47 protein-coding genes are annotated in these 51,170 nt (G+C 45.4%); 26 read left to right on the top strand and 21 right to left on the bottom strand.

All coding sequences use genetic code 11. The features are described 5' to 3' along the window. The coding region (locus G395_RS0123765) for a transposase (protein ID WP_026632352.1) at positions 1-233 on the bottom strand (233 nt) is incomplete at its 3' end. Between the two features lie 78 nt (positions 234-311). Here G395_RS0123765 and G395_RS33125 point away from each other — a divergent pair. Further along, positions 312-389 (top strand): type II toxin-antitoxin system YoeB family toxin, encoded by a 78-nt coding sequence (locus G395_RS33125; protein WP_084439799.1) that lies wholly within the window; start codon positions 312-314, stop codon positions 387-389. Between the two features lie 5 nt (positions 390-394). Here G395_RS33125 and G395_RS0123760 read toward each other — a convergent pair whose 3' ends face one another. Then, the gene (locus tag G395_RS0123760) at positions 395-1,159 is read right to left on the bottom strand and encodes an XRE family transcriptional regulator (protein ID WP_026632351.1); all 765 of its coding nucleotides are present in this window, start codon (positions 1,157-1,159) and stop codon (positions 395-397) included. Between the two features lie 142 nt (positions 1,160-1,301). Here G395_RS0123760 and G395_RS0123750 point away from each other — a divergent pair, with 142 nt between their 5' ends. The 4 genes from G395_RS0123750 (at position 1,302) to G395_RS0123735 (ending at position 8,961) form a co-directional block, all read left to right on the top strand. Beyond that, entirely contained in the window at positions 1,302-2,531 is a 1,230-nt protein-coding gene (locus G395_RS0123750) for a DNA polymerase Y family protein (protein WP_026632350.1), read from the top strand. A gap of 34 nt (positions 2,532-2,565) precedes the next feature. Further along, positions 2,566-5,535 carry a DNA polymerase III subunit alpha gene (locus tag G395_RS0123745; protein WP_026632349.1) on the top strand — a complete coding sequence of 990 codons (2,970 nt, stop codon included), beginning with the start codon at positions 2,566-2,568 and terminating at the stop codon, positions 5,533-5,535. 94 nt (positions 5,536-5,629) lie between these two features. Then, entirely contained in the window at positions 5,630-6,082 is a 453-nt protein-coding gene (locus tag G395_RS30160; RefSeq protein ID WP_051350338.1) for a hypothetical protein, read from the top strand. A 68-nt stretch (positions 6,083-6,150) separates the two neighbouring features. Then, positions 6,151-8,961 carry a M16 family metallopeptidase gene (locus G395_RS0123735; protein ID WP_026632348.1) on the top strand — a complete coding sequence of 937 codons (2,811 nt, stop codon included), beginning with the start codon at positions 6,151-6,153 and terminating at the stop codon, positions 8,959-8,961. A gap of 33 nt (positions 8,962-8,994) precedes the next feature. Here the strand turns inward: G395_RS0123735 and G395_RS0123730 are convergent, their stop codons facing one another. Together G395_RS0123730 and G395_RS0123725 are read right to left on the bottom strand one after the other, a co-directional pair. Beyond that, complete coding sequence (locus G395_RS0123730) at positions 8,995-9,228, bottom strand: DUF3820 family protein (protein WP_026632347.1); 234 nt, start codon at positions 9,226-9,228, stop codon at positions 8,995-8,997. Between the two features lie 10 nt (positions 9,229-9,238). Further along, positions 9,239-10,708: a nicotinate phosphoribosyltransferase gene (locus G395_RS0123725; protein WP_026632346.1), complete on the bottom strand. Its 1,470-nt coding sequence runs from the start codon at positions 10,706-10,708 to the stop codon at positions 9,239-9,241. A 136-nt stretch (positions 10,709-10,844) separates the two neighbouring features. Here G395_RS0123725 and G395_RS0123720 point away from each other — a divergent pair, with 136 nt between their 5' ends. After that, on the top strand, positions 10,845-11,102 hold the full coding sequence (locus tag G395_RS0123720; RefSeq protein ID WP_026632345.1) for a helix-turn-helix domain-containing protein: 258 nt from the start codon (positions 10,845-10,847) through the stop codon (positions 11,100-11,102). A gap of 73 nt (positions 11,103-11,175) precedes the next feature. On the opposite strand, the gene G395_RS0123715 is transcribed toward G395_RS0123720, so the two are convergent. Further along, positions 11,176-12,660, bottom strand: a complete 1,485-nt coding sequence (locus G395_RS0123715; RefSeq protein WP_026632344.1) for a glycine--tRNA ligase — start codon at positions 12,658-12,660, stop codon at positions 11,176-11,178. 900 nt (positions 12,661-13,560) lie between these two features. Between G395_RS0123715 and G395_RS0123700 the strand changes: the two genes are divergently transcribed. Then, on the top strand, positions 13,561-15,954 hold the full coding sequence (locus tag G395_RS0123700) for an ABC transporter permease (protein ID WP_026632341.1): 2,394 nt from the start codon (positions 13,561-13,563) through the stop codon (positions 15,952-15,954). Between the two features lie 120 nt (positions 15,955-16,074). Further along, the gene (locus G395_RS0123695) at positions 16,075-18,480 is read left to right on the top strand and encodes an ABC transporter permease (protein ID WP_026632340.1); all 2,406 of its coding nucleotides are present in this window, start codon (positions 16,075-16,077) and stop codon (positions 18,478-18,480) included. On the opposite strand, the gene G395_RS0123690 is transcribed toward G395_RS0123695, so the two are convergent. Next, positions 18,445-18,723, bottom strand: coding sequence for a DUF8507 family protein (locus G395_RS0123690; protein ID WP_026632339.1), 279 nt, complete (start codon positions 18,721-18,723; stop codon positions 18,445-18,447). The two genes, G395_RS0123695 and G395_RS0123690, sit on opposite strands and share 36 nt — an antisense overlap. Positions 18,724-18,765: 42 nt before the next feature. Continuing rightward, positions 18,766-20,010, bottom strand: coding sequence for an MFS transporter (locus G395_RS0123685; RefSeq protein WP_026632338.1), 1,245 nt, complete (start codon positions 20,008-20,010; stop codon positions 18,766-18,768). Positions 20,011-20,153: 143 nt separating this feature from the next. On the opposite strand from G395_RS0123685, the gene G395_RS0123680 reads away from it, so the two are divergent. The 8 genes from G395_RS0123680 to G395_RS0123645 all read left to right on the top strand — a co-directional run bounded on the left by G395_RS0123680 (position 20,154) and on the right by G395_RS0123645 (position 27,606). Further along, positions 20,154-20,615, top strand: a complete 462-nt coding sequence (locus tag G395_RS0123680) for a hypothetical protein (RefSeq protein WP_026632337.1) — start codon at positions 20,154-20,156, stop codon at positions 20,613-20,615. 85 nt (positions 20,616-20,700) lie between these two features. Further along, complete coding sequence (locus G395_RS0123675) at positions 20,701-21,585, top strand: winged helix-turn-helix domain-containing protein (RefSeq protein ID WP_026632336.1); 885 nt, start codon at positions 20,701-20,703, stop codon at positions 21,583-21,585. Positions 21,586-21,849: 264 nt separating this feature from the next. Beyond that, positions 21,850-22,512, top strand: a complete 663-nt coding sequence (locus tag G395_RS0123670) for an ABC transporter ATP-binding protein (RefSeq protein ID WP_026632335.1) — start codon at positions 21,850-21,852, stop codon at positions 22,510-22,512. 15 nt (positions 22,513-22,527) lie between these two features. Further along, complete coding sequence (locus G395_RS0123665) at positions 22,528-23,838, top strand: TolC family protein (RefSeq protein ID WP_026632334.1); 1,311 nt, start codon at positions 22,528-22,530, stop codon at positions 23,836-23,838. 161 nt (positions 23,839-23,999) lie between these two features. Further along, positions 24,000-24,656 (top strand): putative outer membrane beta-barrel protein, encoded by a 657-nt coding sequence (locus G395_RS0123660; RefSeq protein WP_026632333.1) that lies wholly within the window; start codon positions 24,000-24,002, stop codon positions 24,654-24,656. 8 nt (positions 24,657-24,664) lie between these two features. Then, positions 24,665-25,345: an outer membrane beta-barrel protein gene (locus tag G395_RS0123655; RefSeq protein WP_084439796.1), complete on the top strand. Its 681-nt coding sequence runs from the start codon at positions 24,665-24,667 to the stop codon at positions 25,343-25,345. A gap of 87 nt (positions 25,346-25,432) precedes the next feature. Further along, entirely contained in the window at positions 25,433-26,128 is a 696-nt protein-coding gene (locus G395_RS0123650; protein WP_026632331.1) for a GDSL-type esterase/lipase family protein, read from the top strand. Positions 26,129-26,259: 131 nt separating this feature from the next. Next, positions 26,260-27,606: an FGGY-family carbohydrate kinase gene (locus G395_RS0123645; RefSeq protein WP_026632330.1), complete on the top strand. Its 1,347-nt coding sequence runs from the start codon at positions 26,260-26,262 to the stop codon at positions 27,604-27,606. Positions 27,607-27,610: 4 nt separating this feature from the next. Here G395_RS0123645 and recG read toward each other — a convergent pair whose 3' ends face one another. Next, positions 27,611-29,731: an ATP-dependent DNA helicase RecG gene (gene recG, locus G395_RS0123640; protein ID WP_026632329.1), complete on the bottom strand. Its 2,121-nt coding sequence runs from the start codon at positions 29,729-29,731 to the stop codon at positions 27,611-27,613. Between the two features lie 180 nt (positions 29,732-29,911). Here recG and G395_RS0123635 point away from each other — a divergent pair, with 180 nt between their 5' ends. After that, entirely contained in the window at positions 29,912-30,412 is a 501-nt protein-coding gene (locus G395_RS0123635; protein ID WP_026632328.1) for a DUF2911 domain-containing protein, read from the top strand. Positions 30,413-30,496: 84 nt separating this feature from the next. On the opposite strand, the gene G395_RS0123630 is transcribed toward G395_RS0123635, so the two are convergent. The 6 genes from G395_RS0123630 to G395_RS0123605 form a co-directional block, all read right to left on the bottom strand. Continuing rightward, on the bottom strand, positions 30,497-31,039 hold the full coding sequence (locus G395_RS0123630; RefSeq protein ID WP_026632327.1) for a hypothetical protein: 543 nt from the start codon (positions 31,037-31,039) through the stop codon (positions 30,497-30,499). Positions 31,040-31,175: 136 nt separating this feature from the next. Further along, positions 31,176-31,472 carry a winged helix-turn-helix domain-containing protein gene (locus G395_RS0123625; RefSeq protein ID WP_026632326.1) on the bottom strand — a complete coding sequence of 99 codons (297 nt, stop codon included), beginning with the start codon at positions 31,470-31,472 and terminating at the stop codon, positions 31,176-31,178. A gap of 38 nt (positions 31,473-31,510) precedes the next feature. Then, on the bottom strand, positions 31,511-32,626 hold the full coding sequence (locus G395_RS33030) for a hypothetical protein (RefSeq protein ID WP_026632325.1): 1,116 nt from the start codon (positions 32,624-32,626) through the stop codon (positions 31,511-31,513). A gap of 26 nt (positions 32,627-32,652) precedes the next feature. After that, a complete protein-coding gene (locus G395_RS0123615; protein ID WP_026632324.1) occupies positions 32,653-33,027 on the bottom strand; it encodes a diacylglycerol kinase family protein in 375 nt (124 codons plus the stop codon). A gap of 106 nt (positions 33,028-33,133) precedes the next feature. Further along, positions 33,134-34,042: an SMP-30/gluconolactonase/LRE family protein gene (locus G395_RS0123610; RefSeq protein WP_035361947.1), complete on the bottom strand. Its 909-nt coding sequence runs from the start codon at positions 34,040-34,042 to the stop codon at positions 33,134-33,136. A 19-nt stretch (positions 34,043-34,061) separates the two neighbouring features. After that, a complete protein-coding gene (locus G395_RS0123605) occupies positions 34,062-34,706 on the bottom strand; it encodes a thioredoxin family protein (protein WP_026632322.1) in 645 nt (214 codons plus the stop codon). A gap of 277 nt (positions 34,707-34,983) precedes the next feature. On the opposite strand from G395_RS0123605, the gene rplU reads away from it, so the two are divergent. The 6 genes from rplU to G395_RS0123570 all read left to right on the top strand — a co-directional run bounded on the left by rplU (position 34,984) and on the right by G395_RS0123570 (position 40,139). Continuing rightward, positions 34,984-35,295: a 50S ribosomal protein L21 gene (gene rplU, locus G395_RS0123600; protein ID WP_026632321.1), complete on the top strand. Its 312-nt coding sequence runs from the start codon at positions 34,984-34,986 to the stop codon at positions 35,293-35,295. 42 nt (positions 35,296-35,337) lie between these two features. Then, on the top strand, positions 35,338-35,628 hold the full coding sequence (rpmA, locus tag G395_RS0123595) for a 50S ribosomal protein L27 (RefSeq protein WP_026632320.1): 291 nt from the start codon (positions 35,338-35,340) through the stop codon (positions 35,626-35,628). A 157-nt stretch (positions 35,629-35,785) separates the two neighbouring features. Continuing rightward, a complete protein-coding gene (locus G395_RS0123585; protein ID WP_026632319.1) occupies positions 35,786-36,382 on the top strand; it encodes a NifU family protein in 597 nt (198 codons plus the stop codon). An 81-nt stretch (positions 36,383-36,463) separates the two neighbouring features. Next, entirely contained in the window at positions 36,464-37,555 is a 1,092-nt protein-coding gene (locus G395_RS0123580) for a hypothetical protein (protein WP_026632318.1), read from the top strand. A 31-nt stretch (positions 37,556-37,586) separates the two neighbouring features. Beyond that, positions 37,587-38,633, top strand: a complete 1,047-nt coding sequence (locus G395_RS0123575; protein WP_026632317.1) for a ferredoxin--NADP reductase — start codon at positions 37,587-37,589, stop codon at positions 38,631-38,633. A gap of 444 nt (positions 38,634-39,077) precedes the next feature. Continuing rightward, a complete protein-coding gene (locus G395_RS0123570) occupies positions 39,078-40,139 on the top strand; it encodes a LacI family DNA-binding transcriptional regulator (RefSeq protein WP_026632316.1) in 1,062 nt (353 codons plus the stop codon). Between the two features lie 39 nt (positions 40,140-40,178). Here G395_RS0123570 and G395_RS0123565 read toward each other — a convergent pair whose 3' ends face one another. The 3 genes from G395_RS0123565 to rbfA are packed head-to-tail and all read right to left on the bottom strand — an operon-like array spanning position 40,179 to position 44,474. Beyond that, entirely contained in the window at positions 40,179-42,803 is a 2,625-nt protein-coding gene (locus G395_RS0123565; protein ID WP_229204271.1) for a M1 family metallopeptidase, read from the bottom strand. A 44-nt stretch (positions 42,804-42,847) separates the two neighbouring features. After that, on the bottom strand, positions 42,848-44,074 hold the full coding sequence (locus G395_RS0123560; protein WP_026632314.1) for an ABC transporter permease: 1,227 nt from the start codon (positions 44,072-44,074) through the stop codon (positions 42,848-42,850). 16 nt (positions 44,075-44,090) lie between these two features. Beyond that, entirely contained in the window at positions 44,091-44,474 is a 384-nt protein-coding gene (gene rbfA / locus G395_RS0123555) for a 30S ribosome-binding factor RbfA (RefSeq protein WP_026632313.1), read from the bottom strand. 101 nt (positions 44,475-44,575) lie between these two features. Between rbfA and G395_RS30155 the strand changes: the two genes are divergently transcribed. Continuing rightward, entirely contained in the window at positions 44,576-46,084 is a 1,509-nt protein-coding gene (locus G395_RS30155; RefSeq protein WP_229204270.1) for a hypothetical protein, read from the top strand. Here G395_RS30155 and rpiB read toward each other — a convergent pair. Continuing rightward, a complete protein-coding gene (gene rpiB / locus G395_RS0123545; protein WP_026632312.1) occupies positions 45,984-46,415 on the bottom strand; it encodes a ribose 5-phosphate isomerase B in 432 nt (143 codons plus the stop codon). The two genes, G395_RS30155 and rpiB, sit on opposite strands and share 101 nt — an antisense overlap. An 84-nt stretch (positions 46,416-46,499) precedes the next feature. On the opposite strand from rpiB, the gene G395_RS0123540 reads away from it, so the two are divergent. Next, complete coding sequence (locus G395_RS0123540) at positions 46,500-47,270, top strand: LOG family protein (protein ID WP_026632311.1); 771 nt, start codon at positions 46,500-46,502, stop codon at positions 47,268-47,270. Positions 47,271-47,303: 33 nt separating this feature from the next. Here the strand turns inward: G395_RS0123540 and G395_RS0123535 are convergent, their stop codons facing one another. Further along, on the bottom strand, positions 47,304-48,281 hold the full coding sequence (locus tag G395_RS0123535; RefSeq protein WP_026632310.1) for a ComEA family DNA-binding protein: 978 nt from the start codon (positions 48,279-48,281) through the stop codon (positions 47,304-47,306). Positions 48,282-48,384: 103 nt separating this feature from the next. Then, positions 48,385-49,431: a DUF4097 family beta strand repeat-containing protein gene (locus G395_RS0123530; RefSeq protein ID WP_026632309.1), complete on the bottom strand. Its 1,047-nt coding sequence runs from the start codon at positions 49,429-49,431 to the stop codon at positions 48,385-48,387. Between the two features lie 103 nt (positions 49,432-49,534). Here G395_RS0123530 and G395_RS0123525 point away from each other — a divergent pair, with 103 nt between their 5' ends. Continuing rightward, complete coding sequence (locus tag G395_RS0123525) at positions 49,535-49,765, top strand: hypothetical protein (protein ID WP_026632308.1); 231 nt, start codon at positions 49,535-49,537, stop codon at positions 49,763-49,765. A 26-nt stretch (positions 49,766-49,791) separates the two neighbouring features. Here G395_RS0123525 and G395_RS0123520 read toward each other — a convergent pair whose 3' ends face one another. Further along, positions 49,792-51,141 carry a GH1 family beta-glucosidase gene (locus G395_RS0123520; RefSeq protein WP_026632307.1) on the bottom strand — a complete coding sequence of 450 codons (1,350 nt, stop codon included), beginning with the start codon at positions 51,139-51,141 and terminating at the stop codon, positions 49,792-49,794. Positions 51,142-51,170 lie beyond the last annotated feature (29 nt).

Genomic DNA, 51,170 nt, shown 5'->3' with positions numbered 1-51,170 from the left:
ATTCTTATTTCTGACTCGCCATAGCTGGTTTTAACCCTCTTTTTTCCATAGCCATTGCGGGAGTTATTATTGAGCGACTGTTCATGCTTGTCATACCCCAAGTGCCCATCCAGCTCGCCTTCCAGCATCTTCTCAATGCCCCGCTTCTGCAACTGGCCAAGAAAGTCATTGAGCGTATCGCGGCTCTTGAACTGCTTTAAAAACTCATCAGTCAACAAATCTTCTGGTCTCATAAAATGTGTTTTGTTAAAAGTAAAAAATCGGAGTTACAAACCCCGATTTAAACTTTACACAGATTTTGAAATAGTGTCATAACCGACGAACATCGCCTAATTTACGAAGTCAAGGATGACTCAATCCACATCCTTCAGTGCCGCTTTCACTACTAAGCTTTTTACCTCGCTACAAGCTTCCGCATCTCCTCTTTTAATTCTTTCATCTCCGTATGCAAGCTCAGCAAGCTGACCTGCTGATGATCTGCTTCGAGATCGAAAGTTAGCTTGCTATTTACGATCCAAATTTCTTTGATCTCGCTGCGATCGATGCGGATGGGACTGTATTCGGGGTTTGATGAAACCAGGTTTATGAATGTAGACTGACTTTCCTGCTGGATTTTTTTTACCAAAATGCTATCAACCGTCACCACGACGTAGATCTGCTTTGGATTAAGACTTTCCCAATCATCCAGCGCCTTCCCGACGATCCATTCGCCCGAATGCAGCACCGGCAACATACTATCGCCTTCTACCTGAAAACCTCGGAATGTAGCATTCCGGAATTCGGGCAGCGGGATAGAGAAGGCGGGCAACGTCTCAAACCATTGTGCATCCCCAATGTTATTAGGATAACCAGCTGCCGCTTTGGCACTTACCAGCACGATATTGTCTTTGCCAGCATTATCTACGGTCACAACCTTGGGACTCATCAGCAACTTGTCCGGCTGTAAATATTTCTGCTTGCTATCACCAAAAAGCCACAATGGATTAATGCTATATTTTCGCAATAATTCCTTCACAACCTGCCCGGGAATCCGCGTCCGCCCGCGCTCAATATCAGCGGTCGTCGCGCTGATGCCCAGCTCGTCTGCAAACGCAGACTGGGTCAGATTCAACTCTTCCCTAATTTGTTTAAAACGCTTGAATTCCTCGTCGATCTGCATAGCCGAATGATCAGGTCAAAAAAAATCTGTAACTCCTTATCACAAGCAAAGATACATATTTTTTGGAATATTTCCTTTTTGTTTTGGGATATGATCCATATATTTGGAAATAATCCATATTTTTGTAAAAATTCCAAACGCAATGGACCGTACGATACTACATCTGGATCTGGACACATTTTTTGTGTCGGTGGAGCGAAAGCACGACAGCCGTCTTAACAACCGTCCCGTGCTTGTTGGCGGCACCGGGGACCGGGGTGTAGTAGCGGCATGCAGTTATGAAACTCGACCGTTTGGCGTGCATTCCGGCATGTCCATGAAGATGGCGCGTATGCTTTGCCCGGAAGCGACGATCATTCGCGGCGAAGCCGGGATTTATTCCAAAGAATCCAAAATCGTGTCAGAGATCATTGCCGACACCGTGCCTGTTTTTGAAAAAGCCAGCATTGATGAGTTTTATGCGGACCTGTCCGGAATGGACAAGTTTTTTGGCACTTATCAGCTTGCTACCAACCTGAGAGCGCGCATCAAACGTGAGAGCGGCCTGCCTATTTCCTGCGGCCTTTCGACCAGTAAAGTTGTGTCTAAGGTCGCAACCGGTGAGGCAAAACCTGACAATCATAAGAAGATCGATGCAGGGACAGAAAAAAGCTTTCTGGCGCCCATGCACGTGCAAAAGATCCCGATGGTCGGGGACAAGACGAACAAGATCCTCTACGACATGGGCGTCAAGTATGTGAAAACGATACAGGAAATGCCGGTGGAAATGATGGGCGAAATATTGGGTAAAAACGGCATTCTGCTCTGGAATCGCGCAAATGGGCTTGATAACTCTCCTATCATCCCGTTTCATGAGCGCAAATCGATATCGAATGAGCGGACTTTCGGCAAAGACACTGGCGACGTGAAGCGAATGCGGGAAATGTTGCGGGCTATGGGTGAAAATCTGGCTTACCAGCTGCGCAATGGCAACAAACTCACCTCCTGCGTTTCCGTAAAGATCCGGTATTCCGATTTTAATACGGTTTCCAAACAAGTGAAGATTCCTTACACATCGGCCGATCATACATTAATCCCTCAGATTGAAAGGTTATTCGATTTGCTGCATAACCGTAGAATGATGGTGCGGCTTGTAGGAGTCAATTTCAGTGATCTTGTTTCCGGAAGTCATCAGATCAACATGTTCGACGACTCCGAGGAGAAGTTAAATCTTTATCAGGCTATGGATTATATCCGGAACAGATACGGCACCGACAAGCGCGGAAACGCGATCCTAAGCTGGGGCACCACCATCGGCATCCCCAACATTTCCAGCATGGGAAACCCTTTCAACGGCGACCCACCCATCATCCCCGCACATCGGAATGCGTGAATTACTCGACGAATAAGTTTATTTCCAAAATACCATGCTACTCAACTGTCACTCTTATTTCAGCCTTCGTTTTGGGACTATTCCGGAACAGGAATTGCTTCAAATAAGCAGGGAAAACGGTTATGGCTGCATTGCACTGACCGATATTAATAACACATCCGGCTGCCTGAACTTCATTAGGATGGCGCCGAAATATGACATTAAACCAATCGTAGGAATTGATTTTCGTAATGGAATGCAGCAGCAATATGTAGGGTTAGCTAAAAATAACGCCGGGTTTCAGGAGCTGAATGCTTTCCTGTCAAAACATTCTTTATTGAAAGAAGCATTCCCGGATGAAGCACCGGAGCTGGAAAATGCAGTGTTCATTTATCCTTTTGAAAAACTATTTGCTACCAAAAAAGAGACATTGCTACCTAATGAGTTCATTGGCATTGCGCAAAAAGACCTGAACAGAATTCGCTTTTCGCCACTATATAAGCATAAGGAAAAGTTTGTGGTTATGCAGCCGCTGAGTTTTCGTAACAAGCGCGATTTCAACATGCACCGGCTATTGCGGTCGATCGATGAGAACACATTGCTAAGCAAGCTTTCACCCTCGGAAACGGGCGAAGAATCCGAGCAAATCATGCCGTTGAAGGTTTTGGAATATCATTTCAAGGAAAAAGATCTTGATTTCATTATCCATAACACGGAAAAATTGATGGAGGAATGCAGCATTCATTTCAATTTCGGTGATGACCGGGAGCATCAGAATCTGCGGGTCTATGGTGAAAGCGCAAAAGACGATTATCAAAAACTGACGTCACTCAGTTATCAGGCATTGGGCTATCGATACGGTGCGCATGTAACGGACGAGATTTTTGACCGGATCGCCATGGAACTGGATCTGATTCAGAAGCAGAATTTCGTGCCGTTCTTCCTTGTTAACCATGACATTGTCAGCTATGCACGACGAAAAGGCTATTATTATGTAGGTCGCGGTAGCGGCGCGAACAGCATTGTGGCTTATCTGCTAAACATTACGAATGTTGACCCGATAGAGCTGGACCTTTATTTCGAACGTTTCATCAACCTCCATCGCAAAAATCCGCCTGATTTCGACATCGACTTTTCATGGCGCGACCGCGAGGATGTGACACAATACATTTTCGACACTTTTGGAAAAAATGGGCAGGCATCATTGCTGGCGACTTACAGCACATTCCAGCACAGTGCAGCCGTGCGTGAGTTAGGCAAAGTTTTCGGTTTGCCTGCTTATGAGATCGATGCGCTGAGCAATGGAAAATTTGACCCGAAAAAACTAGATCAGATTTCGGGGCTGGTCATTAAGTATGCGGGTTATTTGCAGGATAATAATCAGCCAAACCATTTGAGCATTCACGCGGGCGGAATCCTCATTTCAGAACGGCCTATCCATTATTTTACCGCAACCGATGTGCCACCCAAAGGCTTCCCTACCACGCAATTTGACATGGTGATTGCGGAAGATGTGGGACTGAACAAGTATGACATTCTTGCGCAGCGGGGGTTGGCGAAGATTAAGGAAACTTTGGAAGTGATCCGATACAATCGCCCTGAGGAGCAGCCTATTGACATTGACGATGTCAAAAAATTCAAGACCGATCCAAAAATTAACGAGCTCATCAAGCAGGCGCAATGCATTGGTTGCTTTTATGTGGAATCTCCTGCTATGCGCATGCTTTTACGCAAGCTGGAAGTGGATAACTATCTCGGTCTGGTAGCAGCAAGCTCCATTATCAGGCCTGGCGTGGCGAAAAGCGGCATGATGCGCGAATATATTTTGCGGCACCAAAATCCTGAAAAAATCCAGGAAGCACATCCTGAATTATTAAAATTAATGCCTGAAACGTACGGCATCATGGTCTATCAGGAAGATGTGATCAAGGTTGCGCACTATTTTGCCAAGCTTACATTGGGCGAAGCCGATGTGATCAGGCGTGGAATGAGCGGCAAATTTCGCGGGCGTGATGAGTTTGAGCGTGTGAAGAAAAAGTATTTCAAAAACTGCTCGGATATGGGTTACGCCCCGCAAACGACACAGGAAATCTGGAATCAGATCGCCAGTTTTGCCGGCTACGCATTTGCTAAAGGACATTCTGCGTCCTATGCAGTGGAAAGTTACCAAACCCTCTTTTTGAAAGCATATTATCCGTTGGAATATATGGTCGCCGTGCTGAATAACGGCGGAGGTTTTTACGCACCGGAATTATATCTGCACGAGGCCCGCATGATGGGCGCGACCATCATGGCGCCTTGCGTGAACAACAGCAATGCGCAAGCCGTGATTAAGGGAAAGGACATTTATCTGGGATTGCAGTTTTTGAACGAAATTGAAGAAAAAACGATCCTGAAAATTGTGTCGGCACGTGAGCAGGATGGCGTGTTCACATCCCTGAATAATTTCATTGATCGCGTCGCCATTTCGATCGAGCAATTGACGATCCTGATCCGCATCGACGCATTCAGATTTACGGGAATCAACAAAAAAACGTTGCTTTGGAAAGCGCATTTCCGGCTTAGCAAAACACCGGCAAAAATCCCGCAGAAGCAGTTGTTTCATACAGAAGTGAAAGACTATCAGCTCCCTACATTCCACTCTTCGCCGATTGACGATGCATATGATCAGATAGAATTGCTGGGTTTTGCACTATGCAGCCCCTTCGATCTTTTGAAAAATGCGCTGCCGAAAAGCGTCATGAGCAAAGACCTCCATGCTTACGTTAATCGCGAAGTGGTGCAATATGGATATCTCGTAGCAGTTAAAAACACACGGACGGCAAGGGGTGAAACCATGCAATTCGGCACTTTTCTGGATCAGGAAGGGCATTTCATTGATACCGTGCATTTTCCACAGGTCGCAGCGAAGTTTAACTTTTCCGTAAAAGGTGTTTATAAAATCCGTGGCGTAGTGACAGAAGAATTTGGTTTTTTAACCATTGAAGTGATTGAAATTACAAGGATGGACTCAGCAACGCGTTAAGGTTACAAAAAAGGGAAATTTTACTACGTTTCATCCGGCTTTGGCTGGTTAAAGCATTACCTTGACTCATCTTAATATCTTTGACAGAACGAATATGACAAAGCAAATCCATCTTATCCTTGCGCTTGCCTGCATTTTTGCGGCGTGCACAAAGAAAGAATCCGAATCCTCCTCAGCGACCGAGAACACCGCTCAGCCTATTTCCGAATGTTACGCTTACACAACCGAAAAGGACTCTGCCTTCCTGCATATTGATATGACGGCTGACAGCATTGTGACCGGGGAACTGAAATACAGCTTATTTGAAAAAGATAAGAACCGTGGCAAAATTGAGGGTAAAATCAATGGTGACACATTGCGGGCCGATTACAAGTTCATGTCCGAGGGCGTTGAATCGACACGTGAGGTGGTGTTTTTGAAAAAGGATGGCAACTGGGTCGAAGGATTCGGGCCGGTGGATGAAAAAGACGGCAGCATGAAGTTCAGCGACAGATCCAAGTTAGATTTCACCAATGGCCTGACGTTTAGAAATGAGAAGTGTCGCTGATTTCGAAAAAGTCGCAAGTTTTTTAAATATCTTTCACTCTTCTGATCGCATTAATTAAAATAAAAACGATGAAAAAGGCGCTGATCGCTTTATATATCGCGGGATTTGGAATTGGCCCGCTGACAATTTCTTTTGCCCAGGATCTTTCCACCCAAAAAGTCCCGCTTGATCCGGGTGTGCGGACCGGGAAACTTAAAAACGGCCTGACTTACTATATCAGAAAGAATGCTGAGCCTAAAAATCGTGCAGAATTACGACTTGCCGTAAAGGCGGGATCGGTCCTGGAAACGGATGCGCAACAAGGATTAGCGCATTTCATGGAGCATATGAACTTCAACGGAACAACCAATTTCCCAAAAAATGAGCTGGTTAACTTCCTTCAAAAGACCGGTGTGCGCTTCGGGGCAGATTTGAATGCTTATACGGGTTTCGACGAAACTGTTTATATGCTGCCCATCCCTACTGATTCGGCTGGATTGCTGGACAAAGGCCTTCAAGTGCTGGAAGACTGGGCGCACGGCGCCTTGCTGGATCCTGCGGAAATTGAAAAAGAGCGGGGCGTTGTGCTGGAAGAATCGAGAATGGGACGCGGTGCGCAACAGCGTATGCGGGATAAATTCTTGAAAGTAATCCTTAATAATTCGCGCTATGCGGAGCGGCTGCCGATTGGAAAAGACAGCATTCTTAAAAGCTTCAAACCGGAGACAATTACAGCATTCTACAAGGATTGGTATCGCCCTGACCTGATGGCCGTTATAGCTGTCGGTGATTTTGATGTGGATAAAGTGGAAGCTACGATCAAGCAGAAATTCGGTTCAATGACTGCGCCCGTCAATGTTAAGAAACGGACAAAATATACCATCCCACTTGATGGATCAACACAGGTGGCCATCGTGACAGATCCGGAATATCCGCAGAATCTGATTCAGCTTATCTACAAGCAGCCCAACAGCAAAGAGAAAACATTGAAAAATGTGCGGGACAACTTCGCGCAGGGATTGTATAATTCAATGATGGCGCAACGCATGCAGGAGCTTACCCAAAAAGCGAATCCGCCTTTTTTGTACGGAGACAGCCAGTATGGCGACTTCCTGGGTGACCTGGATTCTTATACTTCGATAGCATTGGCCAAAGATGCGGCTTCGATGAAAATTGCATTGACCGCATTACTTGAAGAAAATGCGCGTGTGCAGAAATTTGGCTTCACACAGCCGGAATTGGATCGGGCAAAAAAAGATTTTTACAACTCCATTGAGCAGTATTATAAAGAACGGGATAAGACCAAATCGGCAAATCATGTTCAGGAATATCTGGACCATTTTCTGCACGAGGAGCCTTATATGAGCGCAGAGGCTTATTTTGAATTTGTAAAAAAGCATTTGGAAGGCGTCTCACTGATGGAAATTAATGCGCTTGCCAAAAAATACATTACAGACAAAAACAGGGCCGTAGTGGTCATGGGGCCCGAAAAGAGTAAAGACGAACTGCCTAAGGAAGCCGAAATCCGGACGCTGTTGCTTGAAGCAGGCAAAGATGTGACCGCCTATGTGGATGACGTTGTTGACTCTCCCCTTTTGCCTGCCGAACCAAAACCTGGGAAGGTGACCAGCGAAAAGCAATTGGATAAATTGGGCGTTACCGAGCTTGCATTGTCAAACGGTGTAAAGATTTTACTGAAACCGACAGATTTTAAAAATGATGAAATCCTGATCAAAGCAACAGGAAAAGGGGGTTATTCGCTATTTCCTGAGGAACGTGAAACGGGTATTTTCGCCAGTTATCTGGTTCAATCTGGCGGTGTAGGGCCTTATAATCAAACGCAACTGCAAAAATTCCTGGCTGGAAAAACGGCCAGTGCCGGGCCTTACCTGAGCGAGCTGACCGAGGGAATGGGCGGCAGCACTAATCCGAAAGATCTGGAAACGACATTGCAGCTGATATATGCCTACTTCACAGCACCCAGGAAAGATGCGGACGTAATAACCGGGATATTGGAAAACCAAAAGGCCTATCTCGAAAACATGCAGAAAACGCTTACGCCTGAGAAGGTTTATTCCGATTCCCTGAATGGCGTCCTGACCAGCTATGACCCGAAACGCAGGCCATTGAAGCCGGAGAGCATTGATAAGGTGAATTTGGATCGTGCGGTGGAAATGTACAAAGACCGCTTTGCAGATGCATCCGATTTCGTATTTACGTTCGTAGGTGCATTCAAGCCGGAAGAAATTAAGCCGCTGCTCGAAAAATACATTGGCGGGTTGCCTTCAACCGATCGCGATGATACATTCAAACACCCCAACATTTTCCCTCCGAAAGGGACCATTGACAAAACGATTTACAAGGGTTTAGAGCCTAAAAGCCGTGTTACATTGATTTCCAGTGGTGAATTTGAATATAGCCCTGAAAACAATATGCAGATCGAAGCATTACAGGAGGTGCTGCAAATCAAGCTCATAGAGGCATTACGCGAAGAAGAAAGTGGCGTGTATGGTGTAAGTGTTTCAGAAAGCACTGACAAATTCCCGTCAGGACATTATCGGTTCAGCATTGGTTTTGGATGCGCGCCCGAGAATGTGGACAAGCTTGTGAAACGCGCGAGAGAGGAAGTGAACAAGGTGAAGCAGAACGGTGCAGATCCAAAAGACATTGAAAAATTTGTAGCCGAAACACAACGTAAAACGGAAACTGCCTTGAAAACCAACAACTTCTGGCTGGATTACCTGGATGATAACACATTCCTGGGCGACGATCTGAACGAGATCTTCACGCAGGACAAATTATTGAAATCCATCACCGTTGCCAGCACCAAAGCCGCGGCTGAAAAGTATTTTAATGACGACAACTTCATCAAGGTTGTGCTAATGCCTGAAAAGAAGTAACCCAATAAACTGACATCGAGGAAGATGCAGAACTTACTGCATCTTCCTCAGTCGGTAAAGCAGCTCCCCTAGCCCGTTAATCTGGATTTCATACATGGTGCTGAGCAACATTCCGAGCTTACCTGCCGGAAATCCCTGCCGCTGAAACCATTCCAGATATGAAACCGGCAGATCGGCGATCAATGTGTCCTTGTATTTCCCGAAAGGCATTTTGTATTTCAATAGCTCCTTCAAAATGGCCGGATCGGGCACTTGCATTTCTTCCATAAATAACGTTTTAAGATTCGTTTGCTACGCGAAGTTTTAAAATAAGGTTTGTTTTCATATCAAAAAGACCTTTTTCCAAACCCACAGGATAGGTGTGCGGATTCACAAATCGCTTGATGCCTTTGTGAAAGTTGGAAAGCTGTTCCTGAACGCGATCCCTCGTTTCATGAACGGAAGGCATTTTATAAACCAGATAACCTTTGGCAAAAATCGGCACCAGCAAGTTTTCAAAAAATGTGGTTTCTGAAAATGACCGGTTTCTTGTGAAATCATAAGGATCGACCATGGTTGCTTTGCCGGTTGACGGTGTTTCAATGTTAAAAATCATGTCGGACACAAATCCCTTGGTGTCCTTGAAACGGCGTACTTGCTGTATCCCCGGCGTAGAAACTTTGATAGCCTGCTCCGAAAGTTTTAATTTATAGTCCCATTCACCCGACTGCGAACGGATTGCAGCAAGCTTGTATACACCGCCCAATGCAGGCTGATCATAGGCCGTCACGAGTTTTGTGCCTATTCCCCAAACATTGATCTTTGCTCCCTGGATTTTCAAACTGTCCATAATGTGCTCGTCGAGATCATTGCTGGCCACAATGTTGGTTTTCTCAAACCCTGCATCATCCAGAAGTTTCCGCGCTCCAATACTTAAATATGCTAAATCGCCGGAATCAAGCCGGATTCCGCCCAAGTCATAACCACGCTCCCGAAGCTGATTGCCCACTTTGATCGCATGCCGGACACCATTGAGTGAGTCGTAGGTGTCCACGAGCAGCGTTACATTGTTGGGCATATATTGCGCATACGTTTCAAAAGACTCCAATTCATTATCAAACGACATAACCCAGCTGTGCGCGTGCGTGCCTTTTACAGGAATATCGTACAGTTTACCGGCCAGGACATTCGACGTCGCATCAAAACCACCGATGTAGGCGGCCCGGCTTGCCGTTACGCCACCGTCAGGACCTTGTGCCCGTCGCAAACCAAATTCAAGCAGCGAGTCCTCCTTCGCAACCAGGCGCATCCGGGCAGCTTTTGTGGCAATGAGCGATTGGAAATTTATGAGATTTAAAAGAGGAGTTTCCAGCAACTGACATTGTAAAATCGGCCCCTGGATGCGTAGAAGCGGCTCGTTTGGGAAGACAGCGGTTCCTTCGGGTATTGCGTCGATGCTGCACGCGAATTCCATGTTTTTAAGATAATCCAAAAAACCAGGCTCAAACAGTTTTTCGCCGTCATTCCCTGCAATGGAGCCGACATAAGCAAGATCCTCCTCGCTAAACCGATATTCACTCAGATAATCAATAACGCTGCTGAGTCCGCAGGCAATGGTGAAGCCGCCCTGAAACGGATGTTTTCTGAAATAAAGATTGAAAACCGCTTCCTGCTCGGCCTTTCCCGCTTTCCAATAGCCGTAAGCCATTGTAAGCTGATACAGATCAGTGAGTAAGCTTAGTGAAGTGTTATATAATTGATTAATCATCCCGCATTTTGACACAATATGAATCGACTAATTAACAAAATTCCAGACTAAATCTGATCCGCAAGTGATCTTTTGCACCATGGAAAGTCGTATATATTTGATAACGAAGATGTCTTGTTAACAAAAAATATGTTTCATGAGCGAATCGATAGACACGCAGATCCGGGCTGTTGCATTGAATATCAGGAAGATCAGGGAGTACAGGAATTACACACAGGAGTATCTGGCGATGAAGCTGGGCATTTCACAAAATGCATATAGTAAGATCGAATTGGGTTACACGCGCATTACGCTGGAACGTCTCATACAGATCTCACACATTCTGGACGTTGATACAGTCGATCTGCTAAGCTCAAACGCCGAAGACCTGGTGCGGCTGCACACTTCGAAATGATGTAACATTGCATGAAAGTAAAAAAGGGCTGTTTCATCGCGAAACAGCCCTTTTTTATGCCTTCTCTTAAATATCAGATTGCTTCCAGAATGCGCTCGATAGCAACCTGATAGCCAATCTTTTCTTTTAATTCGCTGATGGCAACGCGTTCCTGCTCCATTGTATCGCGGTGGCGGATCGTTACGGTGTCATCTTCCATAGTTTGATAATCTACCGCAATGCAGAACGGCGTTCCGATCAGATCCTGGCGGGTATAACGCTTGCCGATGGCCGCGCCGTCATCATAAGTGGTGCGGAAAGACGATTTCAGCGAGTTTGCAATCGCCTGCGCTTTTTCAGCCAACCCATCCTTTTTAACCAGCGGAAGCACCGCCACTTTGAATGGTGCCAGGGCAGGATGCAGCTTCAAATAAGTTCTTTCCTTCACATTATCGCCTTCTCCAACCGTCTCAACAGTATAAGCGTTGCAGAATGTGGCCAGGAAAAGCCTGTCCGCCCCTACCGAAGTTTCAACCACATACGGAATGTAATTTCCGTAAGGCTTACCATTTTCGTCCAGGTCCGAATCGAAATATTGTTGTTTCTTTTTCGACAATTCCTGGTGGTTTCTCAGGTCAAAATCTGTTCTTGAGTGGATCCCTTCCATTTCCCTGAAACCAAATGGGAACTGATATTCAATGTCGACAGCCGCGTTTGCATAATGCGCCAGTTTTTCGTGATCGTGGAATTTCAGTTTTTCCGCAGGCAAGCCAATCGCTTTGTGGAACTTCATCCTAGCCTCTTTCCAGCTTTCGTACCAGGCCATTTCGGTGCCGGGGCGGATGAAAAATTGCATTTCCATTTGTTCAAATTCCCGCATACGGAATGTAAACTGACGCGCAACGATCTCATTTCTAAAAGCTTTTCCAATTTGCGCAATCCCGAAAGGAATCTTCATCCGGCCGCTTTTCTGCACATTCAGAAAGTTGACAAATATTCCCTGAGCCGTTTCCGGACGCAGGTAAATCAGGTTCGATTCCTCGGCAACCGAGCCAACCTGTGTACTGAACATCAGGTTAAACTGACGCACTTCCGTCCAGTTGGCCGTTCCTGAAACCGGGCATTTGATATTTTCTGCAATGATCAGTTCGCGAACGCCGTTCAGATCTTCGGCACTCAGCAAACGGCCCATTTCAGCTAGCAAAGCCTGTCCTTTTTCAGCCTGGCCTTCCGCTTCATACTGTTCCGCTTTTCCTTCCAGCAGCTGATCCGCACGATAACGCTTTTTAGAATCCTTGTTATCGATCATCGGATCATTAAAACCATCCACGTGACCGGAAGCCTTCCAGGTCAGCGGATGCATAAATATAGCCGCATCAATGCCCACAATGTTGTCGTGCAGCTGCGTCATGGCTTTCCACCAAGCCGCTTTCAGGTTATTTTTTAACTCAACACCATTCTGACCGTAGTCATAAACAGCTTGCAATCCATCATATATTTCAGAAGAGGGAAACACAAAACCGTATTCTTTGGCATGCCCAACAATGTCTTGTAAAGAAGTAGCAGGTGCTTGGTTCATTCTATTTGGTTAAAAATCAATAAATAACAACAATTGAATCCACTAAAATCATCAATTGGGCAAAATTAGCGAATTTGCTGTCAATGCGGCAGGAAGGTTGGAAAATTTAGGGGTTCAAAGCGAAGGCCTTCCATTTGTTCTAACTCTATATATCGGTGTTTGCGATATTAGCAGGCTATCCAATTTGCTGCCTAAAGTTCCATGAATTTCAAGATCATCGAATGACCTTTTCGTCAACAAGGATTTTAAGCACATCGTCACTTACATTCGCAAATTGCCTTGACCAACCGCTCCCAGGATCTCCACATAATGTTAACAGCTCCAAGCCTGGCACATAATTTATAATGAACCTTCCATTTTTCTTTGATATTACTTCGTATGCCTCCCTGTCTTTTGCACTGTTCTGATAATGCGCATACAATTCAGGAATAGCCTGTCGTCTTTGTGCTGCTCTATCCCCTTCTTCTAGATAAATAGTTGATATCACAGGATCTATTCTATCACCGCATCCGGATAATAGCGCAGCCTGGCAGCTTTTCCTGCAAATAATTTCATAAGTTGTAACTGTTTAAATAGTGAAATATTATTTAAATGATTCTCGTCCCGCCCTTCCGACGCCAATCTCGGGGCCGGGCTTTTTGCTGCAAGATATTCGACATTTTTGAGAAATAACTTGGAATCCTCGCTCAATTACCTGGCGGTGGCTGCGAGTTTCCTATCGGTATTTTAAGAGCGCGTTGTACTTTTCGAAATTAGAAATGCTTTGTCCGAAAGTGAACAAGTTCTGGACGTGACCGTTTTGTAACATATTGACTTTGAGCCAATAAACTAAATGGCATGTTAATTTTATAAGCTGAAATGACATTAAGTTTTAGATCCTAACTAATAATAACTCATATCATGCTCCTTAATTACTTCAAAATTGCTCTTCGGAACTTTCGGAATCAAAGGCTGTTTAGCAGTCTGAATATATTTGGGCTCGCGATCGGCATGGCGGCGGTTTGGCTGATGGTTTTGTATGTTGCGGATGAGCTAAGCTATGATCATTTTCACGAAAAGGCCGACCGCATTTACCGGGTTACGCACGAAGCAAAATGGTCTACCGGCGGCTTCAAATTTGCGCCTACTTCGGCTCCGTATGCTCCTGCACTGCAAAACGATTATCCTGAAATTGAAAAGACGGCCAGAATCAGCACGGAAGGTGGCGGGACGATCACCTTTGCAGAAAAGAAGATCGAGGCTGGCAATATTTTCTTTACAGACCCTTCGATTTTTGGCATTTTCACTTATCCGATGCTCTACGGCGATCCAAAAACAGCATTGCAGGGTTCGCAAAAAATAGTCCTTACTAAAAAATTGGCAGAGAAATTGTTTGGCAATGCTTCCGATGCTTTGGGGAAGACGGTTTTGTTTTCAAATAATTATCCAAATACCGTTACCGGCGTGCTTGCCGACGTGCCAGCTAATTCACATTTGAATTTTCAAGCACTGCGCTCGCTTCCTGAGAATTACACCTCTGGCTGGCAGCAATCGAATCTTTACACTTATATATTATTGAAAAATGGCGTCGACGCTGCAAAATTTGAGCATAAACTCGACGGATTTTTTACAAAATACCTCAAAAGCGAGCTTGGAGATGTGCGGTACAAAATGTCGTTACAGCCACTGACTTCCATCCACTTACATTCCGACCTTGAATATGAGATCGGCGCAAACGGAAACATTAACACGATTTATATATTCTCTGTCGTCGCTGCGCTCATTCTCATCATTGCCTGCATTAATTACGTGAATCTTTACACGGCGCGCTCCATGAAACGGGTGCGTGAAGTGGGTGTGCGTAAGGCAGTTGGCTCGAAGCGCTCACAATTGGTTGCCCAATTCCTGACCGAATCATTTCTAATGACCCTTTCAGCAGGGATAATCGGTGTGTTATTGGTAAAGATTGCATTGCCTTTTTTTAATGAATTAGCGAATAAATCGTTGACAATGAGCTATGACAATGGTTGGTCAACGGCTTTGGCAGCATTGGCATTTGTAGTGATCATCGGCCTGGTCAGCGGCATTTACCCTGCCTTTATGCTGTCTGGATTTCGGCCGGTTATTGCTTTAAAAGGTCAGTTGGGCAGCCAGATCGGCGGTGCTCAGTTCCGTAAATCGCTGGTGGTTTTCCAATTTGCCGTAACCGTGATCATGATCGCTTGTTCCGGCATTGTATACCGACAATTGTATTATGTTAATCACAAAGACCTGGGTTTCAATAAAGATCAGGTTTTAACATTTCATATTGATAGAGAAGAAACCAGGAGCCAGATCAACGCGATTAAGCAGAAACTAAACCAGAGCCCGCTGATCGAAAGCGTTGCTGCTGCAAGCAATCCGTTAGGGAACAATGGGTTAAGTTCCGGCGGTTTGTTCATAGAAACTGAATCTGGTGAAATGCCAAGTTCGCCACAGGTAATCAAACGATTTTCGGCAGATGGCGATTTTGTTAAAACATTGGAAATTAAACTCTTGCAAGGCAGAAGGTTTCACGACAACTCCCCGGCTGACCAAACCAACGCACTGCTGGTGAATGAAGCTCTGGTAAAAAAACAAGGCTGGAATGATCCGGTAGGCAAAAGGATCAGATATTTTATTGATGAAAAAGGCACAACGAGGGAAGCAAAAGTGATTGGTGTGGTCGCCGATTTTCACACCTATTCTTTACAGCACAAAATTGAACCGCTGGCGATCCAGCTCCCTGCGGCATCGGACAAAGACAATGTTTACGTGCGTATCCAACGCGGGAAAACGCAGGAAGCGCTGGCTTACATCAGCAATGCTTACAAGCCTTTCGATCCCGAAGCAAAGCTTGATTTTCACTTTATCGACGAAAACTTTTCCAGACAATATCAGGCAGAACAAAAGCAGGGAAGCGTTTTGCTATCATTTGCAGTGCTGGCTGTTGTTATTGCTTGCCTGGGTTTGTTCGGGCTCGCAGCATTTGCCGCCGAGGCCAGAACCAAGGAAATCGGCGTCAGGAAAGTCCTGGGTGCCAGCGTGCAAAATGTCGTCTTGCTCCTATCGGGCGACTTCCTAAAATTGGTCATAATCGCCATCGCGATCAGCATTCCTGTGGCAGTGTATGCTATGAACGAATGGCTGAAAAGCTTTGAATATCAGGCCGGTTTATCATGGTGGGTGTTTGCGTCGGCTGGTTTTATCGCATTGGTCATTGCGCTGCTCACAGTGAGTTTCCAGGCGCTCCGGGCTGCGCTGGTTAATCCGGTTGAATCATTAAAAAGCGAATAACATCTGAATTAAGCGCTGGGCGGCAACGCTGGGCGGCAACCGCTGGGCAACAAATCGTTAAAAATAGTTAAACGGCAGCTCAGCGAAAATCAGCACTCGAAAATTTGGCTAGTTTTGGGAATGATCCAAAATTACTTCAAAATCGCCTGGCGCAACCTGCTCAAACGCAAGTTCTATTCACTGGTAATGATCTTCGGACTGTCGGTCGGGATGACATTTACATTCCTCATTATGAGCTTCGTATGGGGCGAAATGAGGGTCAACAGCGACTTGCGAAATGCGGACAATCAATACATTGTCCGCAGCAAATGGAAGAACCCGGATATGGGCATTGATATGGCGACGCTGGGTCCGCTTGGCGCAACGTTAAAAGCTGATTACCCGGGTTTGGTTGCGAATTTCTACCGTTACGATGGCATTACAGTTGCCGTTTCTAAAAACGATAAACATTTCCGTGAGGAGGTGCAGACGGGTGATTCAACATTGCTTGCCATGTATGGTTTTCCGCTGTTACACGGCGATGCCAAAACCGCATTGAACAGGAGCAATTCGGTGGCCATAACCGAGGGAAAAGCATTGAAATATTTTGGCAGAACAGATGTTTTGGGTGAAACATTAACCCTACACAATTTCATCGGCGGTAAGCAGGAATTCCAGGTCACTGCTGTTTTGAAAACGCTTGGTAATAATTCTGTGAACAATCTGTTGCCGAAGCCTGTGGAAATTTTTATTCCGCTAAGCAGCCTGGATGGCCGAAAGGGCGCCGAAGAAAATTGGGATTTCCCATACATGATCACATACATTGAGCTTCAAAACGGCATAACGTCAAAGGACCTTCAAAAGCCTATTGCTCAAACCCTTGCGACGCACGGATCTGCAAATACAAAGGCCAATCTGGAAATTTATCTTACGCCTCTCAAAGAATATTATCTTGACGCAAACAATGGATTAGTTCGGAAAATGATCTACACACTTTCCGGCGTGACGCTTTTTATTTTGCTAATGGCCATTGTCAATTTCGTCAACATTTCCATTGGTAAATCCTCCTCCCGATTAAAAGAAATTGGTGTTAGAAAAGTGCTGGGCAGCCAGAAAATGCAGTTAGTCGGTCAGTTTCTTGCTGAATCCGTTATTCTTGCATTACTAGCCATGCTCCTTTCGATTTTGTTTTACGAAGTCTCGCGCGAAGCGTTTTCGGTTATTTTGGGAAAACCATTGCCTTCTTCATTGGCATTGTTCCCCTATTCATTTGTTATGCCATTGTTTTGCGCATTCATAATTGGCTTATTGGCAGGCATTTACCCAGCTTTTATACTTTCAGGCATCTCTTCAATCGACTCCATGAAGGGCAAACTCAAATCGATCAGGGAAAATGTGCTGTTACGACGAGGGCTTGTTGCCTCGCAGTTTGTCATAGCCCTGTTTGTGTTTGCGGGCGCAGTGGTCATTGCTAAACAGGTCGATTATTTTTTCAACAAAAATCTGGGTTACAACAAGGAATCGCTCGTTTCCATTGCCGTTCCCCGCGATTGGACGCCCGAGGGATTAGCAAAAATGGAAGCCATCCGGGACCAGCTTTCGCAATTGAAGGAAGTAAGTAATGTGAGCCTGTCTTACGAAATTCCGAACGGGAATAACGGCGGGCACACCGGGCTATACCGGTCCGGCCAGGATTCAACACAGGCCATTCATACCCAATTCGTAAGCACAGACGAAAAATACGCCGACACTTACCAGATCAAAATTCTTGCTGGAAAGTTTTTTAATGCCAAACAGGGTGCATTTCAGGCCAACCGGATTGTGCTGAACCAGACTGCTGCAAAAGCGCTCGGTTTCGCAAATCCCCAAGACGCGGTTGGCCAGCAGGTAAGGGTTCATAATGTGCCTGCCATACTGACTGTTGACGGCGTCTCCGCAGATTTCAATTTCGCATCTATGCATCAGGTTATCAAGCCATTGGGATTTTTTCACGTAAAAGAAGGAAACGCGTTCCGCTTCCTCACATTCCGCCTCAACCCGGCTAATTTGGGTGAATCCATGGCTGTTATTGAAAACAAATGGCGGGAGCTGATGCCCGATGCGCCGTTTGAATATGCATTCATGGACGACACGCTTCAAAAACTGTATCAATCCGAAATGCAGCTGAAAAAGGCATCGCAAATAGCGACCATTCTCTCCGTAGTGATTGTTTTACTCGGCATCCTCGGCATGGTTTCACTCAACGTCGCCCGCCGGACACGTGAACTGGGCATCCGCAAAGTCCTGGGCGCCTCGGAAATAGGCATTATCATGCTTTTTGTCAAAGAATTCCTGCTGGTAATGGCATTAGCCATGCTCATCTCCTTCCCCCTGGCATTCCTGACAATGAAAAGCTGGCTGGAAACCTACGCCTACCGCATCCAGGTCGGCTGGGAACCGTTCGCCCTGGTCGGAACCGGATTTTGTCTAATAATCATCCTGCTAGTCTGCCTCCAAACCACAAAAGCAGCATTAATGAATCCGGTAAAGAGCCTGCGGAGTGAGTGATGCGGGTTGGGGATTATCATCCGAAAGCATCTTATGATAATCCTGAGTTGAGTATTTTTTTTTGTCTAAAACTTCTTTCAATTCTTTTTGCAATCCCTGATCAAAATAATCCATCAACATCTTCCGAACTTCAAGTTCCTCTGACTCACTAATGCCCTGTTCGAAAAGCCTTAATAAGCTAATCTGCATATCATTAAGCTTGCTACTCCCACGAAATTGTTCCGATGTTGACACCATTTCCATCCTGATTTTACCAATGCAATTTACTAAATATCGCGATTTAAACTAACTCAACCGCACTGAAAACAGATCCTTGGACCGCATGTAAATGTAGCTGACGACGATGATGGTGAGGATGCCGCCGGCCATGACAGATGGGACTGTGCCGAATGCTTTGGCCATAACTCCCGATTCGAATGCGCCGAGTTCGTTGGAGGAGCTTACGAAAATACCGTTTACTGCGGCCACGCGCCCGCGCATTTCGTCAGGAGGATAAATGAGCAGGATTGTTTGTCTGACGATTACACTTACGCTGTCGAAGACTCCGGTGGCGAACAAGGCGGCGCAGGATAACATGAAATTAGTTGATAAGGAAAAAATAATGGTGCAAACCCCAAAACCAGCCACGGCAATAAGCATATTTCGCCAGGCATTGTGCGTGGGCGGATAGTAAGCCATGGCAAACATTGTGAGCAGCGAGCCAATGGAAGGAGCTGCCCTGAGCAATCCCAACCCTTGCGGCCCGACTTTCAAAATATCCTCTGCAAAAACGGGCAAAATAGCCACCACACCGCCAAAAAGCACCGAAAACAGATCCAGCGAAATCGCATATAGCACAATCCTGGTGCGGAAAACAAACCTGAAACCTTCTTTCATACTCTCTATAATCGGCGTAACAATTTTCGGAAATTCGGGGCGTGTTTTGATCATCCCTAACAAAATCCAGCAGACCACGAAGTTGCCGATCACAATTAATAATGTGTTCGTAAGGCCCATGTAAGCGTAAAGAAAACCGGCTATGGCCGGACCGGTGATGGATCCCGCCTGTGAAAATGAGCTGCTCCAGGTGGATGAATTGTGATAGATTACCCGGGGCACAAGAAATGGTTTCAGCGAGCTGGAAGCCGGTGAGTAAAAGCCTTTTGCAAAGCCTATTAAAGCAAAAACAGCATATATGACGATCAAATGCTGCGTCTCTGAAAGCCTGTCATAAATAAATGGTTGAAAGGCCATATAAAGGATCACAGAACCCAGCAGAATCACCACCAGGCTAATGTGCATAATCGTAATTTTATTCTTCTGATCAGCCACATAACCGCCAAAAATGGATGTTATTACAAAAGGGATTACCTGCGCGAGCCCGATTAATCCGAGTGCCAGCGGATCATGGGTGAGCTTATAAAGTTCGTACGCGACAATGACTTCCTGGATTAGGATGGACGCCGAAAAGAGAAATGAATTGGATATGAAAAACCGGAAATCGGAATACCGGAGCGCTGCGTAGGGATCTTGGGAGGATACTGTTTTCAATTCGTTGATTAGGTGTTCATTTTTGGTAACACGAATCTTTTACATTTCGTTTACAATGTTTTACAGGCCTTTTACGGCGTCTCTTTCAGGTTGCCCTACATTTGATTTAATCAAAAAACAGCTAACCTTTTAAGTCAAATGTTATGAAAAATAGTCTCTGGAAAATCGTGGCAGCGCTGACCGTCGTGTTTTCGCTTCCGCCCTCTGTTGCGTTGCCCAAGGAAACGGTGGATGGTTTTTACTGGAACCCGGTTCTGCTGAATGGCCGCTCGGCAAGTCCTTCGCAACTGGCTGCCGCAAGTTCAGGCAAATTGTCGCTCGTAAAGTTTGATCCTCAGTCCAGCCGGATTACCAAAGTGCCATTCATTATTTACCTGAAAAGAGGCGGAAAGATTATCAATGGTGATGCATATGCGCACAATTATGCCGTTCTGGAAGGTGATATTTATGAAGTTCTGAAACCCGCGCAAGCCGGCGATCAGCTGATCATTGATCCCGTAGATAAAGAGGGTCAGATCGGTCGCCGAGTGATCACCGTGCGCAGCAGCCAGTTAACACCTCAATTCAAATGGTTTGGTTTTAACAAAAAAGGCGATGGCTGCTGATTTGTGATGGATTATGTTAAATTTGTTTATCCTCTTTGATCCCCTTTCAATGCAACCGATCCGATTTGCCTCAGTCCCGAATTGCATGGATTTCAGGAAAATTGTTTTCCTGGTGCTGTTCGTTGGATTATGCCTTTCGGGAAATGAGGTTTTCGCAAATAATGAGCAATTCCGGTTTGCTGAAAAAGCCAATCTTGCCCTTCGGCGCACTGCACATTTGCTGTTACTAAAAAACGGCGATTCGCTGTCAACCATTCCGCCCGTCAAGCAAACTGACCCGAACACCTTCTCGATCCGGATGGAGCATTTATTTGATTATGAAGAGCTTCCGGTGTTACTGAATCAGTCGCTTGAAATGCAGAACATCAGTCGCGGCTATAATGTAATGGTGCTGAATTGTGCGGACGGAGGAGTCCAGCTCGGCTATAACTTTCTTGAACTTAACCAAAAAGACGGCGTTGCCTGCGGTGGCAGAAGGCAGGAAAAAGGCTGTTACCAACTACAAATCAGCTTTATCCCTGAAAACAATGAGACTAAAACCGCAAGCGGAAACTGGTGGCTGCTGCCGTTTGGAAGCGCGCTGGCGGGTCTGGGTTTTATGGTTTGGAACAAAACCAGGCTTAAAAAGGATTTGACGCCCATTCCACCGGCTGCCACTATTACTATTGACACGCGGACACGCCTCGGCGCTTCGCTTTTTGATATTAGTAATCAAATATTGATTTCCGGCGACGCCACGCACCAACTTACATTCCGGGAAGCAAAACTGCTCGCATTGTTTGCCAAAAACCCGAATCAGGTCCTGGATCGCGACTTTATTCTCAAATCTGTTTGGGAAGATGAAGGCGTGATCGTTGGCCGCAGTGTGGATGTGTTCGTTTCCCGGCTTCGCAAAATGCTCGCCAGCGATCCAGCTGTGAAGATTACCGCCATCCACGGTGTTGGATACAAAATGGAGATCTTTTCCTAAAACTTTTAGTCATTTTGAATGGGCTTAATAAGCCTTTTTGTCCCTTTTAAACGCTTCATTTCGCATCGTCCGATACCGTACACATTTGTACGATTTCGGACGGTTCGGCTTTATAATCAAAAATGAAACTTCTTACTATCAATGAGTTAACCTTTTGGCAAGCCTTTTTTTAATAGGACTGGCATAAGAGACGGAGGTATATGCATTTGTTTTTAAATGTGCTTGTCTGTAATTATACCAAAAATCTCAAACCCAACATTTTTTATGATTAAGTTAGAAAAGATATCCAAATATTACCCGGCAGGTTTTGGCAAAACGTATGTGTTGCGCCACATTGATTTACACATTAAAGAAGGTGAGTTTGTATCGATCATGGGACCTTCCGGTTCCGGTAAATCGACATTACTGCATATTTTAGGATTACTCGAAGAACCTTCCGAAGGCGAATATCTTTTCCTGGACGAACCCGTTCAGAAATTGTCTGAGAAAAAGAGAACTGAACTGCACCGTCACCACATTGGATTTGTTTTCCAGGCTTATCACCTCATCGACGAACTGACTGTTTATGAGAACATTGAAACACCACTACTTTACAAAGGAACGTCCGGATCGGAGCGTAAAAGCAGGGTTGCAGAATTGCTCGATCGCTTCAATATGGTTGCAAAAAAAGACCTTTTCCCGCACCAGCTTTCCGGTGGACAGCAGCAGCTGGTAGGCGTTGCGCGTGCGATTGTGCATAACCCGAAAGTGATTTTTGCAGACGAACCAACCGGGAACCTGCATTCTGAGCAATCAATCGAGATTATGGAATTATTTCAAAAACTTAACCAGGAAGATAAAGTTACCATCGTTCAGGTAACCCACTCGGAAGTCAATGCCGGTTATGGAAACCGGATTGTACGCTTAAAAGATGGGTGGTTAGCCTAGCATTATCTATTAGCCATGAAACATTTAATTTTACTTTTATGCCTTTTACCGGTTTTCGGGAAAGCGCAATCTACGCTCAGCCTCGCTGAATGTGTGGATCTGTTGATCAAAAACAACCTTACCTACAAACAAGGAAGCCTTCAAGCGGAAGCTGCTCAGGCTCAATTGCGCCAAACGCGGTCGCAGATCCTGCCGCAGATTTCAATCACGGCGGATCAGAGCTTGAATATCGGTCGCAGCATTGACCAATATACCAATACGTATATAGACCAGGTTTATGGTTATAATGCGATCGGAACGGGTGTTAACATTCCCATTTTTCAGGGTTTTAAATTACAAAATCAAATCCGCCAGGGAACACTGCTTAAAGAATCGGCAGTAGAGAACCGGACCGCCGTTTTGAATGCGCAAACCGTTCTTTTAATGCAGGGTTATGTGAATGTTTTGGCAACCAATGCATTGCTGGACGCTGCTAACCAGCAAGTTGAATCATCGGCTCAGCAAGTTGACCGGGTAAGCAAGCAAGTAGATGCCGGAATTATTGGATCCAACCTCTTATTTGAGATCAAAGCGCAGCTTGCCAATGACAAATTTGCCCAGGTTACGGCGCTTAATAATTACCGCACAGCCCGTCTCGCATTGTTTCAGCGGATCAACATCAGCCCCGACGATAAAGTCCAATTCGAGGCATTGACCCCGAAAGAAACTATTCCACAAGCCGATAATGCGACTGCCATTTATGAAGATGCGCAAAAGACCTTTCCGGAACTCCGGAGTGCCGAGTTGTACCGCCAAAGCTTTGCATATCAGGTCAAAAGTATCAAGGCAGACAATTACCCATCGCTGAGTCTTGGCGCTAACATGCGGGCTTTTTATGCTTCTACAAATGCCAATCTTGATTATTTCAAACAATTGAACGCCACCCGTAACGGCTCCATTGGCGTGAGCCTGAACATCCCGATCATGGGTCGCTGGGTAACCCGTCCCCGTGTTGAGTATGCAAAAGTGCAGGAGCGTCTGGCGCAAAACACATTGGATGTAACCAATCAGCAACTCAGACAAGCCATTGAACTCGCCGTGCTGAACCTGAACGCCATGGCCGATAAATATGCCGCAGCAACCGGGCAAGTGGAATCCTTGACCGCCAGCTTTGCAGTGGTAGAAAGTAAGTTAAATGCAGGGATTGCCAACATCTTCGAGTATTCACTTGCGAAGGCCAATCTTGCCAAAGCACAGGCCAATGCAATCCAGGCAAAATATGATTATGTCATGCAGCAGAGATTATTGCAATACTATCGCCAGGGAAACTGGACGGGCGTATTTTAAGATATAAAAGAATGTTAGGTTAAATTTGGTATCGGTAATTTTTAAGAGGCAGTGACATTCTCACTGCCTCTTTTTTTTGTACTATTTGCTTAAATTAAGTTAAATAACTAATTGGTTACATAAACATTATTATCTTGCTCCAACTAACTAAAACATCAGCTATGAGAAAACTTATCCTCTTCTCGTCCCTCGGCATTTTATGCCTGGTTGGCGAGGTCCGGGCGCAACTTCCGAAAGGCACCCGATATTGGGGCGCCACCATCACTTCCAACGGAGAAGCCACCACCCAGAAATCCGATGATGCTTACAAATCAGATGCAAAACTCGCAAACATTTATCCGTCCCTGAGGACCGGGTGGGTTTTCAAAGAGAATACAATGTTCGGCATTGGCCTGAGTCCGTCTATCAGCCTGTCCAGGACGAAAAACGATTTCTCCGGAACCGAAAGCAAATATAAATACGACGGACTGGCCGTGAATCTGACTCCTTATCTCAGAAAGTACAAATCATTGAGTCCTAAATGGTTGCTATATGTTCATTCGGGAGTAAACCTGAGTTATGTTAGAACCAAAAATGCCGGTGACGAAGAATCCAGGATTAAAAATGGCTATGGTGCGGGAATCAACATTGTACCCGGCGTTGCGTATCGGCTGACGCCGCGTTTCTGGATTGAATCGGACGTGAGTGTTTTTAATCTTAACCTTTCGTACGTGAACTTCAACGATAGCAACAACATTAACTTTGATACGGGGTTAAGGTCTGAAATTCAGCAGTATTTCACGTTGAGGGCTGCATGGTATATCCAAAAATCTAACTAACCGACGCCATGAAAAAGCATATTTTAATCATATTGTTGCTGCAAACTTGCCTCGCAACGGCAGCAATGGCCCAGCTTGAAGGAAGGCGGTTCCTGTCAGGCGGCGTAGGCGTGAATTTCACGAATAACAATCCCGATTTAACCGAAGCCACAAATAACTATAGCGGAAATGTTAACATTGGCGTGGGAAAATTCATTACGCAGAATAAAGCAGTGGGCTGGAACCTGACGGGTTATCTCGGCGGAGCCAAGACCTTACGCTATGTCAACGGTCAAAATGAGTCCCAGAGCGGGATCAATCAATATGGAATCGGTGTGGGGCGGTTCTGGCAGTTTTATAAGCATTTCAACGAAAAAATCGGCATCTATGCCGGCCCGAATGTAGGCGCCAACTACAAATACACAAAGGAACGGATCACCGAACAGGACGATGTCAATGACCGAAAAACCCATGAGACAACGCTAGCATTAGGTGTGGGAGCTGGCGTATATTACAGGTTGTCGGAAAGATGGTGGCTGGATGCGAGTCTTGGATTTGCCACTCCGTTTTCGGTGGGCTACACCAAAATCAACAATGATTATATCGGATCCAATACGAGCTCAACATCAAATCGATTCACTTATAACCTGTCGCCATCCTTCACCTTCCCTAGCGTCGGACTGGGGCTGCGTTATTTTTTAGCTAATTAAAAAGCTGCCTGATTTCTAATTTTTAAGACTTTTTACATTAAAAACCCTGTGGATATGCCTTCTTTGGTATATCCATTTTTTATATCAATGAAAAAATATTCCCTGTTTCTCATTCTCGTTTGGCTGAGCGCTTGTCACAAACCCAACACTGCTAATTTAGCAGAACCCTGGCAGCCCGATTATGACGTAAAAAGATCTGAGTCGTCGATTGAAGCATATGAGAAGAAGGACGCCATAAAAATGCCTGCGCCCGGCGGGATCGTTTTTACCGGAAGCTCGTCATTTACCAAGTGGCAAAATGCAGCCGAAGACCTTGCACCGCTGCCGATTATCAACCGCGGTTTTGGCGGATCGACATTCCCTGAGGTAATCTATTATGCGCCGCGCAATGTATTAAAATACAACCCTAAAACAATTGTGACCTATTGCGAGAACGATATGTTCGGCAAAAAACCTAAAACGCCTGAACAGGTCCGGGACGAATACGTTGCGTTTGTAAAACTCGTGCGCGGCAAACTGCCCGATGTGCAGCTATATTTTGTTTCACTAAAACCTTCTCCGTCCCGGTGGGCTAAAAAGGACGATGTGATCAAAGCCAATCGGTTGATCCAGGACTACATTAAAAAAGACAAAAAACACCATTATATAGATGTTTGGCCAGTAATGTTAAAAAACGGCAGGCCGGACGGGAGCATATTTGTCAGCGACAGCCTGCATATGAATGATGAGGGTTACCGCCGGTGGACCAAGGTTTTCAAGCCGATTCTTGAAAAGGCATTGTAGAGAAAATGTCTGGCCTGGCGGCTAAATCCAAAGATTTTAAAAGAACAGTAAGGGTATTGGTTTTAACGTAAAGTCACTATATTAACCGAAAAATACATTTCCGGGTAAAAAAGTGATATCGCATTCAAATAATGAAAGTAACAGCGGTTTTTGACATTGGCAGGACCAATAAGAAGTATGTACTTTTTGATGAAAAGTATCAGATTATAGATGAATTTTCAGAGTCACTTCCGGAGACAACGGACGAAGACGGGTTCCCGACCGAGAATATTGAACTGCTAACCAAGTGGGTGCAGGATCGCTGGACAGCTTTACTCGAAGATCCGAGATATGATATCAAGGCGGTAAACGTGGCCGCATATGGTGCCAGTCTGGTGCATCTGGATGCTTCCAACAAGCCGCTTACGCCATTATATTCCTATTTAAAGCCCTTTCCTGAGGATCTTTTAAAGCAATTTTACAGCAAATACGGCGACCCGACGCGGCTTTCCCTGCAAACGGGTTCTCCGGCAATGGGAATGTTAAATTCGGGCATGCAGCTTTACTGGCTCAAATACACTTACCCCGACATTTACAAGCAAATCGCTTCAACATTACATTTACCACAATACATTCTTTATCTGCTCACAGGCCGCAAAGTGAGCGATTACACTTCATTAGGCTGTCATACAGCACTCTGGAGTTTCGAAATGTGGGACTATCACGAGTGGGTTAAGGAAGAAGGAATTCACAAAAAGCTCGCGCCCGTTTTGGCGTCTTCTTCATTTATATACAGGCATAATGACAAGGGCATTCAGTCCGGATTTGGCTTGCATGATAGTTCTTCTGCGCTGATTCCTTACCGCATGGCTGTTAAGAAGCCCTTCGTGTTGCTATCAACCGGAACGTGGTGTATTAATTTCAATTCCTTCGCTTCCAAGCCGATGACTTCCTATCAGCTCGAACGTGATTGCATGAACTATCTGACGCCTGAGGGCAGCGGAGTGACGGCTTCACGCTTGTTCTTGGGCAGGGAGCACGATTATCAGGTTGCACGCATTGCGGAATATTTCCGCGTAGAGCCGGATTTTTACAAAACTGTTGCCTTTGATGAAGCAATCTTGAAACAAGATACGCCGCCTTTTTATACTGCTTGCATGGTCGGAAACGGACCTTCGCCTGAGCCTAGCCCACAGGACTGGCAGATCAGCGCATTTGCTTCAGCTGAAAGCGCCTATCATCATTTGATCAAAGGACTTACAGAGTTGCTGTTCAAATCACTTGATCTGGTCGGGATCAATGATGTGCAGGCGATCTATATTGACGGGGGTTTTGCAAGAAACGAGATTTTCACGAAGCTCATCGCGCGTAATTACCCGAATCACACCGTTTACGCGACGGATCTGCCATATGCCACGTCCCTGGGCGCTGCATTGCACGTGACAAGGCCGCAAACATTCGATTTTTCAAAAGAAATTTACGAGATAGAAGCACAATGATGCACTAACTGATCCTGCTCCAATTGGTCGCCTCCTTACCCATATGTTCAATATGCGCACGAATGGGTTGGTTTACAGGCTGGAGCAGGTCAGGATCTGCATTCAGGATTCCCTCTGCGGATATTCTCGCCGCTTTCAAAATTTCCCCGTCCTGGGCCAGGTTGGCAACCAAAAGATCCAGAAGCCCGCTTTGCTGCGTCCCGGATAAGTCCCCCGGCCCGCGTAACTGAAGATCCACTTCCGCAATTTCAAAACCATCATTCGTCCGGCACATTGTTTCAATGCGCAGCTTGGTTTCCTTGCTGATTTTATAATCGGTAATCAGAATGCAATAGGACTGTTCAGCGCCCCTTCCTACCCTGCCGCGCAACTGGTGCAATTGTGATAAACCAAATCTTTCGGCATTTTCAATGACCATTACGGATGCATTGGGCACATTGACGCCAACCTCAATCACCGTCGTGGCCACCATGATCTTTGTCTCCCCACGCACAAACCGCGCCATTTCATAGTCTTTATCGGCGGATTTCATCTTTCCGTGCAGAATGCTGAGCGGCACGTCAGGAAATGCCCTCGAAACGCTTTCATAGCCATCCATAAGGTCTTTCAAATCCATTTTTTCGGATTCTTCAATTAATGGATAAACCATATAGATCTGCCTTCCTTTTGCAATTTCATCTTTCAGAAAACCAAAAACAGATAACCGGTGCGCATCATAGCGGTGAACGGTCTTGATCGGTTTCCGTCCAGCCGGGAGTTCATTAATGGCTGAGATGTCAAGATCGCCGTATAATGTCATCGCTAATGTCCGGGGAATGGGCGTTGCGGTCATCACGAGCATATGCGGGTTAATGCGGCTGTTCTTGGCCCATAACTTCGCACGCTGTGCCACACCGAAACGGTGTTGCTCATCGATAATGCACAATCCCAGGTTCTTAAACTGCACAATGTCTTCAATGAGGGCGTGCGTGCCCACGATAATGTGCATCGAGCCGTCCAGCAATTGCTTGTGAATCAGCTCCCTTTCCTTCTTTTTGGTTGAGCCGGTGAGCTTACAAATATTGACACCCAGCGCGTCAGCGAATTTCTTTAAGCCCTGATAATGTTGATCTGCCAGAATTTCCGTCGGCGCCATTAGGCACGCCTGAGCATCATTATCCAGCGCGAAAAGCATGGAAATGAATGCGACAATGGTCTTACCGGAACCCACATCGCCCTGCAAAAGGCGATTCATTTGTCTGCCGGTTTTCAGGTCCTCATGAATTTCTGCCAGAACCCTGATCTGCGCATTGGTTAATGTAAAAGGCAAATGGTTTTCATAAAACCGCTTTACAAGGTTGGTATGGCCGAAAATCATCCCGGGATATTCCGTTTTGTGCAGCAGCTTGTTTTTGATCAACCGAAATTGATTGTAAAAAAGCTCCTCGAATTTCAGTCTCCTCTGGGCCTGATGCAGCCACTGTGCATTTTGCGGCAGGTGAAAGTTCCAAAGCGCATCAGCCTTTGAAACCAATCTGTATTTCTGAACGAGCGTTTCGGGAAGCGTTTCACGGATGTGCGACCTGGAAACTTCCAGCAGCGATTTCATCATCCGGCTTATTGTCCGGCTGTCGACGAATTTTCTGCGAAGCTTTTCGGTAAGCGGATAAATGGGCTGCCAGAAACCGCCGCTTTCGTTTTCCGGCGTGATCAGGTCGAGCTCCGGATGGGTGATGCTCCATCTGCCGCCAAATGCAACGGGTTTTCCAAAAACAATATATTCCGTATTCGGGCGAAGATTCTTTTCGTACCAGGCAATGCTTTGAAACCAAACGAGTTCCAGTATTCCCGTGCCGTCCGTAAAGTATGCTACGAGCCGCTTTTTGTTTCCTTCGCCGGTAAGGGTCCACTCGCGGAGCCTGCCCTTGATTTGTGCAGCCGGAAGCTGATCATTCAGGTTTTTGATCTGATGAAAAACGGTCCTGTCCTCATGTCGGAAGGGATAATGCTGGATGAGGTCACCAAACGTAAAAATGCCAAGTTCCTGATTCAGGAGAGCCGCTTTTAGCGGGCCTACACCTTTCAAAAACTCGATTTTTGTATCAAAGAAGCGCGTTCTTACTGTTTGGTTTGCATCAGAAGTCATTATTCAAATATAGCTCGAATTCGTAAAAAACAAAGATCAGGGCTTCGGGATATGTTAATCAAAGTTAATGTGCCCGTTTCGCAACAGTTTTTGCACTACGTGGTTTGGTTCACAACTTTTGAATGGCGTATTTCGTTGGATTATTAATTTTTATCCACCTAAAATCAATTTTAATCATTTATGAAAACCACATTTTTAACGCTTTTCCTGACATTAGTTTCATTGACATGGGCAGCTGCACAAAGTCCGAGAGTGACAACTGACGGCCCTAATGTCAGCATTGCTTACGGCCAGCCTTCGAAAAAAGGAAGGGTCCTTTTTGGAAAAGAGGGAAGTGAAAGTTTGGAAAAATATGGCAAAGTATGGAGAACCGGCGCAAATGCTTCTACTGAAATCACTTTCAAAAAAGACGGCATGTTTGGCGGCAAAGCTGTGAAAGCTGGCACTTACAGCTTGTTCACAATTCCGGGAGAAAAAGAATGGTCTGTTATACTTAACAGCGTTCTGGGACAGTCTGGTGCTTACGACTATGAGAAAAATAAAGGCAAAGATCTATTGAAAGTGACTGTACCAAGCAAAACATATCCAACAGCGGAAGAAAAACTTACTTTCAAAGTAAGCGCAACTTCTCTTGATTTTCAATGGGATAAGTCAGGGTTTTCTGTTCCTTTGAAGTTTTAATGTTAATGTAAATGCTAACAAAAGCGGTGAACTTTCGATTGAAAGTTCACCGCTTTTGTTTAAAAACGTTCCATCACAAATCTGCTACCAATATTCAACAATATTAAGAGACCCTACATAATGAACTTGAATTTTTTTCGAGTCTATTTCTAGCAAAGCATCAATTTGTGTTGTAATTCCCAATTTTTTGATAGCTATTCGCCCATTTTTTATTTGGCTTCCTGATATACCGTCTAGAAATAGATCCTTTCCCTTCTCACCAAACAATAATGAAACATTATGAAAATGATCCACCTCAAAGGCTCTCAAATCTTTTGAGGGTTGATAATGGAATTCTCCATCCTTCAAAATCTTCGTGTTTCTAAAAGTAAGATAGCCGATTTGCAAAAATTGATCAGCATTATAAAAGGAAATATCAAATGAAGTTAGGTTTCCTATTTTGGAGAACCAAACAGATGCAGTATCAATTGGATAGTATTTGTCATCGACACGCAGATAATTTTCGGAAGGAATAGCAGGAACTTCAACAACAGGCTCATCCTTGATCAAGGGATTGTCATTCTTACATGCCAGAGCGGCGAACAACAGAAATAAAACGAAAGTCTGAACAAATGATATCTTTTTCATACCAAAATAATAAACGTGTAATGCAATTAACGTTAACTATTGGATAGGTCTCTGATCCGATTTCCCAACGGTACACTTGGAAAATTTAACGGTTTTCAGAGGTATTTGATAGCCCAGAATTACATACAAAAGGCTCCTACAAGTTCGCCTTGATCATATTTTCCAGCACTTGCAGGTGATCCGTAAATGCTTTTTGCCCAGCGTCTGTGGCTTTGTAGGTTGTCAGGGGCTTTCTGCCTAGGAACTGCTTTTGGAATTCAATGTATTTTGTTTCTTCCAGTGCCTTTAAATGGGAGGCGAGGTTGCCGTCGGTTAGCTGCAAAAGTTCTTTTAATTCATTGAAACTGAGCGAATCGTTGACCACAAGCACAGACATCAGCCCAAGCCTAATTTTACTCTCAAAAACTTTATTAAACTTCTCTAACCACTCCATTTGTTACGGGCCGAAGGCCCCGTTCTTGGCGACAAATTTTATCTGTTAAGCTCCATGAACAGCATTGCATCCCGGTTTCGAAGCCAAACTGCCTGGTCACGCTGATTGTTTGCACGCGTTGTGAGCAGCGTCGAAACAAATCCGGTGCCTAATGATATCCAAAAAAAGGTTTTCACATTATTTCTATTTCCTGAAACGAGCGAGTTAACCGACCCTATGACGCCTGCCAGGGATAAAACATAAGCAATGTTTCTTGTCCGGCGTGAGCTTTTATAAAGTTGAAGCCCGCCTTCCGAGATGATAAACTCCTGTTTCAGCGCCCTTTGTCCTCTGTACAATACATTGTTTTTCACAAAACTATTTCCGCTTTGCAGATAAAGGGTCTCCTTATCATACCATTTTTTAGCCATTACCACGGCGCTGTCGGAAACGGACTGGCCGTTGCTGACAAAGGAAAACAACAATAACGCCACGCAGATGAGGCCTTTGGCAACCGTTTTGTTGCTGCTTAACTTTTCCCTTTCGTATCGGTTGTACATGGTAAGGCCATAAATAATGTGCAGTACGCCAAATCCCAGCGCCCAGAAAAGCAGGGAATAGTGGGTCATGAAAAGCGTAAGGCTGCCGAGTGCAATTTCGCAGATGCCCATGTAAAAGAGCTCCGGGTAAGTGAATTTGCTCGCATTAACCAGTGCAATGCCGTAAAAAATCAATGTTGCAGGAAATACGATCCATAACATGCGATGGTAAAGCAGCATGGCCAGGCAAAAGATTCCGCCTGTTAAAAGTGGAACAAGCATGCTGATCAACAATCTTTTTGAACTCCCGTTCCAAACAGTAAGCCCTCTTTTTTTCCCTTTGCGGACAGTCAGAATAATGCCGGCAGCCAGTGATAGGATCAGGACACAAATGCCGTCCGCAATCAAAAATCGGGCAACATCCTGCTGGCTGTTATCGCCATAAGGTGCAGCCGGCGACGCGACGGCAACGAGCCAATCGGTTTTGAATTTTACATAGGCTACCGCGGCTCCGATCAGCGCAAAAACACCAATAAACACACCGCTTAACCCGCTTAGCGACAAGAACTTTGACGACCGCTCCATCAGGCTGCGGATCTCATTCAGGGTGTGCAGAGAGTCCTCGTTCGTATTCATAGAACAGATTGTAAAAAGGTGTTATATCAAAAAAGGAGCAAAAATTTTGGGACAAAAATAATCAGGCCGACAAGCACCGCGGAGATTGCTAAGAGCAGCACCGCCGCCGCAGCAGTGTCTTTCACAACCTTTATAACAGGATGATAATCAGGCATAACGAGGTCTGCCAGTTTTTCAATGGATGTATTAAATGCCTCAGCAGCCAGCACCAGCGCAATTTGAATGATAATGACGGTCCATTCAACGTTTGATATATCGAAGAAAACACCGGCCATCAAAACCAGTATGCAGGCCATCAAATGGATGCGTGCATTGTTCTCGTAGCGAAATAGATTGTAAATCCCCACACCCGCGAAGCGAAAACTGCGTGCGGCTTTAAGAAAATCTATGGGTCCGTTCATTTTGTTTGATTTCTGCGAAAATATGGACGCAAAGTACAACAACATCAGCACGAACGAAAACGTCAATGCGTGTTTTGTGCCTTCCCTTTCGCAAAAGTGAGCTGGATTATTTCTTATTAACCTCGTCAAAAGCTTTCATCATCGCCCATTCCCTTCCCGCTGTGTTTGCTTTGAAAGTTTCCAGGCAGCCACGGTCTTGCAAGGTAATGTAACAAGTTTTGCCATTTTTGCCGCCGAAGCAAATGTTGGAAACCTTCTTACCAATGGTGGTAATGGTCTGGATTACTTTGCCTTCAGGAGATAGCACGGCAACTTCGCCTTTTCCATGCCTTGCAATGTAAAGATTGCCTTCGACATCGCAGCGCATGCCATCCATTCCGCCGTCTTCAAATTTGTGTAAAAGCGTCTTATTGGATAAAGATCCATCTGGTGCCAGGTCGAAAACCCACACATTCCTTTGCACACTTTCGTTTACATACAACTTCTTTTCATCCGGGCTGACGTCTATTCCGTTGGTAGTCCCCATATTTTCGGCTACCAACCGCGTTTTGCCTTCGGGTGACACGTGCCAGATCTGCCCCGTTCCGTCTTTCCAGTTTGGGTCAGAACAGAAAATGTGACCTTTTGCGGTGATAGCAAGGTCATTGGGCTGGTTCATTTTCGGTTCATTGGCAAAGACCGAAATGTCCTTTGTGAGCAGGTTCACTTTAAGCACATTATGCCCTGTAAAATCTGCTACGAAAAATGTGTTTTTGTCGGCAAAGCGTATGCCGTTACCCGTGCTGCCCTTGGGAAGGGTCACAAAAAAGCTCGCATTGCCTTTCCGGTTCATGATCGCCACAGTCCCATCGCGTGCGAAATTCACTGCATATACGTTTCCTTCACTGTCAACCGCCGGACCTTCACAATTGCTTGTGAATTCACCTTCGTTGGAGAATTTTTTGCTTTTCGTTTGTGCAAAAGAAATCTGAGCAAAAACGGTGCAGGAAATTAGGAGGAGCAAAAATTTATTCATGATCAAGAATTTCAATGCACTAATTTTTCCATTTGATCGCGCAACCAACCGGCTTGGTAATGGTTGTAACGACAGGTTTTCCAGTCAAAAGATTACTAACCGCTTCATCTGCGTATAACTTGGTAACTCCGGCCGGGTCTTGCGGATTATCGTCGATCATACCAATGTAACGAACCGTGAATTTGGCGCCGTTTTTTTGCAAAATATAAACCTGCGGCGTGCGCCCTGCACCAAACGCTTTGGCAACCTGCTGCGATTCATCCACCAGGTAAGGATAACCATATCCTTTTGAGGCAGCACGCTCTTTCATTTTCTCAAATGTATCATCCTGATGCGTTCCCGGATCGCTCGGGTTAATGGCAATAACAGGAAAACCCTGTGCGGCAAATTTATTGTTCAATGCGATAATCCGGTCTTCATAAGCTTTGGCAAAAGGGCAATGGTTGCTTGTAAAAATCACAATGACGCCTTTTGCGTTATTGAAATCAGTTAAGGAAACCATATTCCCATCCGTATTTTTCAATCGGAAAGCGGCGGCGGCGTCACCGACCTGATAACCTCCCGTTTGCTTTATTTCAGTCAGTAACAACCTCAGATCAGCAGCATTTAGCTGCGAACACAATCCTACTCCTGCAACCATTAAAATCCATAACCAAATTTTCATTTTTTTGCTTTTTAAACGCATTCTTATGGTTAGACGTAAATTTTGGAATAAAGTAACAGTTGAGATTGTTAAGTTTTGTTAATGCAATGATTGAACGCTGCGACAGCCGGTAATCATATAAAGGTAATGTTTTGAGCAAGTTTAACTATAAGGCGGCAAATAATTATACGTTACCCTTCGAACTTGTTGAAGATTTGCGCTAAAGCATTGTAATTCTGTATGCAAGTGTCTATCTTTGCACCTCATTTTAGAAATCAGTTTTACATAATTTATTAACATGTACGCAATCGTAGAAATCGCAGGTCAGCAATTTAAGGTTGAAAAGGGTCTCGAAATCTTCACGCATAGGCTTGAAGGTGACGTGAACGCTGCTCTTGTGTTTGACAAAGTCCTTCTGGTTGACACCGCAGGCACAGTACAGGTAGGTCTTCCAACAGTTGCAGGCGCTTCTGTTAAAGCAACTGTCCTTGAACACCTTAAAGGTGAAAAAGTGATCGTCTTCAAAAAGAAAAGACGTAAAGGTTACAAAGTTAAGAATGGTCACCGTCAGTATCTGACGAAGATCAGCATTGACGAGATCGTAGCTTAATCAGTTTTAAATAAAGAAATTATAATTAATAGTTAAGATATCATGGCACATAAGAAAGGTGTAGGTAGCTCGAGAAACGGACGTGAATCGGAAAGCAAGCGTCTGGGCGTAAAATTATTCGGTGGCCAGGTTGCCAAAGCAGGAAATATCCTGGTTCGTCAGCGTGGAACCAAGCACAATCCTGGTAATAATGTAGGCATCGGCCGTGACCATACTTTATTTGCATTGGTTGAAGGCAATGTAGTGTTCCGTAAGACGCGTCAAAACAAGTCATACGTTCACATTGAACCGCTTGCAGTTGCAACTGAGGCTCCTGTAACAGCAGAAGCTTAGTCAGCAAAGGTCAGGAATCTGGCATTGAAAGAACCCGAAGGATATTTAGTCCTTTGGGTTTTTTTATGTTTAAAGGAAGGCATCAAACCAAAACCCTTATTTGCTTGTTTAACCTACACAAAGTCATTTACCCGTTTAAAACATACTTACCAAGACAATGCTAACACGCCCGGTTTTTGTATATACAGAATTAAGTCCAAACCCTAACTCGATGAAGTTTGTGCTCAACTTTGAGCTGGTGCCCGATGGACTTTCGTTTGACTATCCCTCATTGGAAGCCGCTCTGGAAGAAGGAAAAGCTTCACCACTAGCGTCTGATCTCTTTCAGTTTCCGCATGTAAAAAGGGTTTTTATCGCCAGCAATTTTGTCACGATCACCAAGGACGATGCCATAGCATGGGAAGAGGTTTTGCGTGATACAAAGCAATTTATCAAGATTTATTTTGAAGAAAACCATCCCGTTTTCGAACAACAGACAATTGACAAAAATACATTGATCGTTGATGAAAGGGATTCTGATACAGTGCAAAAAATTAAGGCAGCATTGGATCAATATGTTCGCCCGGCGGTGGAATCGGATGGCGGTGCGATTAATTTCCATTCCTTTAATGAAGATTCCGGCGTTGTGAAGGTGTTGCTTCAGGGATCCTGCAGCGGCTGCCCTTCTTCTACCCTGACATTGAAAGCGGGCATTGAAAACCTGCTTACGCGTATGGTTCCGGATGTGAAGGAAGTGGTTGCGGAAGGCGTTTAAAAAACATGAAACCCATATATAGAAACCCTGTCATTCACTGGCAGGGTTTCTTTTTTTGTGCCGTTTCACTAGTTTCGGCGTATGAAGCAGCCGCTGCAACAATTTTTGGATCAAATTGAAAGTCTGCAATCCAATGGCACCCGTTATTTTCCTGAGGGGATTTTTCCTGCGCACAGGGAAAACAAACTGATCGGTTACCACCGGCCGGATACGACCATTTTCTTTTCCGCGATCTCTTGCTTCACATTACAATCCATTGCAAAATATGCCGACCCGGAACAGCAAAAAACCATAGGACGGATCTGCAAAAATGTAATCAAGAATTACCCGGATTTCCAGAACAAAGACGGCCTCAAAACTTACAACTTCTGGAAGACCAGGCCGTCACGACACTTCCCGAATGGCCACATTTTCCATCGTTTTGAACATTTTCGTATTCCTGACGATGTGGATGACACCGCATTCATTTACCTCACAACCAGCCCTGCAGCTAATGAACTAACATGGCTGAAAGAGAAACTCAAACTGCACGCTAATGGAACGAAGCTAAGCGTTCGCAATACATTTGAGGAATATAAAAGCTTGAAAGCTTACTCCACATGGTTTGGCAAAAACATGTATGTGGAATTCGACGTTTGCGTCCTCAGTAATTTAATGTATTGCATTCTCCGGTACAATCTGCCTCTGAATGAGCATGATGAAGATAGTCTGCATTACATCCGCTCGGTTATAGAAACAGATCGATACATTACTATGCCGTTTCGATGCGCACATCAATATCCGCGAACGCCACTCATTATTTACCACGTCGCACGCCTGATAGCAGCTTTTGATCCGCCTGCATTGCAGCCGGTTAAAAGCAAATTCATTGCCGATGCACAGCGCATTTTAAAAACCACCAATCATGCGATGGATAAGGTGATTATTTCTTCTTCGCTGATCCGGCTTGGTGTAAAAACCGAGCGCATTGACATTGAAAATTTCACCAAAACCGATTTTGACGGCTTCTTTTTCTTTATAGCCGGCCTCCTTACCGCTTACGAGCACCCAATCCTTTACAAGCTCGCTATTAACCCGTTATTTCACATGCATTGGATCTGCGAAGCACATTGCTGGACACTTCTGGCAGAATATGAGACACTTTGGAACAACGCTGCACAAAATATGCGTTAAACTTTCATTCCCCTAACTGACTAATAACGCAATGTCCGAAGCCACGATTTCTTTGCAGGTAAAACAAATTATCCAGGAAGCAACCGACGCAAAGACATTCGTTTTTGAAAGAACGAACAAGCAGCCATTCACATACAAAGCCGGCCAGTTCCTTACATTCCTGATTCCCATGCACGGTCGCGAAACCAGGCGCTCGTATTCCATGAGTTCTGCACCTGATGTGGATGAAGACCCGGCCATAACTGTGAAACGTGTTCCGAATGGTGAAGTATCGCGCTTCTGGATTGATACTGTAAAAGTTGGCGACCAGTTTAATGTATTGCCGGCTTCGGGCAGGTTTGTATTGGAAGAATCCTTCGGAACGCCTCGCGACATTGTGCTGATAGCAGCTGGAAGTGGCATCACACCACTTTTTTCTATTTTAAAACAAGCCCTGGTCCAGGAAAAGGAAAGCAACATTACATTGGTATATGCCAGCAGGAACGTGCGGCATGCGCTGTTTCATGACCAGATCCGGCAATGGCAGGAGCAATTTCCGGAAAGGCTGAATGTCGTCCACATTCACAGTCAGCCGCTGGATGACTGGAATGGCCTGCGGGGGCGTATTAACAACACCAGGCTCGAACAACTGGTCAACAAATCGTTGCGCTTCCAGCCCAGGAACGCACGTTTCTTAATTTGTGGGCCTTATGAGCTGATGCGTTCGGTGGAAATAACATTGCATTTCATGGGCTTTTCGTCCTTACAGATCCGGAAGGAAAATTTCATTATTCCTGCTGCGCCACCGCCCCCGCCCGTTTCCTACCCGCACGTGATCAAGCTTAATTTTCGGGGCGAGGTGCACGACCTTTTTGTTCCTGCCCACACCACCGTATTGGATGCAGCCCTGGCGGCGGATATTAGGCTGCCTTACAGCTGCAAAGGCGGAAGATGTTCGACATGTGCCGGGATATGCAAGTCCGGAAAGCTGCATATGAGTGTGAACGAAGTGCTTACAGACCGTGATTTGGAGGAAGGATGGATCCTGACCTGCTCAGCCTATGTGGATTCCGCAGATGTTTCAATTGACATTATCTAAATCATTTCAAGCAAAAAGCGTACGAATGTGAGTTCGTACGCTTTATTATGGATTTAGGATTAGCAGGAAATTGGTGTAATTCTGGAAAAGGCTAAAGGTTAGGCTCTTTCAAGTGTTAAGGACGAGGAACGTAGAATATTATTTTATTTGAGATCTTCCTGACAAAATTAATTGTAAAAATGGTTAATCCAATCAAAAATCAAAAAAGTGTTCGAGCACACACGCAAAATGTGTTCTCGGGATCGTACCCGAAAGCGCAGATGTAAATGCATTTGCACTGCGTAAAACTAAACTCTATTAAGGACAATCTCAAATTTATTATAAATAAAATTTGAAAAGTATTGTGCCAGACACATTAGTTTGTTCTAAACTATTTATCCTTCAAATAAAAATTTGATATTCGTCCTGGCAACCGCACATGAAGGATACAGACACCCCAAGAAAGTGAAAAAGAGAATCGTCAGAATAAAAGACATAGCAGAAAAGGCCCAAACGTCAAAAGGAACCGTAGACCGTGTATTGCACAATCGAGGCAGGGTTGCCGATGATGTGCGTGAGCGTATTTTGAGCATTATTAAAGAGCTTAACTATGAGCCTAATTTCATTGCGCAATCATTAAAATCCCAGAAGACTTACAATTTGGCAGTCCTTATCCCTGACCCTGATGCGGATTCATACTGGGAAGCACCGAAAATCGGGCTTGAAAAGGCGGAAAAAGAATTACGGCAATATGGCGTATACATTACCCTGTTCATTTTCAATTCGCATGAGGAACAGTCATTTATCGCAAAGGCTAAGGAAGTTTCCAAAGAGCATCCCGACGGACTTTTGATTGCACCGGTTTTTTACAAAGAAGCATTGCCTTTTTTCGAAGAATGGGCGAATCTGAATATTCCTTATGTGCTATTTAATACGCAGATCGAGCATGTTAACCCGCTTTGCTACATTGGACAGGACTCGTATAGAAGTGGTTCGTTGGCAGCAAAGATCCTGAGTTTCGGATTGCAGTCGCCGGGGACCGTTTTGGTGGCGCACGTGAATGAAGACATTTCGAACTCTGCCCATTTGATCACAAAAGAAGCTGGTTTCCGGGATTATTTTAAGGCCAGTGACGACGCTGCTTACAAGGTGATCAGCAAAGAGATCAATTTCCCGGATGGAGAGACGCTCGATGACCAGTTGGATGCGATCCTGACAGACGAACCTGAACTGAAGGCCGTTTATGTTACCAATTCCAAAGCATTCGAAGTGGCTTCCTATCTGGAAAAAAAGGCGTTAAAACACATCAAATTGGTGGGTTATGACTTGTTAAAGCCGAACCTCAACTTCCTGGAAAAAGAGATTATTAACTTCCTGATCAACCAAAATCCGCTTGGACAAGGTTACTGGGGAATTCATCAGCTGGCTAACTTCCTGGTGTTTAAAAAGGACATTCAGCCGATTAAATTCCTGCCGCTGGACATTATCACCAAGGAAAACCTGGATTACTACCTGGATCCGCAATAAGGTTTGTCAAATCAGCAGGGTTTTACCAAATAACGCTGCTTACAAATCGCCGAACTGGCTGTACATTTCTTTCAGTTTAGGTTCGGTTTCCTTGGCGCGGATATCCTTACGCAAAGCCGCTACGCCTTGAATGTCTGTCAGCAAGCCCAAAGCCTGGAATGCGCCAAATCTTACAAAATAGGAAGGATTTTCACGCGCCAGCCCTTCCAAAACGGGAATGCTCTTACGCTGCACATCCTGCTTGGATTTGATCAGATACTTTCCAAAAACCTGCAAGAAATTATACTTTTCCGTAGGTTTCATCGCCTTCATCTTGTCTAAAAACCAGTCGAACCGCTCTGGCTGGGCAAGTCCTGCATAATAGTTGCCGACAGACGTTACAATGGCATCATTGGGGCTGTTTTCAAACTGGGCTGCTATTTCATTTGCATCGGTCGGTTGCGCCATCAGATATTTCTCGATCGCCACCGAAACGACCTGGTAAGAACTGTCACTTAATGCTTCCCTGAAAATAGAATCGCTGTTGTTGTCACCGAAAGAAGCCAAGGTGATCATTGCTTCCGAGCGCACTTGCGGATGTGCGTCCTGCCTTGCAGCGCTCTGGATCACCTTTTCAATATCGGCAAAACCATCGCCATCATATTCCGCAAAATTACTGATCGCCATCTGACGGAATTTCCAGAAAGGGTCCGTCATGGCTTTTACCAGAATTCCCCTTGCTAATGTATCTGTAAGGTTTCCTTCCAACGATGCCAGCGCTTCATATTTATGTAAGAACCGGTCGCTATGCGTGTATTGGAACTCCATTTCACGTCTGTTCTTTTCATGCTCCACAACGCCAAGCAACTGCGCTTCCGCATCGAAAACAACCAGATCAGGCTTTTTAGCAGCAGGGAATTCGAGTGTTTGGTTTACCTTGTCCACCACTACATTGTACTGGTTTTTCTTACCGCTAACCCAAACATCCACTTTCAGCGGAAGCCTGTAAACCGTCGTTGCCAGCGTGTCCTGCGTTTGTTTTAATTTCAAAAGCACTTTACCCGTTGCCGCCGCGTATTCCTGCTGGATTTTAATGGCTGGGTGCCCCGGCTTGTGAAACCATTGGTCAAAAAACCAGTTCAGATCTTCTCCCGTAACTTTCTCGAAAGACATTCTCAGATCATCGATCTCAGCAGTTCCGAATGCGTGACTTTTTAAATAATGCTGAAGGGAGGCAAAAAAAGCATCATCGCCTACATAGTTGCGCAGCATATGCAGGATTCGGCCGCCTTTGGCGTAGGAATGGCTGTCGAACATATTTTCCCGATCCTTATAAAAATAGCGGATCATCGGCACCTGCTTTGTTTCGGATTCAGCCAGATAAGCTTTCATTTCCTGCAAGTTCTGCCAGTCTGCTTCGTATTTTCCATTGTTATACTCGCTCCAGAGATATTCGGAGTAATTTGCAAATGACTCATTCAAAGGAAGTTGCCCCCATTCTTCGGCGGTAACATAGTCCCCAAACCAGTGATGCGCCAATTCATGGGCAATCACCGCGTCCGAGTTTCCGTCCACAAGCGACCGGGCGACATTTTGAACGCCTTCTTCGTGTACGGTTGCCGTGGTATTTTCCATTGCGCCCGCCACAAAGTCCCTTACGGCAATCTGTGCGTATTTTTCCCAGGGATATTCAATTCCGAAAACGTTGGCAAAAAAGCCCATCATTTCAGGCGTACGGCCGAAGATTGCGTGCGCATCCTGCCCGTATTTTGGCTCAACATAGTAGCTCAGTTCCAATCCGTTTGGCATCATATCCTTGGCAACCACAAAGTCCCCCACGGCCAGCATAGTAAGGTAAGGCGCGTGCGGCAGTGTCTGTTTCCAGTGATCGGTCCGCAAACCTTTTTTGCCTTCCTGCTGCGCAACCAGCAGACCATTTGATAACGTCTTGTACGTGCTGTCTACGGTAATGTAAATGTCCTGTGTAAATTTCTGATTAGGCGCGTCGATGGTAGGAAACCAGCAGCTGCTTCCTTCGGTCTCACCCTGCGTCCAGATCTGCTTGGGCTTACCTTCATCCATGCCATCCGCATTGATAAAATAGAGTCCTTTGTCGGATGCGCTGTCTCCCGGCTTGTCACGCGGAACGTCATTCGGACGCGCTATGTAATCTATTTTGACAAAAACGGTGTCTTTCCTGGTGTAGCTCTGATCCAGCTTGATCAGCAATTTTCGCTTATCATAAGTGTATTCCAGTTTTTTCTTGACTTTTCCCTGAATCTCTTCCGTGGACAATGATCCGTAATCTCCCACCGTGTCCATGAGAGAAATACTTTTTATATCAAAGCCCTTAGCATCCAGTTCCAGTATGTTTTGCGGATAAAAATGAGGCTTGAACATGAGAACGGCCGACGCCGGAACCTGCTGCTTCTCCCAGTCGAATGCGACATCAAGGCGTGTATAAAGAATATCACTTTTCCTTGGCCGCTCCGGACGGTAAGCGCCTTGTGAATAAACTGTTCCCGGGTTCCTTCTTCTCAGCGTATCTGCCACCTCGGCAGCCTGTGAAGGAACGGAGAACAATAGCAATGCTGTGCAAATAACAAAGATCAAACGGCCCAAAAAAAGCCCCCTATCGTGGCCGGTAACGTCTCTTTTCAAGATGATTGTGTGGATGTATGTCAAAATGATTTTGTTAGTATTTTTTATTCTTCTGTTCAAATAAAATATCAGGTCGGCAGGATTCTCCCTGCTTCTGCTGCTCTCCTGGCGGGAATGTACGACACCAGCATTGTTATGATAACGACAATAACGCCCGTATAGAGTATATCTGCCCATATTAATTTAACGGGATAGGCATCCACCAGTGACGTTGCCATTCCCATTGAAACAAATCCATATTTCAATTGCAGTACGCATAGTAAAATTCCACCGCCAAGCCCTGCCAGCGCACCAGACAACGCCACAATTGCTCCTTCTGCGAGAAAAATTCTCCGGATCAATCCCGGCGTGGCGCCTAATGCATATAGCATGGAAACGTCCTTCTTTTTCTCAATGGCCAGCATGCTGAGCGAAAAGAAAATGTTGATCGCAGCTACTAAAATAATGAAAGACAAGGTTATAGCCACAAAAAGTTTTTCCAGACGGATCGCGCGAAGCAAGTCGGAGTTAAGCGAATCCCTGTCTCTGACCACAAACCGGTCACCCAATTGATCCGCAATCCTCCTGCTTACCTTTTCTTCCTTGTAACCTGGCATAACCTGCACTTCCAGCGAAGATCTTTCACCTTCATATCCCATCAGTTTTTCGACCAATGCGATTGGCGCGATCACGTAATCATCGTAACGTGTCTCTATAAAAAATATGCCGCCAGGCCTCAGCATAAGGTGGTTAAATGCTTCCGAGGAGGTAAGGTTTAATGTTTTGGAGCCGGTTTTGGGATACATTAATTGTAGTGGCGTAATAATGTCTTCCAAAGTAATGGATAAAGCATTCCTGACGCCTTCCGCAATGATGCCATACGGCGTGCCGCCCTGGCCATAAAGTTTTAATGTTCCTTCAATGATCGCCGTATCAAGCTGGCCCTGCCGCTGAAATGTGCTGTCAACGCCTTTGAGGCGTACAATGATCTGCTGGTTGCCATATTGGGCAAGCGCGTTGTCTTCCACAACCTGCGTAACCAGCCTGACGCCTTCAACGGATCTGACCTTTTGAATCAATGCATTGTCTGTTTTAAATCGTTTGCCTTCTGCGGGCGTGATCTTAACGTCCGCATCGAAGGTTTTGAAGATTTTCCTGTTCAGGTCCTCCATTCCATTAAAAACAGAAAGCACGACGACCATAGCCATCGTTCCAACTGCCACACCAGCCATAGCGATGCGGGCTATGACACTGATGAAGCTGCGTTTGTTCCGGGAAAAAAAATAGCGGACAGCGATCCTGTACGAAAGATGCATTAGGCAGGAGCTTTAATCAATTGGATTCGTCGTCCTCGTCCGGTTGAGCTGGTGGAATAACAATATCCGAAAACAGCAGGTCCATTTTGGCTGCATACTCGGCGGTATCGTCCATATAGAATTGAAGATGAGGTACGATCCGAAGCTGGTGACGCACCCTTTCGCCCAGTTTCTGACGAATGAATTTGGTGTTTTCCTGGATCGTTTCCAGTAATATCGACTTGTTTTTATCGGGCAAAAAACTCAGGTATGCTCTTGCAATGCTCAGATCCGGCGTAACACGCACGGCTGTAATGGTAACAAAAGAGCCATTCGTCAAATGATGTGCGTCCTTTTGAAATATCTCCCCAAGATCCTTCTGAATCTGCCTCCCTACTTTTTGTTGTCTTTTAGATTCCATGTTTCAAAAGTACAAATATCCGGACTTATTTTGTTTTTGTAGAATGCGGAGTTGTAATTTCGTGAAAGTTATTCTGATAAGATACATAATCCGCATACTTCTTGTTAAGTTTTTTTCGCGTTAACGCACGGTATCAGAGCATCAGTCTGGTCGTATTTTTCCTGCTGCTCCGGCTTCCATTTTTCCTGGGAGGTGCGCCGCTGCTTATCCCGGAACTGAGCTGGATGCTGGTAGGCGAGCAAATGGGCCGTGGATTTATGCTTTACCGGGACGTGTGGGACAATGTGAGCCCTTTTTCAGGCCTTACTTACTGGCTTATCGACACGCTTTTCGGGCGCACGCAATGGGTTTATCAGCTCGCCGCGGTCACGGTTTCAGTCGTGCAGATCCTTTATTTCAACTACGTTATACATTCCCGGGAAGTTTTCCCCGAACGCACGTTCCTGCCGGGTGCTTTATACGCATTGTTCCTGAACATTTCTTTTGATATGGGCACGCTTTCGCCCATGCTGATGGCTAATACATTTCTGCTTTTTGCCTTCGGCGCCATTGTTAAGATCCTGGTAAGAAGGGAAGTAACGACCCAGGTTTTTGAAATGGGGCTTTATATCGGCATTGCCACATTGTTTTATCTGCCGGCTTCCTTGTTTATGATCTGGGCATTTTTGGCGCTGTTGTTTTATACAGGTTCCACCGTGCGTCACCATCTGCTGGGGCTGTTCGGATCCTTATTTCCGTTGCTGATGGTCGTGCTGTTCTTTTATATGAACAATGGCATTGAAAGTCTCAACAGGAACCTGCTGACTTCTGTTTTTCAGGTAAAACAATATAATCTCAATGATTTTTCCTCGCTGATCGCGTCGCTGTTGCTGCCGCTGGGCTTCGGGGTGATGGGTTTTATGCGGATTTTCACCACGTTGCGCTTTGTCAATTATCAAACGCGGATCCAGCAGGTGATGGCGCTTTGGTTTATCATTGCGGTGTTCACCATTCCGCTCATGCAGTTTATGGCGCCGATGCAGTTTGTGATCTTCATCCCGCCTGCTGCGTTTTTCGCAACACATTATTTTCAGAGTTTCAAGAAAAAAAGTTGGGCCGACGAGTTTCAGTTTATCACAATGGGCGCTGTGATCCTGATGATCCAATATCAGGGATTGCGCGGCATTATACCCGGATTATCAATGGGTAAGCTGGAAAACCTGCGTGCGAAACAAGCAGTGCTTCCAGACCAGATCCAGAATAAGCGCGTACTGGTCCTGGGGCAGCATTCAGGAGAATATATCAATAATTACACAGCAACGCCTTACCTCAACTGGGAACTCGCCAGCTACGATTTGCGCAACCTCGATAATTTTGACAGCGTGATCCACGTCTATGACAACTTCAAAAAGGACCCGCCGGATTATGTGATCGACAAGGTGAACATTATGCCGAAACTGCTTTATCGCGTTCCGGCATTAAGAAGCCAATATGAATTAAGTCCCTGGAAAGGGATTTATCAGCGCAAATCTAGCAGGCAATCTTATCCACCCGGGTCTGGTGACGGCCACCTTCGAATTCCGTTGCCAGAAATGCACCTACGCTTGCCAGTGCCGTTTCCAGCTCGATAAATCGAACGGGTAAGCAAATAACATTTGCATCGTTATGCTGGCGTGCCAATGCTGCTAATGGCAGGTCCCAAACCAGCGCTGCCCGGATTCCCTGATGCTTATTGGCCGTAATGCAAACGCCCTGGCCGCTGCCGCAAAGCAACACGCCTTTTTCGAATTCTCCGCTTTCAACGCCGCTCGCAACGGGATGGGCAAAATCTGCATAGTCAGCAGAATCGGCGCTGTATGTGCCGAAATCCTTCACTTCAAAACCATTCGTCGTTAACCAGTTGATAACCGGCTCCTTATATGGAAAACCCGCGTGATCCGAACCGATAGCAATTTTTCTCATTAGTTTTTTGTTAATTGTAACATTTAATGATGGTCTTACAAAGTTACGATTATCTACTTCAACAACTAAATTGAATATCCGAATATGAGTGAAGAAGCAAAGCCAACTAATGCGGAATTAATAGACGTTTCCCTGATGAACCCCGCGGTTCCCGAAGATGAAAAGCGGATCAAGGAAGCATTTGAAGACCGGAATTGGAATGAGATAAAAAGTGCAGATTCCTGGGTTGTGTTTAAAGTAATGGCCGAGTTTGTCGAAGGGTTTGACAAGCTGGCGAAAATCGGGCCTTGCGTTTCTATATTCGGGTCGGCGCGGACGCTATCCAGCAACCCGCATTACAAAACGGCCGAAGACATTGCAGCCAAGCTCGTAAGACATGGATATGGCGTGATCACGGGTGGTGGGCCCGGGATTATGGAGGCAGGTAACAAAGGTGCGCGCGAGCAAGGCGGAAAGTCGGTTGGATTAAATATAAAACTCCCTTTTGAGCAGCATAGCAACATTTATATTGATCCTGACAAGAACATTAACTTCGATTTTTTCTTTGTACGAAAAGTAATGTTTGTTAAATATTCGCAGGGGTTTATCGTTATGCCGGGCGGATTTGGAACGCTAGACGAAATGTTTGAAGCGATGACGTTAATCCAGACCAAGAAGATCGGACGCTTTCCCATCGTGCTTGTAGGAAGCAGTTACTGGACCGGTTTGCTCGACTGGATCAAGGGAACAATGCTGACCGAGGGCAACATTAATCCCGAAGACATGAAACTGATCAGTGTTGTTGACACGCCGGATGAAGCCGTGAAAGTGATCGACAACTTCTACAATAAATATATGTTGAAGCCAAACTTCTAAGCATACAAGCTGCAACATTAAAAGAGCCGTATCCTAGTCAAAACGAAGATACGGCTCTATTTTTTTGATCATGGCTTCATCCACAACCCGCACTTTCCGCAAGTCATCCACATTCCTGAACGGCCCGTGCTGGTTCCGGTAATTGATAATGATGGCCGTGACTTTCTTGTTTTTGAAATACAAATGCTTACCCAGGTCCTCGGCACTCACGCTATTGAGATTAATCTTTTTCACTGCGCTGCTGACCTTTCCATAACGGTGCAGTTCAGCCAGCGCCACGGAGTCCAGCCCGAAAATCTCTTCATATTGATCCGCAGAATGGAACCCGCCCAGCGCATCACGGAATTTCAGGATGCGCACAGAAAGCTTGCTTCCGATCCCCCGCAGTTTCATAAGTTCGGTTGTATCTGCGGTGTTAATGTCAAATGCCGTTATCACCGGTTTTAAAGGCTCACTGAATGTTGAATAAGGTGCTTTATCGTTTCCAATATGCTTTTTTGTTCCGGTGATGTTCTTTTCAAAGGTTGGCTGAGCCGTAAAAACAATGTGCTTTTCGAGCTTGTGGAACAGTTCTGATGGAAAATCGTAGATATTAAGCAGGTCGTTTTTCTTTCGGAACTTGCCTCCTTTGCTTCGAAAATTTTCAATTCTTTTGGCAAGAAATGCAGGAATGCCAAGCGTTTCCAGCTGGTCCACGGAGGCCACGTTAGGATCAAAATCAGACGGCTTAACCGGCTTCCCGGGTTTGCGGGCAAATCTTTTTTTAAGATAAGATTTAAAAGATTTGCTCTTAGCCTGGTTAGCCTTCTCCAATACAATGGCCAGACTGTCCAGCATTCTCACATTAGCCGGCCGCTCGTTGATGTGCAGATCAGGCAACAGGAACCTCCGGAAAAAGAAGGGTAACCACAGCAAAAGCAGGCAGAGCACCATCAGGACCAGCGCGCCCCTTGCTTCTTTTCTTGAAATACCAAAATACGATTGCAGCAGTGACGCGATTTTACGGAACATTTGTCGGGACATTAATTTCCCTTTATACGTAGCTTTCGTTATTGGTCACAAAAAAACTGCGAAGATGTTTTTTACACCTTCGCAGCCCTCATTTACAATATAATTACTGATTCACAGAAACACTTCCGGCGCTGGCTGACAGCGTAACCGGAATGCCGCCGCCATTCATTTTTCCACGTACACGGTCCTTTGCTGCTTCCCCATCGAAGTTTTTGAGGGCAATGTTCACTTTATTTCCTTTCAGATCCAGGTCTACGCCCTTATCCATCGGCATAGTCACGCGAACGCTTCCTGCTGAACTCGACAGATCCACATAATCGCCTAGTTTAGCCATTTCGACCTCAATGCTTCCGGCACTTGTGCTGGCCCGCAAGCTTCCTGAAACATTGGCAAGCCTTACCGAACCGCCCGATGTGCCTGTATTCAATGTGCCTTTAATGCCATCGCCTTTTACGCTTCCGCCGCTCGTGCGTGCTTCAATGTCGCCCTCAAGGCCATGCAACGCAATGCTGCCGCCGGAGGTTTTGAGCTGGATTTTGCCGGTCAATTCGGTTGCCTTGATGCTTCCTCCGCTTGTATGAAGGTCGATGTCCTTTTTGCAATTCATGACATCGATGCTGCCTCCTGAAGTCCGCCCGCGAATTATGCCGTCGAGGTCACTTACTTTCAGGCTTCCACCGCTTGTTTCGAAATTCTGCTCACCGCTCAGCGACGCAATGTGTATGCTGCCGCCGCTGGTTTTTAAGTTTGTTTGTGTATTTCGTGGGGCCGATACTTTGAAACCGATGGAAATGCTTTTTTTATCATTCCATTTTACATTGTTTTTCCGTTTTGCAGTTGCAACAACCCGGTTTCCTTCTGTTCCGATGAGAATGTCGTAGTCTTCCAGCCGGTCTTCAATGTCATCCTTGCTTAATTCGCTCTTACCATTCCAATTGTTGTTAGGTCTTACATACATTTCGACCTTGAACCCACTGTTTTGGCCGCCATCTACGGTGATGGAGCCGCCGGAAGTTTCTACGGTAACTTCTTTCAGGTTAGCGCTGTTAAAGTTTTTGGTTACATAGGGCTTATCGCTATCGACCTGGGCAGAAACGGCCCCTGCTGTGAAAAGCGCAAACATTATTAAAAGTAGTTTTCTGTTTCTCATGTCTAGTATGATTAGGTTTTTCTGAATGATGCTGAATCTGGCTACGAGGTTGCATCGCCGGTATGGTTTTTGAAATAATATATTTAAATACAAAAAGACTACTATGAAAACCTTTCACATTGAAGTGGCGAATGACTCGGAAGAAGAATTAATCACTAAAATCCTCGAAAATTTACAGCAAAAAGGAATGATCCATTTCAGCGAAATTCCGGAGCATGAATCGGCTGCCAGGTCTATGCGCGCATCCGAAGACCAGGTTCACGAGATCATTGACGAAGCAGAGCTTGGCCCTTACTATTCCGAAAAGGAAGCCAAAGAAATTCTCAATCTATAAGTTATGCGACCGCTATCGGTCGCATTTCACATTTTCAGAAAAGAGGCAAACCATTTGCCCGAATCCTTAATAATGCGTTTCTGGGTCTTAAAATCCACATGCACCAGCCCAAATCGGGCTGCATAACCTTCTGCCCATTCAAAATTATCCATCATTGTCCAGGCCAGGTAACCTTTCACTTTTACTCCTTCATTTTTAGCTTTCAATATAGCCGCCAGATATTCCTGATAGAATGACGTTCGCTCAGGATCATGAACATTTTCCCCCTCAACCTGATCGTGAAAAGCGGCGCCGTTTTCAGAAACAATGATCTCCCGGATTCCGTCGTACGCGTCAAATTGTTTCAAAATGTGATACATTCCGTCACCACTTACTTCCCAGCCCATGGCCGTTACCGGCACATTCCTGAGTTTTGCAGGAACTTCTTTCAGCCAAACCACGGGTGCGAAATAAGAATGCTGCACCACCACACTGAAATAGTTTTGTATACCAATGAAATCAAAGTCGAATTTGAGCCTTTCGGCATCGCCGGGTTGCATGTAGCGTTTGATATTTCTTAAAAAACGGAACGCATCCGCCGGGTAGCCCATTCCCAATGCGGGCTCAATGAAAAGTCGGTTCATCAATGCGTCGGCGCGTTTGGCAGCGCGTACATCCCGGAAGCTCGCGCTAGCTGCATGTACATAGGAACATGAAATGGCTGTTCCAATGTAAGCATCTGCAACATTGCGCCTGATCACTTCACCGCCGATCGCCTGGCACATGGCCAAATGATGTACAACGGGCAAAAAGTTGCTTATACTTCTCCTTCCCGGCGCATGTAATCCTGTGGTGTAACCCAATCCGGCAACAGCCATCGGCTCGTTGAGCACAATCCATTTTTTGACCCTGTCGCCAAATGCATTTGCACATATCGTGGCGTATGACTCAAACCATTCCAGAATCTTTCGGTTTTTCCACCCGCCGAGATCTTCAAGTGCTTGCGGAAGGTCCCAGTGATAGAGCGTAATCCAGGGAATGATATCGAGTGATAAGCATTTGTCTATCAGTTTATTATAAAATAAAATCCCGGCTTCATTCACTTCGCCGTGACCTTTTGGCAAAATACGTGACCAGGAAATCGAAAACCTGAATTCCTTGAAACCCAAGGCATGAGCCAGCTCGATATCGCTTTCGAAACGGTTATAAAAGTCACAGGCAATACGTGCATTGTCCCCGTTTTTGATCTTGCCTTTTATCGAAGCAAACTGATCCCAGACGCACGGGCCACGGCCATCCACATCTACCGCCCCTTCGATCTGGTAAGCTGCCGTAGCGACTCCCCAACTGAAATCAGCACCAAAATCCTGCTTATTGAAATGAATATCCGTCGTCACTGCTGCCTTTTTATGTGCCGGAAAGTTAG

The sequence above is a fragment of the Dyadobacter alkalitolerans DSM 23607 genome, assembly GCF_000428845.1.
Classification (GTDB): domain Bacteria; phylum Bacteroidota; class Bacteroidia; order Cytophagales; family Spirosomataceae; genus Dyadobacter; species Dyadobacter alkalitolerans.
The sequence above is the reverse complement of the archived record's forward strand: the minus strand, read 5'-3'. Positions and strand labels throughout refer to the sequence as shown.

Excerpts from the sequence above, each read along its gene's own strand:
- G395_RS0123760 (WP_026632351.1), bottom strand. The coding sequence starts at position 1,159 with ATGCAGATCGACGAGGAATTCAAGCGTTTTAAACAAATTAGGGAAGAG.
- G395_RS0123750 (WP_026632350.1), top strand. The coding sequence starts at position 1,302 with ATGGACCGTACGATACTACATCTGGATCTGGACACATTTTTTGTGTCG.
- G395_RS0123745 (WP_026632349.1), top strand. The coding sequence starts at position 2,566 with ATGCTACTCAACTGTCACTCTTATTTCAGCCTTCGTTTTGGGACTATT.
- G395_RS30160 (WP_051350338.1), top strand. The coding sequence starts at position 5,630 with ATGACAAAGCAAATCCATCTTATCCTTGCGCTTGCCTGCATTTTTGCG.
- G395_RS0123735 (WP_026632348.1), top strand. The coding sequence starts at position 6,151 with ATGAAAAAGGCGCTGATCGCTTTATATATCGCGGGATTTGGAATTGGC.
- G395_RS0123730 (WP_026632347.1), bottom strand. The coding sequence starts at position 9,228 with ATGGAAGAAATGCAAGTGCCCGATCCGGCCATTTTGAAGGAGCTATTG.
- G395_RS0123725 (WP_026632346.1), bottom strand. The coding sequence starts at position 10,708 with ATGATTAATCAATTATATAACACTTCACTAAGCTTACTCACTGATCTG.
- G395_RS0123720 (WP_026632345.1), top strand. The coding sequence starts at position 10,845 with ATGAGCGAATCGATAGACACGCAGATCCGGGCTGTTGCATTGAATATC.
- G395_RS0123715 (WP_026632344.1), bottom strand. The coding sequence starts at position 12,660 with ATGAACCAAGCACCTGCTACTTCTTTACAAGACATTGTTGGGCATGCC.
- G395_RS0123700 (WP_026632341.1), top strand. The coding sequence starts at position 13,561 with ATGCTCCTTAATTACTTCAAAATTGCTCTTCGGAACTTTCGGAATCAA.
- G395_RS0123695 (WP_026632340.1), top strand. The coding sequence starts at position 16,075 with ATGATCCAAAATTACTTCAAAATCGCCTGGCGCAACCTGCTCAAACGC.
- G395_RS0123690 (WP_026632339.1), bottom strand. The coding sequence starts at position 18,723 with ATGGAAATGGTGTCAACATCGGAACAATTTCGTGGGAGTAGCAAGCTT.
- G395_RS0123680 (WP_026632337.1), top strand. The coding sequence starts at position 20,154 with ATGAAAAATAGTCTCTGGAAAATCGTGGCAGCGCTGACCGTCGTGTTT.
- G395_RS0123675 (WP_026632336.1), top strand. The coding sequence starts at position 20,701 with ATGGATTTCAGGAAAATTGTTTTCCTGGTGCTGTTCGTTGGATTATGC.
- G395_RS0123670 (WP_026632335.1), top strand. The coding sequence starts at position 21,850 with ATGATTAAGTTAGAAAAGATATCCAAATATTACCCGGCAGGTTTTGGC.
- G395_RS0123665 (WP_026632334.1), top strand. The coding sequence starts at position 22,528 with ATGAAACATTTAATTTTACTTTTATGCCTTTTACCGGTTTTCGGGAAA.
- G395_RS0123660 (WP_026632333.1), top strand. The coding sequence starts at position 24,000 with ATGAGAAAACTTATCCTCTTCTCGTCCCTCGGCATTTTATGCCTGGTT.
- G395_RS0123655 (WP_084439796.1), top strand. The coding sequence starts at position 24,665 with ATGAAAAAGCATATTTTAATCATATTGTTGCTGCAAACTTGCCTCGCA.
- G395_RS0123650 (WP_026632331.1), top strand. The coding sequence starts at position 25,433 with ATGAAAAAATATTCCCTGTTTCTCATTCTCGTTTGGCTGAGCGCTTGT.
- G395_RS0123645 (WP_026632330.1), top strand. The coding sequence starts at position 26,260 with ATGAAAGTAACAGCGGTTTTTGACATTGGCAGGACCAATAAGAAGTAT.
- recG (WP_026632329.1), bottom strand. The coding sequence starts at position 29,731 with ATGACTTCTGATGCAAACCAAACAGTAAGAACGCGCTTCTTTGATACA.
- G395_RS0123635 (WP_026632328.1), top strand. The coding sequence starts at position 29,912 with ATGAAAACCACATTTTTAACGCTTTTCCTGACATTAGTTTCATTGACA.
- G395_RS0123630 (WP_026632327.1), bottom strand. The coding sequence starts at position 31,039 with ATGAAAAAGATATCATTTGTTCAGACTTTCGTTTTATTTCTGTTGTTC.
- G395_RS0123625 (WP_026632326.1), bottom strand. The coding sequence starts at position 31,472 with ATGGAGTGGTTAGAGAAGTTTAATAAAGTTTTTGAGAGTAAAATTAGG.
- G395_RS33030 (WP_026632325.1), bottom strand. The coding sequence starts at position 32,626 with ATGAATACGAACGAGGACTCTCTGCACACCCTGAATGAGATCCGCAGC.
- G395_RS0123615 (WP_026632324.1), bottom strand. The coding sequence starts at position 33,027 with ATGAACGGACCCATAGATTTTCTTAAAGCCGCACGCAGTTTTCGCTTC.
- G395_RS0123610 (WP_035361947.1), bottom strand. The coding sequence starts at position 34,042 with ATGAATAAATTTTTGCTCCTCCTAATTTCCTGCACCGTTTTTGCTCAG.
- G395_RS0123605 (WP_026632322.1), bottom strand. The coding sequence starts at position 34,706 with ATGAAAATTTGGTTATGGATTTTAATGGTTGCAGGAGTAGGATTGTGT.
- rplU (WP_026632321.1), top strand. The coding sequence starts at position 34,984 with ATGTACGCAATCGTAGAAATCGCAGGTCAGCAATTTAAGGTTGAAAAG.
- rpmA (WP_026632320.1), top strand. The coding sequence starts at position 35,338 with ATGGCACATAAGAAAGGTGTAGGTAGCTCGAGAAACGGACGTGAATCG.
- G395_RS0123585 (WP_026632319.1), top strand. The coding sequence starts at position 35,786 with ATGCTAACACGCCCGGTTTTTGTATATACAGAATTAAGTCCAAACCCT.
- G395_RS0123580 (WP_026632318.1), top strand. The coding sequence starts at position 36,464 with ATGAAGCAGCCGCTGCAACAATTTTTGGATCAAATTGAAAGTCTGCAA.
- G395_RS0123575 (WP_026632317.1), top strand. The coding sequence starts at position 37,587 with ATGTCCGAAGCCACGATTTCTTTGCAGGTAAAACAAATTATCCAGGAA.
- G395_RS0123560 (WP_026632314.1), bottom strand. The coding sequence starts at position 44,074 with ATGCATCTTTCGTACAGGATCGCTGTCCGCTATTTTTTTTCCCGGAAC.
- rbfA (WP_026632313.1), bottom strand. The coding sequence starts at position 44,474 with ATGGAATCTAAAAGACAACAAAAAGTAGGGAGGCAGATTCAGAAGGAT.
- rpiB (WP_026632312.1), bottom strand. The coding sequence starts at position 46,415 with ATGAGAAAAATTGCTATCGGTTCGGATCACGCGGGTTTTCCATATAAG.
- G395_RS0123540 (WP_026632311.1), top strand. The coding sequence starts at position 46,500 with ATGAGTGAAGAAGCAAAGCCAACTAATGCGGAATTAATAGACGTTTCC.
- G395_RS0123535 (WP_026632310.1), bottom strand. The coding sequence starts at position 48,281 with ATGTTCCGTAAAATCGCGTCACTGCTGCAATCGTATTTTGGTATTTCA.
- G395_RS0123530 (WP_026632309.1), bottom strand. The coding sequence starts at position 49,431 with ATGAGAAACAGAAAACTACTTTTAATAATGTTTGCGCTTTTCACAGCA.
- G395_RS0123525 (WP_026632308.1), top strand. The coding sequence starts at position 49,535 with ATGAAAACCTTTCACATTGAAGTGGCGAATGACTCGGAAGAAGAATTA.